This is a genomic window from Sodalis ligni, from assembly GCF_016865525.2.
In the GTDB taxonomy this organism is placed as follows: Bacteria; Pseudomonadota; Gammaproteobacteria; order Enterobacterales; family Enterobacteriaceae; genus Acerihabitans; species Acerihabitans ligni.
Map to the genome: position 1 here is coordinate 5935903 of NZ_CP075169.1, position 57671 is coordinate 5993573.

Consider the following 57671-nt stretch of genomic DNA (forward strand, 5'->3'; position numbering starts at 1 on the left):
ACCATAACAAACGCCACGCCAAGCGGAGCGCATTTTACAGCCAAAATTATAAACGGAAATTAAACGATTCACTGTTTTATAGAGGGGGATTGTTTCAAGGTGTTGCTGTGGGAGAGCAGGCGGTTCTTCCAGTCGGCTGACACTTTCTCATCTTCAAACACTGCCGCATCAAGGGAATTCGCCTTCTCCATCAGCGCATAGGCATAGCGTCTAAGCATTTCCTGATTACTTGCAGAAAATAGCTTAAAAATAAGACGGCCGGCCGTTATCCCCAGCGCGATAAAAGCCGTATGCGTTAAAAATGCTTGAGGTGAAGGCCAAACGGGACGTGATCTGGTGATAGTAAATATTTTTCCATCTTGGCTGGAGTTTTAAGGGATTTACCGATTCGTTTTCAGCAAGATAAGTCTTAACCTGCCCTTTTCAGCCTAAAAATCGAGCTGGTCAACTCTTCGGCCAGGGGCCGATTTTCTTGCGCGAAGTCAATTCTAGTTCACTTTTTCTGGCCCATACTCTACATCTAGTGTCGCTTCTATTATTATTAGACTATATATAGTGGCAACCACTCCTATCCCTAGCTATCGCACCCGCAGGCATTTCACCGGGAAAACTGGGGGTAAGGAGCTAACCACTCACCCGCATCAGGCGTACAAGGAGTTGCATCGTGAAACCGGTAGTGATCAAACGAGACGGTTGCCAGGTTAATTTCGACGAGGAACGCATCTGCCAGGCCGTCAAACACGCTGCACAGGCAGCCGACGTCGAAGATAACGAGTATTGCGCCGCCGTCGCCGCCTCGGTGGCGGAACAAATGAACAGCCGTTCCCACGTGGATATACGCGATATCCAGGATGCCGTGGAAAACCAGCTGATGGCCGGACCTTACAAGAAGCTGGCCCGCCTGTATATCGAATACCGCCACGACCGAGACGTCGCCCGGGAGCAGCGGGGCCGCCTGAATCAGGAAATACGCGGCCTGGTGGAACAAAGCAATATGGCCTTGCTGAATGAAAACGCCAATAAAGACAGCAAAGTCATCCCCACCCAGCGGGATCTGCTGGCCGGCATCGTGGCCAAGCATTATGCCCGGCAGCATATCCTGCCGCGTGACGTGGTGCTGGCCCATGAGCGGGGTGATATTCATTATCACGACCTGGATTACGCGCCCTTCTTCCCCATGTTCAACTGTATGCTGATCGATCTGGAGGGCATGCTGACCAAGGGCTTTAAAATGGGCAACGCCGAAATTGAGCCGCCCAAGTCCATCTCCACCGCCACCGCCGTTACCGCGCAGATTATCGCCCAGGTCGCCAGCCATATCTACGGCGGCACCACCATCAACCGCATTGATGAGATTTTGGCCCCCTACGTTGCCGCCAGCTTCGATAAACATTGCAATACCGCGGCACAGTGGAAAATTCCCGACGCCAAAGGCTATGCCCTTTCCCGCACGGAAAAAGAGTGTTATGACGCCTTCCAGTCCTTGGAATATGAAGTCAACACGCTCCATACCGCCAACGGACAAACGCCGTTCGTGACCTTTGGTTTCGGATTGGGCACCAGTTGGGAATCGCGCTTGATCCAGCAGTCCATCCTGCGCAACCGTATCGCCGGCCTGGGCAAGAACCGCAAAACCGCCGTGTTCCCGAAACTGGTGTTCGCTATTCGCGACGGTTTGAATCACAAATACGGCGATGCCAACTACGACATCAAACAACTGGCCCTGGAATGCGCCAGCAAACGGATGTATCCGGATATCCTGAATTACGATCAGGTGGTGAAAGTTACCGGTTCGTTTAAAACGCCGATGGGTTGCCGCAGTTTCCTGGGGGTTTATGAAGAGGACGGCAAGCAAATCCATGACGGTCGCAACAATTTAGGCGTTATCAGCCTGAACCTGCCGCGTATCGCCCTGGAAGCAAAGCGGGACGAGGCGCGTTTCTGGCAGTTGCTGGATGAACGGCTGGTGTTGGCCAAGAAGGCCCTGATGACCCGTATCGCGCGCCTTGACGGCGTGAAGGCCCGTGTTGCGCCGATCCTGTATATGGAAGGGGCCTGCGGCGTGCGGCTGAAAGCTGATGACGATGTGGCGGAAATCTTCAAAAACGGCCGGGCCTCCATCTCCCTGGGCTATATCGGCGTGCATGAAACCATCAATGCCCTGTTCGGCGGCGAGACCCATGTCTTTGACGATCAGCATCTGCGCGAAACGGCGATAGCGATTGTGGCCCGCCTGAAGGCCGCCACCGAGCAATGGAAAGAAGAAACCGGTTACGGCTTTAGCCTGTACAGTACGCCGAGCGAAAATCTGTGCGATCGCTTCTGCCGACTGGACACCGCCGAGTTCGGCGTGATCCCCGGCGTTACCGATAAAGGCTATTACACCAACAGCTTCCATCTCGATGTGGAAAAGCAGGTGAATCCCTACGATAAGCTGGATTTCGAAGCGCCCTATCCGCCTTTGTCCAACGGTGGTTTTATCTGCTACGGCGAGTACCCCAATCTCCAGCATAACCTGAAAGCGCTGGAGGACGTCTGGGATTACAGCTATACCCGCGTGCCTTATTACGGCACCAATACTCCTATCGATGAATGCTACGAATGCGGCTTTACCGGCGAATTTTCCTGCACCAGCAAAGGCTTTACCTGCCCGAAATGCGGCAACCATAATCCCGCCAAGGTCTCTGTCACGCGGCGGGTATGCGGTTATCTCGGCAGTCCGGACGCGCGGCCCTTTAACGCGGGTAAACAGGAAGAAGTGAAACGGCGGGTTAAACATTTACCGGACGGGCAGCTGGGCTGATACGGTCATGAATTATCACAAGTATTACCCGGTAGATGTGATTGACGGCCCCGGCACCCGCTGCACCCTGTTTGTGGCGGGCTGCGAGCATCAATGTCCGGGCTGCTACAATAAAAGCACCTGGCGGGTGGACTCGGGGTTCCCTTTTACCAGCGAACTGGAAGACCAGATTATCGCCGACCTGCAGGATACGCGGATTCACCGGCAGGGATTGACGCTTTCCGGCGGCGATCCGCTGCATCCGCATAACCTGTCCGCGGTGCTGCATCTGGTGCAGCGGGTCCGGACCGAGTGCCACGGCAAGGATATCTGGGTCTGGACCGGTTATACGCTGGACTCTCTTACCGAGCCCCAGCAGCAGGTGACATCGCTTATCAATGTGCTGATTGACGGCAAATTTGTGCAGGATCTGCGCGACCCGGCGCTGATTTGGCGCGGCAGCAGTAACCAGGTAGTGCATTATCTGCGCTGAGCGGCTGTGTCCTTATCGGTGGGAATATACGCGGCCCATAGGCCGCTAAACCTCTCACCAGCTGTCCACGGCGCGGGCACCCGCCGATAATCGTGGTAAAAATGCAATCTTCCTTCCAGCTTCTCTTTATTCCTATAGATATATCGCAATTCGGATGCTGTCACGGAATCTTCGATTTTATCGGTGATTCTTTGTTGATCCAATCCATCAAGTACGAAATGCAGATGCCTTTTGCTGTTACGTATAATGATCTCAATGCCCACTTTGCTGCTGCGCTTCCAAAACAGCGGAATCCGGAAACCCAACCGGGAGGAGTAGGCCAAATGAAGATAATGATCGTATTTGTCATAATTATCATGGACTTCAACCAGCATCGTTTTATATCAAATTTTTAATTTCATCGCGTATCAGATTATATTCCCGCCACGCATAGGGATACTCTATATCATCATTCGCGCTGGCCGCTTCGTAGATATCAGGAAAACCTCCAGTGCGTGGACAATCTCCTAGGTGAAATTTTCCTACCGCCTGTATTGATGAAACCACTATGCAGCATCGCCAGATTTTTCTCCGCCAAAAATACGCCTCGCTATGCGATTGGTATAATAATTTATAATATTAAAATTATCCTTAGACGCGTTATTCAGCCTCAACAGATATTCGGTACGAAACTCCGACAGGCCAAAAACAAAGTCGCCACGGTGGGCAACAAAGTGGTTATGAAAGTCGGTATCTTTCTCATAGTCCATGTCGATACTGCCAATGGAAGAGCTCTTAATGTTATCAATACTGTCCGAAACAAGTTTTATGATATCTTTATCACCACGCCGCCGGGCCAGCGCCAGGGCGGAGTTGCCGTTAGCATCCAATTGATTTATCAAGTGGTCCACGCCTTGTAATGCATACTTTACTTTCTCTACCGTGCCGCCAATCACCGTTTTCATTAATAACGTTCGTCCCTGCTCATCGTAGGCAGAGAGTTGGGTATGGTCGCAAACCAGTTTGAAAATTTCTAAGGATAGCTCATTATCGTTAATGACCATGGTGAAGGCGCTTTCGCCCTCATTATTTTTATGATAAACATTAGTCGCTTCCATCGATAATAGATGAGCAACCATCTTTTTATGCCCATTTTTAATCGCTACCATGAGTGGGGTATTCCCGTTATTATCGGGCAGTTCATTATCCAGGGGTATCCTATGAAGAAATTTTTCACTGAAGAAATTTTTTTCTAATCTTTCCAGCAGTTTCATGTCGTTTTTTTTAACCGCATGCATAACGGCCGTGTTACCGTCTTCATCTCTAAAATTTAATTTTTCCGCACCGGAATATCTATTTTCGTAACTGAAAAATATTCCAACTGCTCAACATCATTCCGTTTTATTGCTCGTAAAGAGGAGATTCTTTGAGGTGTAAAGAATTATCCTCTAACGCTATTTTTATTTTCACGGGATTTTGATGCATAAGGAGCTTTAAACTTAACCAGAGTGGTGTTTCTGACTGAATGTAATTTTTGTGGACGATTTCCAAATTTTGTTCAATGGAAGGACTTGTCTTGTGGGGAAAAGATAAATTACTAATCGGCATCGTGCCATCTCCTTTAAATTTAAAGTTAATTATTAGATAAATGATCTTTTTAATTGCAAAATTCATTCAAAGAATTCAACAGTACCCCGCACACGAATGTCAATAAATGCAAATTTTCTTGTCTCCGAGGGCTCATTTCAAGAAAGTTGACGCGCATCAATAACGTTGTCGGCTTTTTCGCGTTCACTGTGGCAAACCGGTGGCAGATAAGCGCCCTCCGGCCATGCTGGGTTTTGATGGGCTTTGATCTTTCGGCTGTGTACGATGCCGGCTTGTTTAAAAGGAAATAATGTTGTCTTCCGCTTCGGTAACTAAATTCATGGTTAAGCTTCGCTGCCGGCGGCGGCGAATGTTTGCCTTGATTTTACTGGCCTTTTGGCTGTTACTGAACGCCCAGCTGGCGCTGGCCAGCCACCAGTGCTCTATGCCGGTTACCGCGCTGCCCGCCGCCATGGAACATACCGAGAGTATGCTCCACGATAACGACCCGCAGCAGCATGCCGCTGAACCGGGTTTGCTGTGCGATAAGCACTGCGTCCCGGATAATGCGCAAAAAGATTCTCCCCATGCGCCGTTTGCCGTCCTGCCCAGCCAGACCGATTTGCAGTTGGCGGACTGGCGCGACGAACCCTGTATCCAGGATGCCGCCTGGCTTGCTCCGCCCATAGCAGGGCCGCCGGCAGAGATTCGCTTCTGCCGGTTCCGGGAATAGATCCAGACATAACGCCAATGGTTACCCTCGCTGTAATGCGCGGGTAGTGTATGACTTATGTTTAGGAATTTATCCCATGCGAGCTTTACTGATTGTCGTTCTTTCCGCTTTTTCTCTCTTCAACTTACCGGCCTTTGCCGACGATATGGCGGCCATGGGCGATATGCCCGGCATGCAGCATGACCACGGCATGATGACCGCGGCCGATGCGGCCGCCTCGGACTATCACTCCCAGGGAATTATCAAGCTGTGGGATAGCCGGCATGTGGCTATAGCCCATCACGCCATTCCGGCCTTGAACTGGCCGCCGATGACCATGACCTTCGCGGTGCCCCCTGCCTTTGCCGGCCAGAAGCTGGCGGTAGGCACCCAGGTTGATTTCAGTTTCCGCCAGGATGCGCAGGGCTATCAGCTTACCGCCATCCATCCCGTTCAGCCCTAAGCGAGGACAGCCATGTTACTTCCATGCTCTCAACGGGCGTGGTTGGTCCTCATGCTGCTCGCTTCCGCGACGACTTCCGCCGCGGAACTGAACCTGGATGAGGCACTGGCCCGTGCCGAACACTATTCCGCCGAACTCTCCGCCAATCGTCATGAACGGCAGGCCTTGGCGAACCAGGCGGATTCCGCCACCCAATTGCCGGATCCCAAGCTGGAATTCGGTATCGAAAACCTGCCGGTGGGGGGTAACAACGCCCATCGATTCACCCGCGAAGATATGACCATGCAGCGCATCGGCATCCAGCAGGATTACATCAGCAGCACCAAGCGCGATCGGAAAGCCGATGCTTTTCGCGCTGAAGCGGCATCCGCCACCGCCGGTTATCAAACCCTGCGGGCGCAGTTGCAGCGCGACACAGCACAGGCCTGGCTGGATATGGCCCTGGCCCGGCAGGGTTTGACGGCGGCCCGCAGCCTGCTGGCGGAAAGCGAACGGCAAATCTCGGTGCAGCGGGCGGCGGTGGCAGGGGGCCGCAGCGCCGCATCGGTGCTGGATGGACGCTTGGTAGTGGTGGATATGCAAAATGCGGTGACCGACGCGGAGCGTGATGTGGCGGTGGCGCAGGCCAAGCTGACGCGGTTGACCGGCGACAGCCAGGCCATCGCCGCCGGCCAGCTGCCGCGCTTTGAACGCCTGCCCGCCGATCCGGCGGTATTGGCGCAGGGCATCGATCAACACCCCGAAATCCTGCAGGCCCGCCGTGAATCGGAAGTCGCTCAGGCCCGTTCCGCCCAGTCGGCGGTAGCAGCTATCCCGGATGTGGGCATTGAGGTCTACTACGGCAGGCGTGCCGATCGTCTCGACGATATGGCCGGCGTGATGTTCACCATGGATTTGCCGCTGTTCCAGTCCCAGCGCCAGGATAAAGATCACGCGGCGGATCAGGCCCGGACCTTTGAAGCCAACGATCAGCTGGCAACCACCATTCGCGACCACAACGCACAGCTGGCTATGCTGATCGCCCAATACCAGGCCGCGCAAACCCGCTGGCAGCGGCAAAAAGATGATGTTCTGCCGTTGCAGCGGCAGCGTCTGCAGCTGACCCAGGCGCAATACCGCACCGGCAGCGCCACCCTGACCGATATGCTGGCCGCGCGGCGGGCACTGCTGCAAAGCGAACTTGAGGCAAACCGCGCCGCACGGGATCTGGCGCAAAGCTGGGCCGCCATCCGCTATCTCATTCCGCAGGAGACCCAATCATGAGCCGTTTTAACACGGGCCGTATCGTCACGCCCTTGATAAGCCTAGCGGCGCTGACAGCCGCCTTCGCCGCCGGCTATTTTTTGCGCCAGCCCGAGATAGTGACCCCGGCGGACGCCCAAACCGCCGCGCCGGCCACCGCTGACAGCGGCGGTCGGAAAGTCTTGTATTGGTATGATCCCATGTCGCCGGGGCAGCGATTTGACAAGCCGGGCAAGTCCCCGCTGATGGATATGCCGCTAAAGCCGCGTTACGCCGATGAAGATGCGCAGGATGGGGGCGTGACGGTCAGCGCCCGCCAGCAGCAAAATCTGGGGGTGCGGCAGGCGTTCGTGGAACAACGGGTGATGCAGTCCCGCCTGGACGCATTCGGTACGGTAAGCATTGACGACCGCGGCATACAGATCATTCCCGCCCGGGCCAACGGGCTGGTGGAAAAGTTGTATGTCAGGGCCGAACAGCAGCAGGTGGCCAAGAATCAACCGCTGGCACGACTTTGGATCCCGGAATGGAGCGCCGCTCAGCAGGAATATCTGGCGGTGCGCCATTTGGGCGACCCGGCGCTGACCGCCGCGGCGCGGCAACGACTGCAGTTGCTGTTTATGCCAGATGACCTGATCCGGGCCATCGAAAAAACCGGGCAGCCGCAGACCCGCATTGAAATCCGGTCGCCGGAAAGAGGTTTTATCAGCAAGCTGGATGTGCGCGAAGGCAGTCAGGTCTCCGCTTCCCAGGCCATGTTTGAACTGGCTTCGCTGGATCCGGTGTGGGTAGTGGCGGATTACCCCGAATCCCAGGCCGGCGCAGTGACGCCGGGCAGCGACATCATCGCCACCACGGCGCGCTGGCCCGGCGAATCCTTCCATGGCCGCATCAGCGAGGTGCTGCCGGTGGTGAATGACGCCACCCGGACCTATCGGGCCCGTATCGCGCTGGATAACCGGGATAATCAATTGCAGCCCGGCATGTATATGAACGTGCGGTTGGCCCGGGCGGCACAAGGAGAAACCGTCTTGGCCATTCCCCAGGACGCGTTGATTCAGACCGGCAGCCGCAATACCGTCCTGCTGGCGGAAGGGGACGGGCATTTCAAACCGGTGGAAATCACCGCCGGACGTGAATTCGGCGATTGGGTGGAAATACGCCAAGGGCTCCGGGCCGGCGATCGGGTGGTGACCTCCGGTCAGTTCCTGATTGATTCCGAAGCCAGCCTGCGTAGTGCCCTGCCGCAAATGACCGGTAACCCGCCGGCGGCGGCCGATGCCGCCCCGCAGGCCGCCGCAGACGCCTCGGCAACGGGTGCGGCGTCCGCCAAAATGCCGACACAGACCTCCGCCGCCAGCATGGCGGATATGCCGGGGATGTCTTCCGGCCCGGCTCCGGTTCCCGCTAAAACACCGGCTCAATCTAATGCCCCGGGCATGGCGGATATGCCGGGGATGTCTTCCGGCCCGGCTCCGGTTCCCGCTAAAACACCGGCTCAATCTAATGCCCCGGGCATGGCGGATATGCCGGGTATGGCGCCCATGCCCGATAGGCCGGCGATGTCCTCCGGCGCGGCGCCGGCATCCGTCCAGACAGCGGAGCCCGCCGCCGCCAAGCCCCGAGAGTATGCCACGGAAGGAGTGATTGACGCCGTCAGCAATGGGCAGGTCACGCTGTCCCATCATGCGGTGCCTGAACTGCACTGGTCGCCGATGACCATGGACTTCACCCTGCCCGACGGGAAACTGCCCCAGGGACTGGCGGTGGGCAGCCGGGTGTTGTTCCATTTTACCCTGGATGATAATGGCGCCCGTATCACGCAAATGATACCGGTAAGGAGCGTCCGATGATCGCGTTTATCATCCGCTGGTCGCTGCGCAACCGGCTATTGGTGTTGGTGGGGGCGGCGCTGCTCACCGCCTGGGGAATATGGGCCTTGCAGCGCATGCCGGTGGATGCGCTGCCGGACCTTTCCGACGTACAGGTCATTATCCGCGTAAGCTATCCCGGTAAAGCGCCCCAGGTGGTGGAGGACCAGGTTACCTATCCGTTAACCACCACCATGCTGTCGGTGCCGGGCGCCACCACGGTGCGCGGCTTCTCGATGTTCGGCGACTCCTATGTCTACATCCTGTTTGAAGACGGCACCGATCCCTACTGGGCGCGATCGCGGGTGCTGGAATACCTGAGCCAGGTACAATCCACTCTGCCGCCGGACGCCCGGGCCAGCCTGGGACCCGATGCCACCGGCGTCGGCTGGGTCTATGAGTATGCCCTGGAGGACAAAACCGGACGCCATAGCCTGGCGGATTTACGCGCCCTGCAGGATTGGACGCTGAAGTTCGAGTTGAAAACGGTGCCGAACGTGTCGGAAGTGGCCAGCGTCGGCGGTATGGTGCGGCAATACCAAATCATCCTGAAGCCGGATCGGCTGCGGGCCCTGAACGTCTCCCACCAGCAGGTTATCGATGCGGTCAAACAGGCCAACCAGGAGGGCGGCGGTTCGGTGCTGGAGATGAATGAAGCGGAATATATGGTGCGCGCCGCCGGTTACCTGAAAACCACGGCGGATTTTGACAATATTGTCATTACCACTCGCGGCGGCGTACCGATATTGCTGTCCGATGTCGCCAGCCTGCGTCTCGGGCCGGAAATGCGGCGCGGCGTGGCGGAGCTCAACGGCGAAGGGGAAGTGGCCGGCGGCATTGTGGTGATGCGGTACGGCAAAAACGCGCTGGATACCATTAACGGCGTGAAAAAGAAACTGGATGAAATCCGCCGCAGTCTGCCGCCGGGCGTACAGATTGTCCCGGTTTACGACCGCTCCAACCTGATAAAGCAAGCTATCGAGACCCTTTCCCATAAACTGTTGGAAGAGTTTATCGTGGTCACCCTGGTGTGCAGCCTGTTCCTGTTTCATTTCCGCTCGGCGCTGGTGGCGATCATCACCCTGCCGCTGGGGATCCTCGGCGCCTTTATCGTCATGCATTATCAGGGGGTCAACGCCAATATCATGTCGTTGGGGGGCATCGCCATCGCCATCGGCGCGATGGTGGATGCGGCCATCGTCATGATAGAGAACATGCACAAGGTGCTGGAAAAGTGGCGGCACGATCACCCCGGCCAAACGCCTGTGGGGGAGGACTACTGGCAGATTTCCGCCCAGGCTTCCACCGAGGTGGGCCCGGCGCTGTTTTGCAGCCTGCTTATCATTACCCTGTCGTTTATTCCGGTCTTCTCGCTGGAGGCGCAGGAAGGCAAGATGTTCGGCCCGCTGGCGTTTACCAAGACCTATGCCATGGCCATCTCCGCCGGTCTGGGCATCACCTTGGTACCGGTGCTGATGGGCTACTTTATTCGCGGGCGTATTCCCGATGAAAACGCCAATCCCATTAACCGGGGGCTTATCGGTTTATATCGGCCGTTATTGGAAAAGGTCCTGCACTGGCCGAAAACCACCTTGTCCCTGTCTCTGGCATTGCTGCTCATTACCCTTTTTCCGTTAAGCCGGCTGGGCACCGAATTCATGCCGGCGCTGGACGAGGGGGATTTGCTCTATATGCCCTCCACCCTGCCGGGCATCTCCGCCAACGAGGCCGCCCGGCTGCTGCAGCAAACCGACCGGCTGATTAAAACCGTGCCGGAGGTGGCGACGGTGTTCGGCAAAGCGGGACGCGCCGAAACCGCCACCGATCCGGCGACCTTGACCATGTTCGAAACCGCCATTCATTTTAAACCCCGGGATCAATGGCGGCCGGGCATGACCACCGATAAGTTGATACAGGAGCTGGATCGGACGGTATCGCTGCCCGGCGTGGCCAATGTTTGGGTGCCTCCTATCCGCAACCGGCTGGACATGCTGGCCACCGGCATCAAAAGCCCGGTGGGCATCAAGGTCAACGGCAACAATATCAACGATATCGAAGCGGTGGCCCAGCAGATCGAACGGGTGGTGAAAACCGTGCCCGGCGTGACTTCCGCCCTGGCGGAACGGCTTAACGGCGGCCGCTATATCGATATCAATATCGACCGGGTGCGCGCCGCCCGCTACGGCGTATCGGTGAGCGAGCTGCAATCCATCGTGGCGGCGGTTATCGGCGGCGATAATATCGGCGAAACCATCGAGGGCCGCGAGCGTTTTCCCATCAACGTGCGCTATCCCCGCGAACTACGGGATTCGGTGCAAAAGCTGAAGGATTTGCCGGTGGTCACCGCCGGCGGCGCGCAGGTGGCCTTGTCCGATCTGGCGGATATCAAGGTCACCGAAGGCCCGCCGATGCTGAAAAGCGAAAATGCCCGTTTGTCGGACTGGATCTACGTGGACTTACGCGGCCGCGATTTGAAATCCGCCGTGGATGCCATGCAGCAGGTGGTGGCGCAGCAGGTCAAGCTGCCGGACGGCGTGTCGCTGAGCTGGTCTGGACAATTTGAGTATCTGGAGCGAGCGAGCGCCAAATTGAAAATCGTGCTGCCGTTTACCCTGGCGATCATTTTCGTGCTGCTGTATGTCACCTTCAGCCGGGTACGGGATGCGTTGCTTATCATGGGCACGCTGCCGTTTGCGCTGATAGGCGGGGTTTGGCTGCTCTATCTGCTGCACTACAATCTTTCGGTGGCCGCCGCGGTGGGCTTTATCGCCCTGTCGGGGGTAGCGGCGGAGTTCGGGGTGATCATGGTGCTTTACCTTAATCACGCGATGGAAAACCACCGGGTCAACGGCGAGCCGCTGTCGGAGCCACAGCTGCTGGCGGCGATCCGCGAGGGCGCGGTACTGCGGGTCAGGCCGAAGGTGATGACGGTAGCCACCATCATGGCCGGGCTGCTGCCCATCATGTGGGGCGGCGGAGTCGGATCGGAGGTGATGCAGCGCATCGCCGCGCCGATGATCGGCGGCATGGTGAGCGCGCCGCTGCTGTCGATGCTGGTGATTCCGGCGCTTTACCGTATCCTGCACCGTAAAGGCTAATGGAATCTCGCGGCACTGGTGGTGCCGCGAGTTTGTTACGATAGAGATGAATGCGGCGCTTTGACCGTCAGCATCTCTTTTTCATAGGCACGGGCCTTCTCATCGTCGAATTGATTCTCCCATTTGGCGACGGCCACTACCGCCAATGCATTACCCACCACATTGAGCGCCGTGCGCGCCATATCGAGAATACGATCGACTCCGGCGATAAACGCCAGACCCTGCAACGGAATTCCCACGCTGCCAAGGGTTGCCAGCAGCACCACAAAGGATACTCCCGGCACTCCGGCAATCCCCTTCGAGGTGACCATCAATGTCAGCACCAAAACGATTTCCTGTCCGAGGGACAAATCGATACCGTAAAGCTGGGCGATAAATATCGCCGCAATGCTTTGATAAAGCGTGGAGCCGTCCAGGTTGAAAGAGTAGCCGGTGGGGACCACGAAGCTGGTTATCGCCCGCGGCGCGCCATAGGCTTCCATTTTTTCGATAATGCGCGGCAACACGCTTTCCGAACTGGCGGTAGAATAGGCCAGGATCAATTCTTCTTTCAAAATACGGATCAGCGTCCAAATACGCAGGCCACATAGCCTCGCCACCAGGCCCAGGACAACCAGGGCGAAAAAAATAATCGCGGCGTAAACCAGCAGCACCAGCTTGGCCAGGGGAAGCAGCGAGGCAAAACCGAAATTGGCCACAGTCACCGCAATCAGGGCAAAAACCCCCACCGGGGCATAACGCATAATCATATGCGTCACGTTGAACATGGTCTCGGCCACCGCTTTAAACACATTCAGCAACGGCGTTTTGGTTTCAACGGGCAATGCCGCCAATCCCAAACCGAACAGCACGGAAAAGAAAATGATCGGCAGCATGTCGCCGCGGACCATGGAGGCGAAGATATTCTGCGGAATCAACGACAGGAGCGTGCCCGCCAGACTATGGCCGCCGCTTTGCACCTGCTCGGAGGTTCTTTCATATTGCGAGATATCCACCACCGCCAGAGAGGACATATCGATGCCCTGTCCCGGCTGAAAAACGTTGGCGAGAGTGATGCCCAGGATAATAGCGAGAGTGGTGACCAGTTCAAAATAAAGCAGGGTCTTCAAGCCGAGCTTGCCCAGCTTTTTCGCATCCCCTACCCCGGCAATACCCACTATCAAAGTGGAAATCACTATCGGCACCACAATCATCTTGATCAGGTGAATAAATATATCGCCGGCCGGCGTCAGGATATTGCCCATCAGCCAATCCCGCGGTTCCCCCTGGTTGTGTAATATCGCCCCGGCGCCGATGCCCAATACCAGCGCCAACAGAATTTGCCAGGCGAGACTAAAATTTAACCTTTTCATAACAATATTTTCCCCTACGACCATCCCGCCACGGCCGAGAGCGTGACACGCACTGCTTTTTATTCGCTTCATTACGCTATCCGGCTGCATCCGGCGGGGTCGATTTTCAACGCACAAAAGATAAGGACGCTATTCTGTAACACCTTAAAAAGCACCAATGCAAGCAATGATTTATACTCACTTCGTAATCATTTATCACTGACAGGGTTGAATAGACGATTTATATAACTTAACTATATGTAATTTAATAAGTTAAAAATATGCATAAAGTAATTTTTATCACTTCCTTCAAGGTTTTTTCTCCGCGGTATATTTTTCTTTACCGCTAAAAGCGCGGCCATTTATATCGCCCCGCGCACGGGTATAAGTATGATGAATACCCTGGCAAAAGGACGATGCTCACTCTGAGGAAAAGCGGAAGAATGCCGCTTTAGCAAAACCTCACCAAAGATGCGTGATCTACTGCGCAAAAAGGAAACAAAGCCGTCGGGATAGGTTTAATTAACTTAAGTTTGACATACTATTAACATTTAAAGGAGGAAATCATGAGTCAACCGCATACCTATCCGATTCCCGCTGATATTGCGCAGCGGGCACTCATTTCAGAAGAACAATATCGGCAGCTATACCGGCAATCCGTGAACGACCCGGCCGCTTTTTGGGGTGAACAGGGCAAAATCATCGATTGGATTACCCCTTATACCCAGGTTAAAAATACCTCGTTCGATCCCGGCCATATCCGGATTCGCTGGTTTGAGGACGGCACGCTCAACGTAGCCGCCAATTGCCTGGACCGGCATCTGGCGGAACGCGGCGAGCAGACGGCGATTATCTGGGAAGGGGATGATGCCAAGGAAAGCAAAATCATCACCTATCGCCAGTTGCACCGGGACGTGTGCCGTTTCGCCAACGTGCTTAAGTCGCAAGGGGTCGCCAAAGGCGATGTGGTGGCGCTGTATATGCCGATGGTGCCGGAAGCCGCCGTCGCCATGCTGGCCTGCGCGCGCATCGGCGCCATTCATTCGGTGATATTCGGCGGATTCTCTCCCGAGGCGATCGCCGGCCGGATTGTGGATTCCAGCGCTAAGCTTATGATCACCGCCGACGAAGGGATCCGCGCGGGCAGAAAAATCCCGCTTAAACAAAATATCGACGAGGCGTTGAAAAACCCGGCGGTCAAAAGCCTGGAAAAAGTGATTGTATTAAAACGTACCGGTAAAGATATCAACTGGCGGGGGAACCGGGATATCTGGTGGCATGACGCCATGGCCGGCGCGTCGGATGATTGTCCCCCCGCCGAAATGAACGCCGAGGACCCGCTGTTTATCCTTTACACCTCGGGTTCCACCGGCAAACCCAAGGGCGTATTGCATACCAGCGGCGGCTATCTGGTTTATGCCGCCATGACCTTCAAGTATGTGTTTGATTACCATCCCGGGGATATCTATTGGTGTACCGCCGATGTCGGCTGGGTCACCGGCCACAGCTACCTGCTGTATGGCCCCTTGGCCTGCGGCGCCATCACACTGATGTTCGAGGGCGTGCCCAACTGGCCGGACGCCAGGCGCATGGCCCAGGTGGTGGATAAGCATCGGGTGAATATACTTTATACCGCCCCCACCGCCATCCGCGCGCTAATGGCGGAGGGAGACAAGGCTATCGAAGGCACTAGCCGCGAATCCCTGCGCATCATGGGCTCGGTGGGTGAACCCATCAATCCGGAAGCCTGGGAGTGGTACTACCATAAAATCGGCAACGGCAAATGCCCGATTATGGATACCTGGTGGCAGACCGAGACCGGCGGTTTCATGATTACGCCGCTGCCGGGGGCCACGCCGCTCAAGGCCGGTTCCGCATCACTGCCGTTTTTCGGCATCCAGCCGGCGCTGGTGGATAACGGCGGCGAGCCGCAGCCGGGCGCCGCCGAAGGGAATCTGGTCATCGTCGATTCCTGGCCGGGACAGGCGCGCACGCTATACGGCGATCACGACCGGTTTGAGCAAACCTATTTTTCCACCTTCAAGGGCATGTATTTCAGCGGCGACGGCGCCAGGCGGGATGAAGACGGTTATTACTGGATAACCGGCCGGGTGGATGACGTGCTTAATGTCTCCGGTCACCGTCTCGGCACCGCCGAAATCGAATCGGCCCTGGTATCCCACCCCAAGATTGCCGAAGCGGCGGTGGTGGGCATCCCGCACAATATCAAAGGCCAGGCGATTTACGCCTATATCACCCTTAATCATGGAGAACTGCCGACCCCCGAACTTTATAACGATGTACGCAGCTGGGTACGCAAGGAAATCGGCTCCATAGCCACCCCGGATATCCTGCATTGGACCGATTCATTACCCAAAACCCGCTCCGGTAAAATCATGCGGCGTATCCTGCGCAAAATTGCCGCCGGCGATACCGGAAATCTGGGCGATACCTCCACCCTGGCCGATCCGGGCGTGGTGGAAAAGCTGTTAGAAGAAAAACAATCCATGAACGTGCCTTCATAAGACTTCCGCCGCCCGCGGGCGGCTTTATTCCAACAATACCCATACCCTACTGGAGAATCCCTGATGAATGACATCATTTATCAACGGATTGAGAAAAATCCGCACTTCCAAGAACTGGTGAAAAAACGCCAGCATTTCGCCATGCTGCTCACGCTGATTATGCTGGTGCTCTATTATGGTTTTATCCTGCTGATCGCCTTTGCCCCAGGCTGGCTGGGTACGCCGATTTACGAAGGCACCAGCGTAACCCGCGGCATTCCCCTGGGGATTGGCCTGATTATCATGTCGTTTATTCTCACCGCGATATATGTGGTTCGCGCCAACGGCGAATTCGATCGCCTGACCCAGCAGTTGCTGCGCGAGGTACGTTATAATGGCTAAATTCGTCAAAATGGCGGCGGGTGTATCAGGGCTGCTGCCGCTGCTGGTTCAGGCGGCAACCGGCGACAGCCGTCCGTTGAATATCCAGGCGATTATTCTGTTCGTGCTGTTTGTGGCCCTTACGCTGTACATCACCTATTGGGCATCAAAACGAACCCGTTCACGGAAAGATTATTATACCGCCGGCGGCAGAATCACCGGCTTGCAGAACGGGCTGGCCATCTCCGGCGACTTTATGTCGGCGGCATCCTTTCTTGGTATTTCCGCGCTGGTATACACCTCCGGTTATGACGGACTGATTTATTCGCTGGGTTTCCTGGTGGGCTGGCCGATTATCCTGTTTTTAATCGCCGAGCGCCTGCGCAATCTCGGGCGATATACCTTTGCCGACGTCGCCTCCTACCGCCTACGGCAAAAACCCATCCGTCTGTTGTCCGCCTGCGGTTCGCTGGTGGTGGTGGCGCTTTACCTGATTGCCCAGATGGTGGGGGCGGGTAAGCTCATCCAACTGCTGTTCGGCCTGAATTACCATGTGGCGGTAGTACTGGTGGGCATTCTGATGGTGATGTATGTATTGTTCGGCGGCATGCTGGCCACCACCTGGGTGCAGATTATCAAAGCGGTGCTGTTATTGGCCGGCGCCAGCTTTATGGCGCTGATGGTGCTGAAAACCGTTCATTTCAGCTTCGATACGCTGTTCTCCGAAGCCATGAAAGTACACAGCAAAGGCGCGTCCATTATGCGTCCCGGCGGATTGGTGTCCGATCCCATATCCGCCCTGTCCCTGGGCCTGGCCCTGATGTTCGGTACCGCCGGATTGCCGCATATTCTGATGCGGTTCTTCACCGTCCAGGATGCCAAGGAAGCGCGTAAAAGCGTGTTATATGCCACTGGCTTCATGGGTTACTTCTATTTCCTGACGTTTATTATCGGCTTCGGCGCCATCCTGCTGGTGGGAGCCAACCCGGCGTTCAAAGACAGCACCGGCGCGCTGCTGGGGGGCGCCAATATGGCGGCTATCCATCTGGCTAACGCGGTGGGGGGCAATTTCTTCCTGGGATTCATTTCGGCGGTAGCCTTCGCCACCATACTGGCGGTGGTGGCGGGCTTAACCCTGGCCGGCGCGTCGGCGGTATCCCATGATATTTATGCCAGCGTCATCAAAAAAGGCAAAGCCACCGAGCGCGACGAGTTAAAAGTTTCCAAAGTCACCGTGCTGGTACTTGGCCTGGTGGCCATCGGCCTGGGGGTCTTGTTCGAAAAACAAAATATCGCCTTTATGGTGGGGCTGGCCTTTTCCATTGCCGCCAGCTGTAACTTTCCCATTATCCTGCTGTCGATGTACTGGTCCAAACTCACCACCCGCGGCGCCATGGTCGGCGGCTGGCTGGGACTCATCACCGCGGTGACCTTGATGATTTTGGGACCTACCATCTGGGTACAGGTACTGGGCCACGCCAAAGCAATCTATCCTTATGAATACCCAGCACTGTTTTCCATGCTGGTGGCGTTTATCGGCATCTGGATATTTTCCATTACCGACAGCTCGACGCAGGCGGTACAGGAGCGGGGCTTGTTTTACGCTCAGTTTTCCCCGCCCCCAGCCCGGCATGGGGGGTGGCAGGACCCCTCGCCCTCCCCTCCCGCCGATACTATCGCAACGGGAAAACGGCCCATTGCAGAATAGGCCCGCCATCGCCGGGGTCTAAATCGAATATGTGTTAAAGGGAAATCGCGCCAATGGGGTCGAAGCAGGCGTGGTTTTCCCGCCTGCCCGAGCGCCCCATGGCACGGTAAGCCCGCCATCACCGAACGTGCAACGAACCTGTTAAAGGGAGACCGCGCCAATGGGGTCGAAGCAGGCGTGGTCTTCCCGCCTGCCCGAGCGCCCCATGGCACGGTAAGCCCGCCATCACCGAACGTGCAACGAACCTGTTAAAGGGAGACCGCGCCAAGGGGGGCGAAGGGGGGGGGGTCCTCCCCCCCTCCCCGGGCCCCCAAGGGCAGGGAAACCCCCCCATCACCGACCGTGCAACAACCCTGTTAAAGGCAGCCCGCGCCAATGGGGTCGAAGCAGGCGTGGTTTTCCCGCCTGCCCGTGCGCCCCATGGCACGGTAAGCCCGCCATCACCGAACGTGCAACGAACCTGTTAAAGGGAGACCGCGCCAATGGGGTCGAAGCGGGCGTGGTCTTCCCGCCTGCCCGAGCGCCCCATGGCACGGTAAGCCCGCCATCACCGAACGTGCAACGAACCTGTTAAAGGGAGACCGCGCCAATGGGGTCGAAGCGGGCGTGGTCTTCCCGCCTGCCCGTGCGCCCCATGGCACGGTAAGCCCGCCATCACCGAACGTGCAACGAACCTGTTAAAGGCAGACCGCGCCAATGGGGTCGAAGCAGGCGTGGTCTTCCCGCCTGCCCGTGCGCCCCATGGCACGGTAAGCCCGCCATCACCGAACGTGCAACGAACCTGTTAAAGGCAGACCGGCCCGCTGCGCTCGGGCCCCTTACCATTACCACATAAACCGGCTAATCATCGGGGCGAGCAGTACCGTCAGCACGCCCGCCAACATCATCACCAGGCTGGAAACCACCCCCTCCTTGCGGCCCAACTCATAGGCGCGGGCGGTGCCGGCTCCATGGGACGACGCCCCCAGACCCGCGCCCTTGGCCATTTTCGCCCGAACCGACAGGCGCAGAAAAACAATATCCCCCACTGCCATGCCGAATACCCCGGTTATCACCGTGAACAGCGCCACCAGATCCGGCTGGCCACCCACCTGCCGCGCCGCCGCCAGAGCAAAAGGGGTAGTAATGGAGCGAACCGCCATGCTGCGCTGAATAATCTCGGGGAGCGCCAGCAAACGCGCCAGCCAAACCGAGCTCAAAACCGCCATCAGGGTGGCGGCCACCACGCCGGCGGTCAGCGACAGCCAGTGCTGGCGAATCAGTGACAGGTTTTCATAAACCGGCACCGCAAAAGCGATGGTAGCCGGACCCAACAACCATAATAGCCATTGGTTTTCAACCATATAACGTTGATAGGTCACATGGGTGGCGGCCAGTAAGGCTATCAACACCACCGGCGTTAATATCAGCGGCATCAGCATTAAATAATGATAGCGGCGATAAAGAAACTTATTGGCGAAATATAAGAGCAGCGTCACAAACAAACAGACACAGCTCAGAATAAGATTAACCATGATGGGGTTTTTTACGCGCCATTTTCAGTTCAAAACGATAAACACGATCCACCACTACGGCGGTGGTCCCCATGACCAGCAAGGTGCTGACAGCGATCACCACACAGATACGCCAGCCGTCCACCATCAATAGCTGAGTGTAATTGATAACCGCCACCACTGCCGGTACAAAAAACAACAGCATCTCCGCCAGCAGCCAGCGCGCGCCCTCGCGTACCCACCGCACCGGCAGGATCCCGGTAAGAATCAGCGCCAGCATCATAAACATCCCCACCACGTTGGCGGGCAACGGCAAATGATAACGATCCACCAACGTCTGGGCGGCCAGGAATAAGCCGATATACAACGCCAGCTGGATCACCAGGGGAAAGTTTACCCAGCGTAACGGTACTGCCATGCGCGCAGTGTACAACACCTTGAGATCCTTCGTTGAATGATGTGGAAGCATTATAGGCGGAGGGTTAAAGTTGCATGAAATGAATTAATATTATGTTAATCATTACCGGAAGGAATAGTAATGGATATCCGTTCACTCCGTTATTTTGTGGAAGTGGTTAAACAACAAAGCTTTACTCGTGCCGCCGACGCGTTATTCGTTACCCAGCCGACTATCAGCAAAATGCTAAAGCAACTGGAAGACGAACTGGATAGGCCATTATTAATGCGCGAGGGACGCAAACTGCTGCTCACCGACAGCGGCCAGGCGGTATATCAGCGCGGGCTGGCCATTCTGGATGAGTTCCGACAATTGGAGTCGGAGCTGGAGGACATCGGCTCGCTGAAAAAGGGCCGTCTGCGGCTGGGCATTCCGCCGATGGTGGGCACCCAAATGGCGGATTTGATCAGTTCATTCCGCCGCCGGTATCCCGGTATTGAGCTGTTGATTGCCGAGTTCGGCGGACTGACGGTTCAGCAAGCGGTCCTGTCCGGCGAACTGGATGTGGCGCTCACCGCCCTCACCGCTGAAACCGAAACCACCCTGAACGTACTGCCGCTGTTCAGCCATCCATTATGCGCCGTGGTGCCCCGTGCCGCCCCTTGGCTGGATCGTACCGGGATAGCGCTGGCGGAGCTCGGCGATTGGCCGGTATTGATTTACAACGAAGATTTCGCCCTGCACCGGCACTTGATGCGGGCTTTCCAGGCCGAGGGCATCAATCCGCAAATCGCCGTGCGCAGCGGGCAGTGGGATTTCCTGGCGGCCATGGCGGAAGCGGGCATCGGTATCGCCATCCTGCCGGAGCCTATTTGCCAGCGGCTGGATAAATCACGCCTGTTATGGCTGCCGGTGACGCCGCCCATGATGTGGCAGCTGGGATTGATCTGGCGGCAGGGGATCTATCTGCCTCACAGCGCCCAGGCGTGGATCGAGGCCTGCCGCCGGCACTGGCCGCAGGGAGGGGCGCTGGAACGCTGAGCACCGGCTATTCGCTTTCTATCAGCAGCGCTTCCAGTAAATCCAAATCCCGCAGCAGCTTTACCAGCGTCTCGTTGCTGATCTTTTGCTGCGCCCGCAGATGATAATACTCCCCCCGTTCGGCGCGCAGGGCATTCAAACGCATCCGCCGTTCAAGGTTTTCAATCAGCAGGGCATTCCCCAGCTCATTATTGCCGTCTATCCGCCGGCGCAAATTACCTACAACCCGGGCGCTGACCTCGGTAAGCAGCTGATTGTCGATAGTTTCCTCCGGATCTCCCGCCAGACGCTCCTGCATTTTCCGCAGGCTTTCGATGGCCACTTCAGCGGCGGCGGCGCGCGCCATTCGTTCCTCCTTGCGGTGCAGGCTCTTATCCGACACCACCATGCCCCGTAACAGCAAGGGTAAGGCGATTACGCCGCACACCAAGGAGAATACAATGACGCCGGCGGCGATAAATACCAGCTGATAGCGGGAGGGAAAGGCGGAGCCGTCGCTGAGCAATAGAGGTATCGACAAGACACCGGCCAGGGTAATCGCCCCTCGCACGCCGGCAAATGAAGCAATCAGGATTTCACGCGTGCTGTAATCACCGAAGACCATCGGCCTTTTCTTCAGAAAACGCTGGCTGAATTTTTTCATCAGCCACAGCCAGCCGAAGCGCAGCAAAATCAAGGCGGCGTAAATCACCACAATATCGCTGAACAGCATCCAGGTTTCAATGGTGGGGTCCAGTATGGCCTGGGTGATGGAGGTCTCGAGGATCTCCGGCAATTGCAGGCCCAGCATGATAAAGACCATGCCGTTAAAGACAAATTCCAGCATTGCCCAGACGCTGTTGGCGCGCAGCCGCATGGCCAGCGGCGCATTGCGGATAATGCCGGATTGCCCGATGGTCATGCCCGAGGCCACCGAGGCCAGGATGCCGGACACGCCCACATGTTCCGCGATCAAATAAGACGCAAAAGGCAGCAGCAGCAACAGCACGGTCTGCGTGGCGGGATCGTCGCCGCTCCAGCGGGTGATCCAGCGCAGGGATTTACTGTAGGCCCAGGTCACCGCCACGCCGGCCAGCAAACCGCCGGCGGCGACCTTGACGAACTCCAGCGACGCGCCGCCGACGGTGAAAACCATGGTCCCCATGGCCACAGCAATGGCGAATTTCAGCGATACCAGGCCGGAAGCGTCGTTCATCAGCGCCTCCCCCTGCAGTATATCCATCAGTTTTTTGGGAATGCGTCCCTCCCCCACGATGCCGGACAGCGCCACGGCATCGGTGGGAGAGAGCACCGCCGCCAGCGCCAGCGCCGCCACCAGGGGAATACCCGGCACCATCCAGTAAATAAGATAACCGACGCCTACCACCGTAATCAGCACCAGTACCAGCGCCAGCGCCACAATCTCGCCGCCGTGGCGTAAAAACTCACGCGCAGGGGTTTTCCAGCCGTCGGCAAACAGCAGCGGCGGGATAAACAGCACCAGAAACAGCTCGGGATTGAAATCCACATGCAAGCCAAACCGCGGCCAGGCCATGAGCGCCCCCAATACAATCTGCATCAGGGGGAGGGGAATCTGAAAAGGAAGGATGCGAGTGACCACCCCCGATAAGGAAACCATCAAGGTGAGGAGCAAAATTGTAAAGAAGATTTCCATGCATTCCTTACTATGTCGTCGGTCCGGCGACGTATTACAGTCCGGCCTGGAGAAAGTCTGGGCGAAAACGTGAGCTGCTATGGTAAATCATTTTGCCATAAGTTAAAAATCTGTGATCGTTTTTTTCAACCTCAGATGGCCCAGCCGCCGGCATAAAATGTCACCAGCGCGATGGCGATAATGACCGTACCGGCATTGAGCTTGCGCCATTCGCCGGCAAACACGCGGCCTATCACCAGCGAACCAAACCCCAGCATGATACCGGTGACGATATTACAGGTCAGGACGATGAAGGTGGCGCACAGCAAACCGGACATGGCATCGACAAAATCGGTCAAATCCAGTTTGGCGACGTTGCTTAGCATCAGCAGGCCGACATACATCAGGGCCGGGGCGGTGGCATAACCCGGTACCAGATAAGATAGGGGTGAAAGAAACAGAATCACCAAAAACAATATGCCGACAATGGTGGCGGTCAGACCGGTTTTGCCGCCGGCGGCGGTCCCGGCGGCGGATTCGATATAGACCGCTGCGGGAGACGCCCCCACCAGGGATGAAAAAATGCTGCTCAGGGAATCCGCCGTCAAGGCTTTGCCGCCATTGATAATCTGGCCCTCATTATCCAGCAGGTTAGCCTGGCCCGCCACCGCGCGGATGGTGCCGGTGGCGTCAAACACCGCCGTCATTACCAGGGCCAGCACGCTGGGCAGTACCGCCGGCTGCAGCGCGCCTTTGATATCCAGATTCAAGATAAGCGAATGGCCCTGGGCGTCGGATAAGGTCGGCAGAGCGAACAATCCCCGGTAGGTAACATTAGGGTCAAATGCCAGTCCCAGCAGCGAGATTACGATGATCACCAGCAGTATCCCACCCGGTACCCGCAATTTCTCAAGGCCGAAGATCGCCGCCAGCCCCACCAGGGACATAATCACCGGGAACGAGGCGAAGCGGCCCAGGGCCACCGGCAATCCGTCAATGGGATTTTTCACCACCAGCCCGACGCCGTTGGCGGCAATGATCAACAGGAACAGGCCGATGCCGATACCGGTGCCATGGGCGACGCCCATCGGCAGGTTGTGCAAAATCCATGAGCGTATGCCGGTGGCGGAAATCAGGGTAAACAGGATACCCATCAGGAATATCGCCCCTAACGCCACCGGCACGCTGATATGCTGTCCCAGAACCAGACTGAAGGCGGTAAAGGCGGTGAGGGATATGGCGCAGCCGATGGCCATGGGCAGATTGGCCCACAGGCCCATCAACAGCGACCCGAACGCCGCCACCAGACAGGTGGCGACAAAGACCGCAGCCGGCGGGAAACCGGCTTTACCCAGCATGCCGGGCACGACAATCACCGAATAGACCATTGCCAGAAAGGTGGTCAGACCGGCGAGGACTTCCTGGCGAAGAGTGCTGCCCCGCGCGGAGATCTGAAACCAACCGTCGAGTGAAAATAGTGATCTGGCCTGCGGAGCGGCCGGTTGAGTGGAGCTGGACATGAAAATTTCCCTAAAATACCGGTGTGCTTATGGATCGCGAGGGCAGGAATTATCCTGCTCCCGCCGGGGATAATTCAATCCAAAATTCCGTTAAATAGGGATACCTTGATGAGGAATGGGTAAAACCGGGCTATAGCGATTATTTATTCTCCTCACGGGCTTTAGCGCGCAGATAGGCCGGCCGAGACTGAATTTTTGATACGAATGCCTGTATTTTAGGAAAACCTTCGGCGCCGAACCGGGAAACCAGGCCTTCCATGGGAAAACTCATTTGAATATCCGCCGCGGTGAACTGCTCGCCGGCAAACCAGGGGTATAAAGTGAGGTGATCCTCGATATACTGGCGATGGGTCGCTAATTGCGGGTCCACATATTGCCGCTGTACCCCCTTTCCCACCGCCGCCCCCAGCGGACGGGCCAGCAGGGGCACCGGCGGCTTGCCCAGCATGCCGAAAATCAGTTTCATCACCAGTAACGGCATTAACGAGCCTTCGGCATAATGCAGCCAATAGCGATATCGCACACCGCTGTCGCTCAGGCCGTCCGCCGGGCTGAAGAGGTGCGCGCTGTCATAACGCGCCTCCAGATAATCGATAATCGCCCCCGACTCCGCCAATGTCAGCCCGTCATCGGTGACGATGGGCGCTTTCCCCAACGGGTGAATGCGCTTTAACGACGGCGGGGCCAGCATGGATTTCTCCCGCTGGTAATACACAACCTCATAAGGCAGGGACAGCTCTTCCAGCAGCCAGAGAATACGGTGGGAACGTGACTGGTTCAGATGATGAACGGTAATCATGATGCGCTCCTTCGGGGGTTTTCCAGTTATTACTGTATACCAACCCCGTGAAGTTGCGCGGAAGATTAGCGCCCCGGCCAAAGCCGGGGCGTTCCAAGGTAGCGCCGGCGGTTAGAAATCCACCGTCATGGAAAGTTTCAGAGAACGCGGGTCGCCTTGCGTCAAATAGCCGTCGCTGGCGGATGCCCAGTAATTTTCGTTGGTGACGTTTTCCACATTGGCGCGCCAGACGATATTATTTTTCGGCAGTTGCATGTCATAACGCAACCCCAGATCCAGCCGGGTCCAGCCCTTGACCTTCAAATCATTGGCCTGGTCGGCATACTGGGAACCGGAACGAATCACGCGGCCGGTGGCGGCGACGCCGTTCAGCCTCGGCAGATCCCACTCGCCGCCCAGCACCAGCTGGTAGCGCGGCACGCCGATGGCGTCGTTGCCGTCATAGGCGCCGTCCTGGGTTTTGGTCAATTCCGGATCCATCCAGGTAGCGCTGCCGTTCAGGCGTACGCCCAGAAGCGGTTCACCGAATAGGTTCAGCTCCAGCCCACGGTTGCGCTCCTCGCCATAGTTGCCGTATTCATACTGGTTGTCGCCCAGGTAATTGTACGAGGCTACCGGCTTTTTGATCTCAAATGCCGCCAGCGAACCGGCGATGCGGCCGTAATCCACTTTCACGCCCACTTCGTTCTGCTTCGAGGTCTCGATGCCGGTCACCTGGCCGCCGTTGACGACGACGCCGGAGCCATAGCTGGCGCCGGCGGTTTCGCCGGATTGCAGCGCTTCAATATGGTTGGCATAGAGGGATATATGCTGCCAGGGCTTGACTACGAGGCCAAAGGCCGGCGTCACCTTGGTTTCAGTGAACTTGCTGGACTCGACGCCGGTGTAGTCATAATTGCTGACATTGACGCTCTGGCGCCGCAGGCCGCCGATCAGCTGCAGGCGATCGTCCAGCATGGAAAGGGAGTCCGACAGCGACACGCCGCTGTTAAAGGTGCGGCTGGTGGCGCCTGGGTCACCCATCCTGCCGCCGGCATAGGTGGCGTCGGTGGGTTCATCCACATAGCTCGGATCGTAAATATTGGTGGCTATGCTGCTGGACGATATCTGGTAAGCCGTACGAATCCGAGTCCAAACGCTTGAATAGCCCAGATTGACATGGTGGGTGATAAAGCCGGTGTCGAATTTGCCGCGCACGCCCGCCTGGCTGGAGAAGCTGTCGCTGAAATAAGGCACCCTCATCTGGCCCATGGTGGCGTCGCCGTTATCGTCAAAGGGTGTGGGGGAAGAATAGGAACCGTACTCATGGGTGTGGTTGCCGCCCACCGCGCCATAGACCGTCCAGTCGTTGCTTAAATCATACTCGCCGCGCAGGGCGCCGAACTGGCTTTCGGTATCGGTAAAGGCCCATTTCTGGCCGTAATTGGTGGTGGCGGAGGGCGGCTTGAGGATTTCATCCAGGCCGGTGGTATAGACCACTGAACGGGCGCCGTGAATGGTTTGTTTTTCGGCGCCCGCATCCAGCGAGGCGCGGAAACGATCGCCGCGATAATCCAGGCCGAGGGTGCCCAGCGTCAGGCGGCGATTTTCATCGTCAATCGCCGTTTCGCCTTCGCGGTGCACACCGCTGACCCGTACGCCCCACTGATTGTCATCGCCGTAACGGCGCGCCACGTCAAAAGAGCCGCCAATTTGTGATTTGGAGGTATAGTCCAGCGAAACGCGGTTCAGCGGCTCGTCGCCGGCGCGTTTCGGCTCGATATTAATGTTGCCCCCCACGCCGGTGCCCCCCGGCGGTACGCCATTGAGAAATGCGCTGGCGCCTTTAAGCAGCTCTACCCGTTCCGCTATCTCGGTAGCGACGAACTGGCGCGGCAGCACGCCATAAAGACCGCCATAGGAGATATCTTCACTGGCGAGCTTAAAGCCGCGGATATTGAAGATTTCCTGAGTACTGCCGTAGCCGTAGGCGGTTTGCACCGAGGCATCGTTACGCAACACGTCGCTGATGGAGCGGGTCTGCTGATCCTGCATCAGCTTGGAGGTAAAGCCCACCACGCTAAAGGGCACGTTGTTCGCATCCTGCTGTCCGAGAAATCCCACACGTCCGCCGTTGGCGATAGGGCCATCCAAAAACGCCGGTACCAGTTGGTCGCCGCCGGCCCTGAATTCATTGTTGGGAGAAGCCACCACGGTCATGGTTTCCCCCTTCGCCGCGGAAGCGGCGGTGGAAGAGGTCGCTGTGGAGGTTGTATCCGCCGTCGTGGCGGCAAACACCGGCAACATCGTGGTCCCGCAAGCGGCACCGATAATCACCGCCAGCAAACGCGGCAGGGCCCCCGATGGGGCGGGAGTTGAAACAACGGCAGTACGCATGTGCAAACCTTTAGCAAACAATAATGAGAATGATTCTTATAAGAGTTCATGATTATGCGTAACGCCATTTTTTTTGCAAGCAATTATTTATATTACTAATGGAATCATTGCGTCAGATTAACTTTTTAACGGCGAGTGAAAATGTTCTGTCCGATACATCCTGCGTGCTGCGCCAGGCACGCCCTACCCCGCCGGCCTGCGCAAGAGATAAATGAAGTAGGGGGCGCCGAAAAAGGTTGCCAGCAAACCGGCCGGTATCTGGTAGGGGAAGAGAATAATCCTGCCGCACCAGTCTGCCGCGATCATCAGCATGCCGCCAAGCAACCCGGCCACCGCTAACTGCGGCAGCGGCCGGCGAAATCCCAGCAACCGCGCCATGTGCGGCGCCATGAGTCCGACAAAACTCAGCGGGCCGACATTGAGGGTAGCGGCGGCGATCAGTCCCGCCGCCAGCAGCAAAATGGCCGCCCTGGCCGGTTTCAGCGCCACCCCGGCGGATCGGGCGGTAGCGCCCCCCAGAGGCAGCAATGCCAGCCAGCGGCGCAGCAGCGGGGTGGCCGCCAGCAATATTACCGCGATAAGAGCGGTCCAGAGCGCCTGGGCGCCGCTGACTTTATAGGTGGATCCGGATAACCAGGTCAGGACCGACGCCATACGCGGATCGTTGCTGATAAGCATGAGCGTCAGCAGCGTGGAAAAAAGCGTGCTCAAGGCGATACCCCCCAGCAGCAAGCGGCTGCCGGAAAACCCGCCGCGCTGCGCCAGCAGCATAATCAGCAGCAGCGTCGCCGCCGCGCCGAGGCTACCCGCCGGCAATAGCCAGACGAAAGCGTCTCCCGGCACCAGCAGCAGCATCAACACGATGCCCAGCGCCGCTCCGGAGCTGATGCCCAGTACTTCCGGGCTGGCCATGGGATTACCGGTCATTTTCTGGATCAGGGCGCCCGCCGCCGCCAGTATGGCCCCAGCCGCGCCCGCCGCCAGCACCCGCGGCCAGCGCCAGCGCCACATCTCCGCCAGTGACAGATACCAGCCATGGTCGGCACGCCCCAGCGTCAGCGCCAGGCAGGCAAGCAGCAACAGCAACGCTACACCCCAAACCGCCCCGACCCAGGTCAGTTGCCGTTCGCGGCCCGGATGCTGCGTACCGTCCTCAGGACCGGTAACGCTGTTGCGCAGCCTGGGCAGCAGCCATAACAGCAGCGGCGCCCCCAGCAACGCGGTGGCGGCGCCGGTGGGTATGTCAAGCCACCGGCGCGCCAGCATGATCATCATCTGATCGCTGAAAAGCAGCAGCAATGCCCCCAACAAACAGGATAGCCACAGCCGTTGCAACAGGCGGCGCGCCCCCAGCATCCGGGCCAGCAGCGGCGCGAATAGACCGATAAAGCCGATATTGCCGGCGGCGTTGACCAGAAATGCGCTCAGAACAATGGCGATGCCCAGGCCGCCGACACGGGCGGTAATTAATCCCAGGCCCAGATTACGGGCGATACCGTCGTCAAGCCCCATCAACATCAGCGGCCGCAGCATCAGCAATACCAGCATCAGTCCGATAACCAGACGCGGCCATAAAAAGCTCACTTTGCTCCAGTCCTGCTGATTGAGCATGCCGCTGCTCCAGAGGAAAATGCCTTGCAGACGTTCATAGTTAAGCAGCGACAGCAGGCTGCGGGCGGATCCGCAATACAACCCCAGGACCAGGCCCGCCAGAATCAGGGTGACCGGCGACAGGCGCCGCCCCCACGAGACGCCGAACACCAGTCCGCCCACCGTCAGCGCGCCGAGGATGGTGGCCAATTGCCGGGTGGATTCGCCACCGGGCAGTGCCCAAAGCATGGCGACGGTCAGTCCCAATTGCGCTCCCGCCGAAACCCCGAGAGTTGTGGGCTCAGCCAGGGGATTGCGCAGGATCTGCTGAAACAACAGTCCCGCCAGGCCAAGGCCGGCCCCCACCAGCAACGACAGCACGGTGCGCGGCAGCAAGCTGTAATGAAACAGCATCTCGTCGATGTTATCTACATGAGGTTGCCAGGCGGCCTGCCGCCAAAGATCCACCGGCAGCTGCTGCGTCAGGTTCAGACCGGTGAGCGCCAATGCGGCCAAGGCCAGCAGCAAAATCAGCAGCGGAGAATAAGGCGAAGTCCTGGCGCTCATGCCGTTTTCACCAGAGACTGCTCAAGCAGGCGGCAAAACCGCATGGCGGCGATGGTGGCGCCGAAAAACCATACCGCCGGAACAGTCTGCCATTGCCGCTCCCGCACAAAGGGGATCACCTGCCAGAGCGGCGACAGTACGACATCGTCGAGGGGATCTTGATCGCCGCGGCGAAAGCACAATCCGCGAACATCCTTTAATCCGGCCAATTGTTCAAAACCCACGGTTGCGCTGCCCCAGCGGTTGACTTCTCCATGCCAGGCGTTGGTCACACCGACCCGATCCATGATCTCCTGGAACATGCTGCCTTTACCCAGCACCATAACGTGCTGGCTGTCCAGAAAGGTGAACAGCAGTACCGGACGGCTGACAACGGAATTCAGCCGCCGGCGCGTTCGGGTCAGTTGTTCCTCAACAACCTGCAGATGTTGCCGGGCCCGATCCGCCAGGCCCAAGTACTCCCCCAGCGCCAGCACATCCTGCCGGGCGGTGGTGAAAGGCAGTCCCGGCGTTTCCTGAACGGGAAAAGACATCACCGGCGCGATGGACGCCAGGCTTTCCGCCGCCGGACCATAGCCTTTGGTCAGTAAAAGCAGCGAGGGCCGCAGGCGTTGCAGTGCTTCCATATTCGGTTCGGTACGCAATCCCACATCCTTCACCGATAGCGCCAGCGGGGGTTCAACCACCCAATTGCGGTAGTTGGGAGCGTCGGCAATCGCCTGCGGGGTGACGCCGAGGGCCAGCAATAACTCAGTGGGACGCCATTCCAGGGCGATTATCCGCCTCGGATCGGGATTTTCATCGGCGGCAATGGCGGCGGAAAACCACCAGGGCAGGGTCATCATGCCCATAAGCAGCCGGCGGCGGTACTCATCATGAGTTTGCATAAAATTTAAATATTAATAGTTATCATTACGATTTTAATCGCCTATTATGCGCATTCGGAGAGTGACTGCAAGCAACTCGCCTGCCTGAACGCCTTTCCCTTGGTTTAAATCAACAAAGGAAACACATGCATCCTGACGAAAAAATGCCTGGCCGGGCGTGCGCCGCCGAGATAACGGAAAGCTTTTTACTTGAGGCGCCCGCACATAAAAAAGTCTATAGCGCACTGGATTTATGTGCGCCCGAAACGGCGCAGGCAATCATTGAACCGCTGTTGAAAATCCACGAGGGAGGAGACCCGGCGGCGGTGATTTCCATCTGGTCGCAATGGTATTTTGCTCTTTTGCTGGCGCCCTGGGCGCGTATCAATATGCTTTACGATTGGCAATTGCCGTTTTTGCCGCACGATATCCGCTTTACCCAGTCCGAAAACGCGGTGCTGGATCGGTTTATCCTGGCGGATAATGGCTGCGCGGCGCCGTCGGGTCCGGCCCGATTCGATGCCTTGATTCACCGGCATCTGGCGCCGGTGTGCCAGACATTCAGCCGGTTAGCCGGCATCAAGCCGGGATTGTTCTGGAATAATGCCGGCATCCGTCTGGCGCACGGTTTTACCATGGCGCAAGAACAAGGGACGGACATTACCCGCGCTGCCGATTTTCTGGCAACGCGCACCCTGTCGGATGGCGCCCCCAACCGCCTCTACCAGCCGATACGGGAAATACCGCAGCCGGGGGGACCGCCGAAAATCATCCGTCGCCTCTGCTGCCTGCGCTACAAACTCGCCGGTCTGGAATACTGCCCCGGCTGCCCACTGGTGGAAGCGCGGCAGCGCAAAGCCTGTCGCGGAAGTTAACCGGCTCGCATTACCGATCCCGATCACGTGACCGCAATCATGCAGCGGTTATGCAGTTGCCGGTCAGATTCACCGCGGAATCATGCAGCGGTTATGCAGTTACCAATCAGGTTCACCGCAACAATGCAGCGGTTTTACAGGAAAATACCGCCGGAAGCCTCGATTCTTTGGCCGTTGATCCAGCCGTTGCCTTCCGCCAGCAAAGCGGCCACCGCGGCGCCGATATCATCCGGCAGCCCCACCCGGCCGAGAGCGGTGGCTGATGCAATCTGCCGGTTTATTTCCGGCGTATCCCGCACCATGCCGCCGCTGAAGTCGGTTTCGATGGCGCCGGGGGCAAGAGTATTGGCGCTGATGCCGCGATCCCCCAACTCCTTGGCCAGATAGCGCGTTAACACCTCCACTCCCCCTTTCATGGCGGCATAGGCGGATGAACCTGGGAATGAGAAACGGGCCAGGCCGGAGGAGATATTCACGATCCGTCCACCGTCGGCAATCAGCGGCAGCAATTTCTGGGTCAGGAAATAAGGTCCTTTTAGATGAACCTTGAACATGAGTTCAAACTGCTCCTCAGTGGTTTGTGCAAAAGCGGCATGCAACCCGACGCCGGCATTGTTGACCAGAAAATCGAAATGATTGCGGGAAAATTCAGCGGATAAAACCTGTCCCACTTTGGCGGCAAAATCCCCAAAGCCGGCGCTTTCGCCCACGTCCAGTTGCACCATGGCCGCTTTACCGCCGGCCTGTTTGATCTCGTCCGCCAGCGCCCGCGCCTCGTCGGCCTTGCTATGATAGGTGCCGATGATATCAACGCCCTGGCGGGCCAGATGCTGCGCGATGCTTTTGCCCAGCCCGCGGCTGGCGCCGGTGATCAATGCAATTTTATGACTCATGGTTATTACTCCCGCTAATGGGTGGATACATTATTATGGCTCGGATAAGAGTTTATTAGCCGGACAGCGATAGATAAATCCGCCAAAACCGGAAATACTGTTCGCTATGACAGAACAATAGCGAGCTAAATCGATGGTAAACAAACTGGAGCTGCTGCGCAGTTTCGTGCGCGTGACCGAACTGTCGAGTTTTACCCAGGCCGGCGAGAGCCTGGGCCTGCCCAAGTCAACGGTGTCCGAACATATCCAACTGCTGGAAGCCCTGGTGGGCGCCCGCTTGCTGCATCGAACCACCCGGCGCGTAAGGGCGACACAGGATGGGTTGGTACTCTATGAGCGCAGCCTGGATATGTTGGCGAACATGGACGAACTGGAGGGGTTGTTTCGTCAGGACGGCCTGGTGCTGACCGGGCGCCTGCGTATCGATATGCCCGCCGGCTTCGCCCGTTCCCTGGTGCTGCCGCATTTGGGGGAATTCATGCAACGGCACCCGCAGGTGCAAATCGAGATCAGCTGCACCGACCGCAGGGTGGATATCGTGCGTGAGGGGTTTGATTGCGTACTGCGCGTGGGTGAATTAACCGATGCCACCCACGTCGCCCGCCGCTTAGGTCAACTGCCGATGATAAATTGCGCCAGTCCGGCCTATCTGGCCGCCCACGGCACCCCCCACACCCCGGAAGAGCTTGCCGGGCACTATCTGGTTCATTACGTGTCGGTATTGGGCACCCGGGCCGAGGGATTTACCTACCTGCGGCAAGGCAAGCCGGTGGACCTGGAGCTGCCGGCCATGGTAACGGTAAATAATGTCGACGCCTATAACGCCGCCTGTCTGGCCGGCCTGGGGATCATTCAGGCCCCGTCCATCGGCTTGAGCGAACATGTAGCCGCCGGGCGTTTGGTCGCCATCCTGGCGGATTACCCGCCGCCTTCCATGGATGTCTCGTTGTTGTACGCTCATCGCCATTACCTGCCCCGGCGCGCGCGGGTGTTTATGGACTGGCTGGCGGAATTGATCGGGCAGGTCATCAACCCGCCCTCGCGCTGACAGACGCATTACGGCGAAAATATCAAATCACTCCTCAACGACCTCAAGGGAAATATTTGCGGGTTCCCTCCCTAACCCGTTGTTTAGCCATCGCATCATCACCATTCAATCAGATAAATTTCAATCTTGATCAACATAACCGGCCTTAGGGTTGTTGACAACCGTCAACATCATCATTAGGATAACCAGCAGTAACAAGGAGGGAAATGAAGGAACATCCCAATAAGCATATTCAGGCCGCCATTCAATATGCTCTTGCCAGGGACTGGAAATTTCGCCCCAGCCAAGGACATGCATTTGGCCGGCTTTACTGCGGTAAGCCAGATCATATCAAGCACCAAATGAGCGTCTGGTCTACACCCAAAAATCCCGAGCATCATGCCAAACAGATATGTCGCCAGGTGGATCGCTGTTTTATAACCTGACGTCATGGATACACAAGGCGGGGAAACCGCCTTTCAAGGAGCCAACCTATGCAACACTATCATTTCTCCCTCACGCTGGCCGGCGTTACCTCGGAGACGCCGGAGCTTGAAGACAGCCTGTTCGCCAGCGGTTGTGATGACGGCCTGGTCTGCTTTTACGGTAAATCGGTGTATGTGGAGTTCGATCGTGAAAGTGAAAATTTTGCCAAAGCGGTGCTAAGCGCCATCAACGATATCGAATCCGGCGGATCCGGCGCAACCGTGAACTCCGTAGATGCCAACCTCGTCGGCTTAAGCGACATCGCCGGGCTTTCCAACATGTCGCGCCAGGCCATCGCCATGCTGAAGGACGGGACTCGCGGGCCGGCGGATTTTCCCTCCCCTGTTCAACGGTTAAAAGGCATATCGCCATTGTGGCGCTGGGCCGACGTGGCCGAATGGCTGCATGAAAAAGGCAAACTGAGCTCCGATCTCGCCGCTAATGCGCGACAGCTGGAAATTATCAACATTGCACTGCAGTTACGTGAAACCAAACAACGCCAGATCATTGAATGTTATTCGTCCCTATTGGCGAATCCCCTGAAGCTGGCTGAATTTTGCCACTGACGAATCCTGGGATGGCAGTGCGCTCTCACTGCTACAGGGAACATGCCATGGCGCAAGTCTGGCTTTAGCTGGACGGCGCGTCAGATAAAAGAGGCTGTCTACCTCTATCGGCCTAAGGGTATAAGGATTCGACAAATTCATGAATGATCCCGGCAATCTCGCCCGGGGATTCAAGGGGTGAAAGATGCCCCGTTCCCGGCAACACATGCAGCCGCGCATGGGGGATAAGCGGCAGCAAGTCGGTTTTTAAAACCGCAACGGTTTCAACCCGGTCCAGCTCGCCGGCAATAATGACCGTGGGGGATGCGATCCCGGCGACGGCCCCGGCAATATCTTCCTGACTGGTATATTTCGGCCAGGCTATTTTCGCCTCCGGCGCGCCGCGCAAACTGTCTTTAATGATCTGCTGACGATGGTCGGGAGATAAGGGCTTTGCGCTCAGCATATGGTCGATTGCCATATTCACCGTCTCCTCAGAGGAATAGGCATTTTCCATGACCAAACGCGCTTCGGAAGCCAATTTCATCGGCGTCGGCGGCGCCGGCGCAATAAGTACCAGGCCCACCAGTCCGCGGGGATGCTGCGACGCCAGCAATTGTGCGATTCTCCCCCCCATGGAATGCCCCACCAGCACATATTGCCGCACATCCAGCGCCTTGATCATGGCCAGGATATCGTTAACGAAATCAATAAGTGCAAAACCGTTGTCAGCCGGCGCGGACGATTCACCCCATCCCCGCAGATCGGGGGCGATGGTACGGTAGGTTTCGGGCAGGGCGGCGATAACATCCGCCCACGTCCGCGACGATCCGCCCCAATAATGCAAAAAGATAATGGCCGGCAAGCCGTTACCCCTATCTTGTATATTCAGCGTCAAACCATTCAAAACGTATTTCATAACGCAACCTCGCCATAAGTGATATCAGGATGCAAGAGTATATTAAATACCCTTAATCGATAATCCACGCTCTGTTATCATCAGCCTGTCGTTAAACTATCGAATAGAGGTATTGATGGATCGTCTGACCAGCATTGAGGTTTTTATCGCCGCCGTCGATGAAGGCAGCCTGGTAGCCGCCGGCCGGCGCTTTGGCCTGTCCGCCTCGATGGCGGGAAAATACCTGACCGGCCTTGAAACAGAGCTGAATGTTTGTTTGATTAAACGCAGCACCAGGCGACTAAGCCTTACCGATGCCGGCAAAAGATATTACGACCGCTGCAAACGTATTCTGGACGAATTCGACGACGCCAACCGCGAAGCCAGTGACGCCAGCTTAAGCCTGCACGGCGTCTTGCGTATTGCCGCGCCGGTGACCTTCGGCACCCTGCATATGGGCAACGTCATCGGGCGGTTTTTGCAGGATCATCCGCAGATTAACGTGAGTATGCGGCTGGACGATCGCTACCTGGATTTGCACGACGACAATATCGATGTGGCGATTCGTATCGGCCGGTTGGCCGACTCGTCCTTGATTGCCCGGCGCCTGGCCCCCTGTCGCATGGTGCTGTGCGCCGCGCCGGCATATTTAAAGCGCGCGGGAACGCCTCGATTGCCCGAGGATTTACATCATTCGCCTCGTTTGGCGTTCAGCGAAGAGGTGTCGATGGGTGCATGGACGCTTTATGATGAAAACCAGCAACCTCACCCCATAGACGGCCCAATCCGGATGCAGGCCAATAATGTTCAGATGCTCTTGGACGCGGCCTTGGCGGGTATCGGTATTACCTACGGCCCAAGCTTTGTATTCGGTAAGTATCTTGCCGGCGGTGAGCTGATCAATTTACTGCCCGCTTACCGTACCAAAGACCTAACCGTACAGGCGGTTTACCCGGCGATGCGCTATACGCCGTCAAGGATTCGCCAATTTATTGATTACCTGGTGGCTGACTTTGGCGATATTCCGCCCTGGGAGCGTTTTTGAGAAAACGTCTGCGCGGGTAGGACCGCTCGCCCCGTTGGGAATGTTGATACAGGGCAGATATACATACACATCGGTACTGCCTAGCATTTAAGTACGTTGAATTTCTGATATGACCGTTTTTTGTAATCACCTATTCTTATGCTATGGTATTTTAATCAAATAGACCAATTCTTGAAGGAAATATTGTTACCATAAGGATCAATATCTTAAAATTAGATTTAAGAGTTAACCAAGAATATTTATTAAAGGGATAACCATGCTAGCTTCCGGTATTAAAAATCAACGTTCTGGCCAGGATGGATTGACTCATCCGATAAAGACGGGAACATTTCAAAGTTCCGAAACCCCCAAGAAAAGCAATGTTAAAGAGATTAGCAATGTTCCTGTCAATTTTTCTTCCTCACTTCAGCAGTCTGAATTATATTCGTACGGTGTCGGCAATCGCGCTAACAAACCTGATTTGGTTAACTTATCAAAATTAGTGATAAAGAAAATCCGATGTCTCTTTGGATTTAAATCAAGCAATAAGCATTATGGGAATAATGATAATGTGATTAGCCCTGATAAACTCCCTTTTATTCTCAAAGGAAAGACAAGTTCGCGACTCACGTCAAAGGACTGTTCTTGATAATATATCAAGGGATGAGCTTTATAACAATTCCTACAAATATACGGGTAATCCGGAGACTTTTTTTCATTACGGGCGATTACTAATTGAGAATAGTAAAATTGCCTCTGCTAATTGTGACCGCCAAAGTCCAATTGCATATTTTTTTTTGAATTATACCTTTAAATATTATGCAACTGAATTTTTCATAGATATAGTTTCTTTAAAAAACAGCAAATTTACACCAGGGTTTTCACATTGTGTAATAATAATTAGAGATGCCGTCTATAAAGAAGAGGCTTACCCAGACAACATGCATAAATGTTATCCAAATGATTTTATAATTGATCCTTGGGCAAATATCGGCTGTTCCGCCCATCATTATCCTGAACAATGGAATAAAAAATGGACAAATGGGCCGCCAGAAAATTGATAATAGATAAGGGTACTAGCCCTAAAGAGCTGAAGGGATTAGTTGAAGACTGTCAAATCAAATCTTACTTGACAATAAAAGGAGATGCTAAAAAATGCTACTGGCAATGAATTTGACAAGTATATGGAAGAAAGCACATTGGCGGCGTATGGCAATTTTTGGAAAGAGTGGACGACGAATGATGGTTGATGAATAATGAATAATGAATAATGAATAATGAATAATGAATAATGAATAATGAATAAACAAGAGCGTTGTGCATCTTGACTGAGTTGGTTAATTAAATTGCTTCATTGCTTGTTCTTGATATGGCTATCTGCACACCTGAGGCAGGCAAATTACAGAAGAGAAGACACTTCAGGCACCATTTCCTGTGTCAATTTATTGCCACCGATCGAAATGCCTAATGGATGTCTCTTTTCATGTGGTTTTCGGGTATCTAAAATATAGAGCGTATCGACGCCATTACAACGCTACGTTGGGTGCTACGGAGTTCGTTGTCATATTAGACAATTAGTTAACCAGCTTCGTTAATCTTTTTTTTAGTCAAGATGCGCCCCACTTAGGTTCACCTTACGTTCAATTTTGATCCTCACCGAACAGGCGCCAGTATGGTTGGTTATAGCTATCTTTAAAAGATAATCGCTACAAATACCAGTATGACGCCGGAATAACGGTGAGCAACAGACATTCCGCAACCCACTATGAACCATGATTTAACCAACCGGGCTTCGCCTCATGGAACTTGCAATGGCTGGCGCAAAGTAGGTTATTTCCCCGCAACCAGCCTTTTCCTGACATGCTACGCTTCCCTCCCTCTTTCGAGGTTCAAACCCATTACTGGGTAAGGATCAGTCAGGCTTGCAATAGGCACTCTAACAGCCTGAGATCATCACAACAAGCCATTATAACTACTTGATCTATAATAATAAATAAACTTAAAATGGAATATCATCGTCAAAATCCATCGGCGGTTCATTGCCGGCAGCCGGCGCATTATTTTGCGGCGCGGCGGCGGGACGACCGGCGGTCGCCGACGGCGCGGCAGCGGGATTACCGCTGAACTGCGCGTTATTGCCCTGCGGCTGCTGCGGCTGGCCCCAACCGCCCTGCTGTCCGCCGCCGGCATTGGCACCGGGTGCGCCCGCGCCGCCGCCCTGGCGGCCGCCCAGCATCTGCATGGTGCCGCCTACGTTGACCACCACTTCGGTGGTGTAACGTTCCTGGCCGCCTTGATCGGTCCATTTGCGGGTTTGCAGCGCCCCTTCAATATAGACCTGGGAACCTTTTTTCAGGTATTCCCCCGCCACTTCAGCGAGTTTGCCGAACAGGACCACCCGGTGCCATTCGGTCTTTTCCTTGGTTTCGCCGGTCTGCTTGTCGCGCCAGCTTTCGGAAGTGGCCAGAGTCATGTTGGCTACCGCGCCACCGTTCGGCATATAGCGGACTTCCGGATCCTGGCCCAGATTTCCGACTAGAATCACTTTGTTTACGCCTCTGCTGGCCATGTCGACTCTCCTGATAAGATAATTTACTAAGTGTAATCGCTAAAGTTTACCATGCAAACGCGTAAAGAACACGGCTGAAAATGAATGCGGGGACGATCCCGTGTCGGTTGATACAGATATTGCTGTTGCAATCAATACTGGATATTCGTTCAGCTTTTTTTGTGTCATAATTGTCCGTTTCGTGCCGGTCGCGTTGCCAACGCGGTCGTCAGTCATTATTCATCCGGTGACGGGATTAAGTTGAATGGATAAGATCGAAGTTCGTGGTGCTCGTACCCATAACCTGAAAAACATCAGTCTGGTTATTCCCCGCGACAAGTTAATAGTCATTACCGGCCTGTCCGGCTCAGGCAAATCCTCACTGGCTTTCGATACCCTTTATGCCGAAGGCCAGCGTCGCTATGTCGAATCGCTTTCCGCTTATGCCCGCCAGTTCCTGTCGCTGATGGAAAAACCGGATGTGGACCATATCGAGGGTCTTTCACCCGCCATATCCATAGAGCAGAAATCCACCTCCCATAACCCGCGCTCCACGGTGGGGACCATAACCGAAATCCATGATTACCTGCGCCTGCTGTTTGCCCGGGTCGGCGAGCCGCGGTGTCCCGATCACGACGTGCCGCTGGCGGCGCAAACCGTCAGCCAGATGGTGGATAATGTGCTGTCCCAGCCGGAAGGCACCCGTTTGATGCTGTTGGCGCCGATTGTGAAAGAACGTAAAGGCGAACACAGCAAAACCCTGGAAGGCCTGGCGACGCAGGGATATATCCGCGCCCGCATCGATGGCGAAGTCTGCGATCTGTCCGACCCGCCCAAGCTTGAACTGCAAAAGAAACATACCATTGAAGTGGTGGTGGACAGGTTCAAGGTGCGGGAAGATCTGGCCCAGCGGCTGGCGGAATCCTTTGAAACCGCCCTTGGCCTATCCGGCGGCACCGCCGTGGTGGCGGAAATGGATAATCCGCAAGCGGAAGAACTGCTGTTCTCCGCCAATTTTGCCTGTCCCATCTGCGGTTACAGCATGCCGGAACTGGAGCCCCGCCTGTTTTCATTCAACAACCCGGCGGGTGCCTGCCCCACCTGCGACGGGCTGGGGGTGCAGCAATATTTCGATCCGGAACGGGTTTTGCAAAATCAGGAAATATCCCTGGCGGGCGGCGCCATCCGCGGCTGGGATCGGCGTAATTTCTATTACTTCCAGATGCTGCGATCCCTGGCAGCCCATTATAAATTTGATGTGGAAGCGCCGTTCAATGAACTGGATAGCGATGTTCAGCAAAAAATCCTGTTCGGTTCCGGTAAAGAGACCATCGAATTCAAATATATCAACGATCGCGGCGACAGTTCGGTGAAACGCCATCCCTTTGAAGGGGTGCTGCCGAATATGGAACGCCGCTATAAAGAAACCGAATCCTCGGCGGTGCGCGAAGAGCTGGCGAAATATATCAGCAACCGCCCCTGCAACAGCTGCGGCGGCACACGCCTGCGCCGCGAAGCGCGCCACGTGTTTGTGGAAAACACCACGTTGCCCACCATTTCCGATATGGGCATCGGCCATGCGCTGAGCTTCTTTGATGAAATGAAGCTTAGCGGCCAGCGGGCGAAGATCGCCGAAAAAATCCTGAAAGAGATCCGCGATCGGCTGAAGTTTCTGGTGAATGTCGGCCTGAATTATCTCTCCCTGTCACGGTCGGCGGAAACCCTCTCAGGGGGGGAAGCGCAGCGTATTCGTCTGGCCAGCCAAATCGGCGCCGGGCTGGTGGGAGTGATGTATGTGCTGGACGAGCCTTCCATCGGTTTGCATCAGCGGGATAATGAACGGCTGCTGGAAACCCTGATCCACCTGCGCAATCTCGGCAATACGGTGATCGTGGTGGAACATGACGAAGACGCCATTCGCGCGGCGGACCATATTATCGATATCGGTCCGGGAGCCGGCGTGCACGGCGGGGAGGTGGTGGCTGAAGGCACCGCCGAACAGATTATGGCCAATCCGGCTTCACTCACCGGGCAGTTCCTGAGCGGGAAACGGGAAATCGCCATTCCCGAACGGCGGATCCCGGCGGACCCTACCCGGGTGCTGAAACTCATCGGCGCCCGCGGCAATAATCTTAAGGATGTCACCCTGACGCTGCCGGTGGGCCTGTTTACTTGTATCACCGGCGTATCGGGTTCAGGCAAATCCACCTTGATCAACGATACGCTGTTCCCGGTGGCGCAGCGTCAGCTAAACGGCGCCACTACCACAGAAGTCGCGCCCTATCGCGATATCCAGGGCCTGGAGTATTTCGATAAGGTCATTGATATCGACCAAAGCCCTATCGGCCGGACGCCGCGCTCCAACCCCGCCACCTATACCGGGGTCTTTACGCCGGTGCGTGAACTCTTTGCCGGTGTGCCGGAATCCCGGACCCGAGGTTATACCCCCGGCCGTTTCAGTTTCAACGTTCGCGGCGGACGCTGCGAAGCCTGCCAGGGCGACGGGGTGCTTAAAGTAGAGATGCATTTCCTGCCTGATATCTATGTGCCTTGCGATCAGTGCAAGGGCCAGCGGTATAACCGGGAAACCCTGGAAGTGAAGTATAAAGGCAAAAATATCCATGAGGTGCTGGATATGACCATTGAAGACGCACGGGAATTCTTCGATGCGGTGCCGGCGCTGTCCCGTAAACTGCAAACCCTGATGGATGTCGGCCTTTCTTACATCCGCCTGGGGCAATCCGCCACTACCTTGTCGGGCGGTGAAGCGCAGCGCGTTAAACTTGCTCGGGAACTGTCGAAACGCGGCACCGGCCAGACGCTGTATATTCTGGACGAACCCACCACCGGGCTGCATTTCGCCGATATCCAGCAACTGTTGGAAGTGCTGCATCAGCTGCGGGATCAGGGGAATACCATCGTGGTTATCGAGCATAATCTGGATGTGATTAAAACCGCTGACTGGATTGTGGATCTCGGTCCGGAAGGGGGTAACGGCGGCGGGGAAATTCTGGTCTCGGGTACCCCTGAAACCGTGGCGGCGTGCAAAGATTCTTACACCGCCCGCTTCTTGAAACCGATTCTAGACCGGAGGCACCATCCCATATCCAAAGCCGGCTAGGGGACGGGGTAAACGCTAACCGAATGCCGGCATGCTTTCCCTTTAACACGCTCGCTGCACGTTCGATGATCGCGGGCCTACCGTGGCATGGGGCACTCCGCGGCCGACCAAGGCCGCTTCGACCCCATTGCCGCGGTCTCCCTTTAACACGCTCGCTGCACGTTCGATGATCGCGGGCCTACCGTGGCATGGGGCGCTCCGCGGCCGACCAAGGCCGCTTCGACCCCATTGCCGCGGTCTCCCTTTAACACGCTCGCTGCACGTTCGATGATCGCGGGCCTACCGTGGCATGGGGCGCTCCGCGGCCGACCAAGGCCGCTTCGACCCCATTGCCGCGGTCTCCCTTTAACATGTTCGCTGCACGTTCGATGATCGCGGGCCTACCGTGGCATGGGGCGCTCCGCGGCCGACCAAGGCCGCTTCGACCCCATTGCCGCGGTCTCCCTTTAACACGCTCGCTGCACGTTCGATGATCGCGGGCCTACCGTGGCATGGGGCGCTCCACGGCCGACCAAGGCCGCTTCGACCCCATTGCCGCGGTCTCCCTTTAACAGGTCCGCTTCACGCGCCGGCGATCGCGGGCTTAACCCGCCGGGCAATCCGCATAGGCCGCGCCGTGAAAATCAATTTCCCATTCCAGCACCTGCCGGTAGAGCGCGGACAGGCGCCGCTGTTCGCCTTCAGGCAAAATTGCGGCGCACTGGTCCAGTTCCGCCTTTAACCAACGGGCCTGGGCGAAAAAGGTCTCTTCGGCATGCATCTCCACCCAGTGGCGGATATCCGGATCTGCTTGTTCGGACCTATACACCCGGCTGCACCAATGGTAATACATCCACTCGGCGCCGAACATCAGGGTGACGATATCGGCATAACCGCCTTCCCGGGCCGCTGTCAGCATGCCGTCGCGAAAACGGCTCACCGCAGGGAGGTTGCGCTGATAGTCATCGGGATTGATGCCGCGCCGCGCCAGGACCTGTTCAAAATAGCCCATCTGGTCGTCCACCAGGGCGTTCAGTACGCCCACCAGCCAGCGCTGCTGGCGTATACCCGGCGCTTTGCTGACCGCCAGGGCGAAGATGCCGATGGCGGTGGCGACAAAATCGCCTTCGAACACCAGGTATTGATTAAATACCCCGGCGGGCAGCTTATCCTGTTCAATATCGGTGACAAAACGATGCTGCTGCATGGCCTGCCAGGTGGCTTGATGTTCCGCCAGCAGACGGTCGCTGAAACTCTCCATCATTCCTCCAGTGCTGCCCGGGCCGCGGCCATAAAGTGTGTAACACGCTCCGGTTCCACTTCATTCCACCATACGCCGCCCACTTTTAAGGTGCTGGCGACAATAACGCCCTGGGTACGCTGCAAAATCTGCTGGACGTTATCGGGCGTAACACCGGATCCCACTAGCAGAGGCAACCCGGTGGCGGAGCGGATTTCATCGATTTCTTCCAGCGTCGCGCTGTCACCGGTACGTTGGCCGGTGGCTATTACCGCGTCTGCCTGGAAAAAATCCACATCCCGGGTCAATTCCTGAATGGAGCGATCGGCGACAATGGCATGGCTGCCGTGTTTAACGTGGCTGTCGGCAAACACCCGGATATGTTCGGCCCGCAGCATGCTGCGATAGCGCAATGCTTTGGCCGCCGCGCCTTCAATAAATCCTTCATTGGCGATATAGGCGTTTGCCCATTGATTCACCCGGATAAAATCCGCGCCGCCCGCCAGCGCCGTGGCCAATGCAGGCAGCGCGGCGTTGGCCAGCACATTAATCCCAAGGGGCACGCCGAATTCATTTTTAATACGATCGGTAATAACCGACATTAGCGCCGCGGTTTCCGGCCCGATATCTTCCGGTTTGGCAAAAGGAATATCGCCATGATTTTCGATAATTAATCCATGTACGCCGCCGGCAATATAATGCTTGGCATCGTACAAAGCGCGATCGATTATTTTTGAAAAAGGCTGACCTTGATATTGTGGCGTACCAGGAAAAGCCAGACAATGCACAACACCAATAACTGCTTTGCTCCTGGAAAATATATCTTGTATTGCACTAGGTTTTTCTGCTGATATAGAAGCCATCTTATTTCACCTTCTTAGGAATTACATTATGCACGTCTATGTCGTGGGTAATATGGGCGTCGACCAAACCTTTCTGATCGATGAACTGCCTGAAAAGGCGCATCGATTCTTGGGCAAAGAATATCCCAGGATTTGGGCGGAAAAGGAGCCAATCAGGCCATTATTCTGGCTCGCTGTGGAATAAATACCACCTTGATTGCCGGCAGCGGTGACGATAGTCATGGAGCATGGTGCCGCAATAAAATAGCGCAAGAGTCATTAGGCCTGTTTCCGACCCAACCCTTGGATTGCGCTACAGATACCTCCATCATTCTTAATAGCGCCGATGGCGATAATGCGAATATTACCACCACCACCGCAGCCGATAGCTTATCCCTGGAGGACATCAAAATCGCCCTTGCCGCAGCGCAGCCGGGCGATGTGTTATTACAGCAGGGCAATTTCTCTTTCGAAAAAACCCGTGCCATTTTTGAATATTCCCGCAGCCGTAAGTTATTCAATGTCTTTAATCCTTCGCCGGTTAAGGCTCAGTTCGCCAAACTTTGGCCGCTTATCGATCTGGCGGTGCTCAACAGCGTCGAAGCCCGGCTGCTGAGCCAGGGCCGCCAGGAGCCGATGGCCGCGGCGCAGCAGTTGCTGAACGACGGCGTCGGCATGCTGGTGATTACTCTGGGCGCCGAGGGCGCGCTGCTGTTGGGCAACGGACAGCAACATCATGTGGACGCAGCCCCTTGCCGGGTCGTTGACACCACCGGCGCCGGCGATACCTTCCTGTCGGTCATGCTGGCCTCTTCACTGCGGCGCGGCGTTGCCGTGGACCCGCAGGCGCTGCGTCATGCCGTCGCCGCCGCGGCGATTACCATCGGCCGCAGCGGCACGTTAAGCGCCTTTCCTTCCCGGCAAGAGCTGGTCGGCTTGCTTACCTGTTAAAAAACTGCCCGGGCGGGACAGGAATGTCCCGCTGGGCTTGTTGACAAAGTGCCCCGCCAGTACAGGCCGCCAGACCGTAGCGATACGGTAAACCTGCCGTGAATACATCCCTTTAGGCTCGATACGCGCCATTACTTGAATAATGGGCGGAACGTGTCGACATTGCTTTTGGTCACCACCGTGGCCGGCACCAGAATGTTTTTCTCCACCGTCTTGCCGGCGGTTACCGCGTTAAGGGCTTTCAGCGCTTCGGAGCCCATTTTTTCAGGATCCTGCTGCAATACCGCCGCCACATAGCCCTGATCGATGCCGGTGATGGCCTGGGCGGTCAAATCCCAGCCGAAAACCTTGATGTCCTTTTGGCGTCCCTGGTTAACCACTGCCGCCATCGCACCCAGTAATGCCGGTTCGCCGGTGGCATAGATCGCAGTCATATCAGGATTGCCGGTAATCAGGTTTTCCGCAGCGGTCAGCGCATCGTCCTGAATATTTCGGCCGTCCACCACATCAGCCACTTTAATCGCCGGATTGACTTTAATAGCGTCTTCAAATCCTTTTTGACGGGCATTTTGAATGGCCGAATTCAACGCACCGACAATCCCCACCTTGACCTTACCGCCCATATTTTTCTTAACATAGTCGGTAAAATAATCACCCAGGATGTGGCCGCCTTTAATATTATCCACGCCAACCTGTGATTTTTGCGGTCCGGCGGGTAATACGGCATCAATAGCGATCACGGGAATATGGGCATCCGCCGCTTCTTTGATGGCCGGCATAATACCGTTGACATCAATCGCATCAACAAGAATGCCTTTAACACCTTGTTGAATATAGTTTTCAATGGCGTCATTCTGCGCCACGGGATTATCGGTGGCATTAAAAACCACCAATGTTTTACCCGTTTCTTTTGCCGCTTCCTGTGCCCCTTTATTCATTAAATTAAAGAATAGCGCTTGCTGATTAATCTGGACCAACGCATAGGTAGGCGCCGCATCTTTTGCCGAAGATGCGCCGGTCATTAATGCTATTGCCGTCAATGAACAGGCTAGGGTGGAAATGAATTTCTTGCCGGTGTTGAATAACATACGGTTGTCCTCGTCAAGGAAAATAGTGCAAGCAAGATGCGGCGAGACCAAAAACCACGGCCTGGCATCAAGGATAATGTTGGCGGGACAAATATCGATAGGGCGAAAACACAGCAACGGGGATTGTTGAACCACCGTCCGGTGTCGCGGCTTTTTACTGTCGGATTCTGTTCCTAGCCTGTCCATGTAGGCTATTTGTCGGGCAGAGTCGGCAGGTTTGGGAATAATTCCCGGTAAACAGGTAATGCGGGTAAACTGCTATTTACAATTCATCGACAGCGAACTTTTGTCAAGCATTAATTCTTGGACCATAGAGTATTATAGGACAGACTCCCGATAAAAAGGTCTGTAACCCTCTGACGTAAATGTGTTAACAATAGCGCTGGGCAGAATGATTGTGGTGGTGCGGATGAATAAAAAAAGAGTGGTTCTTTCGGATGTCGCCAATTTAGCCGGCCTGTCCAAGGCCACCGTATCACGTTATCTCAACAACAGCATCGTCTTGCCGCAGGCGACGGTTCAGCGGATTGAAGATGCCATCGCCCAGTTGGATTATCGCGCCAACAGCCTGGCCCGACGTTTAAGCAAAGGCGGCAGCGAGACTATCGGCCTGGTGCTGCCGGATATTACCAATCCGTTTTTCGCCGAACTGGCGGACGCCGCGGAAGAAGCCGCTTCGGAGCACCACTACAGCTTGGTATTGTGTATTACCCGCAATAATCCGGACAAAGAGCGTCAATTTATCCGCTGGCTGGATACCTGCCAGGTGGACGGACTGCTGTTTACCACCAACCGGCCGGATAACGGTTTACTACGGGAAGAATTGGTGGGCCATCAGCGCATTGTATTGATTGATGAAGATATTCCAGGAAGCCTGGTGCCCAAGCTTTTTGTGGATAACGTGCAGGGCGGCATCCTGGCGACGGAGCAGCTCATTGCCGCCGGCCACCGCCGCATCGCTTTTGTCGGCGGGCCGGATGCGTTAATGAGCGTGCGGGAACGCCACGAGGGTTTCAGGCGGGCCATGGATCGTGCGGGACTGGCTTGCCCGCCCGAGCGGGTGCTGTACGGGGATTACAGCCGCGAATTCGGCCAGTCCGCCCTGCACCGTTTGCTGTCGCTGCCCGAGCCGCCCACCGCGGTGTTCGCCGCCAGTGACTATTTGGTGCTCGGCCTGCTGGACGGCCTGAGACAGAGGGGATTGACGGCGCCGGAAGCCTTATCGCTGGTGGGTTTTGACGATGCCAGCTATGCCGAACTTATCACGCCGCGTTTATCCACCATCCGCCAGCCGGCTCGTTTGCTGGGGCGAACCGCCGTGGATATCATGATTAAGCTGCTTAACGGCCGCGTGGATATCAATATCGAAACCCGCATTCCGGTGGAATGGGTCGGCCGTGATTCTGTGCGATGTTACCCGCCGGAGTAAATTTTTTGCACCATTTTTGCGCAGCAATGCACAAAAATGCGGCATTGATGAGCAAAAAAAATTTTTTAGCCAGCGCTGGCGGATACCCGCTGCTTAAAAAATTACTTATTTTTTATCCTATAATTATCAGAATATTAGCAACGTCCCTTTTCTCATCTCTGCGGGATTAATCGCCACCATGGCATGAAAACTGCTTTAGACTTCTTGGCGATACAAATATCCACGACGCGATATAGGCAAGTGGAATGGCAAAAAGTGGATTTCCGCTGTTTTGGTAAACCGGTTTACAAAGGAATTGCGAGCCGAAAACAGCGGGAATTCACCGATGCCGGCATAACGTCCCTTTCGGGGGACGGTATGCGCTTCATCTTTTATGAGCAGAGGTATATCAATGGCTGGAGCACAAAACGTATCCCCTCGGGTCGAAATGGTGGATATCACCAAGACCTATGGATCCATCCGCTCGCTGCGCGGGGTCAACCTGAGATTGGCTCCCGGAGAAGTATTGGGGCTGGTGGGCGACAACGGCGCAGGCAAGTCCACGCTGACCAAAATACTGTCCGGCGCGGTGGTGCCAACCAGCGGCGCCATCCGTATCGACGGCCAGGAAATGGCCTTTACCTCCCCGGCGGACGCGCGGCGTTGCCATATTGAAATGGTTTACCAGGACTTGTCGCTCTGCGACACGGTGGATGTGGCGGGTAATCTTTTTATGGGGCGTGAACCGCAGACCCGCTGGCTGGGCATCCCGTTTCTTGATGAAAAAACCATGCATGCCCGGGCGCGGGAGATGCTAAAAGGATTGGGTATATCCATCCCGGATACCCGTTTGCTGGTGCGTAACCTCTCCGGCGGCCAGCGGCAGGCCATTGCCATCGCCCGGGCGGCGGCCTTTGAACCCAAGGTGCTGATTATGGATGAACCCACCGCGGCGCTGGCGGTGGCCGAAGTGGAGGCGGTGCTGGAATTGATAAAGCGCGTCAGCGCCCGCGGCGTCAGCGTCATCCTGATTACCCATCGCCTGCAGGATCTTTTTCTGGTCTGCGATCGCATCATGGTGATGTACGAAGGCACCAACGTCGCGGAGCGCCAGGTGGCGAATACCAGTTTATCGGATATCGTCAATCTGATCGTCGGCGAGAAGTTCGAGGCGCACTCCGCCCGCGCCCATTAACGGGGATCCCCGCATGAGTATTATGAATATGTCTAATAACCGTATGATTCAGCACTCGCTGCCGAGACGCATTTTACATAACCACTCCGGCGTGGTGAGCATCGCGCTGTTTTGCCTGTTTTGCTGTGTAGTCTTTGCCTTGATAACCGATGATTTCCTCAGCGGCCCCAACTGGCTCAATATCATCCGCCAAAGTGCGCCGTTGCTGATTGTCGCCACCGCCATGACCCTGGTTATCACCACCGGCGGCATCGACCTGTCGGTGGGCTCCATTCTGGCCCTGGTGGGGGCGTTATCCGCCATTGCCTTGAACAATTGGGGATTGCCTTGGCCGGTGGTATTGGTGGGCGGTCTGGTGCTCGGCGGATTGATTGGTTTGCTCAACGGCTATTTTATCGCCTATGAAGGCATACCGGCGTTTATCGTCACCCTGGCGACATTGGCGGTGGTGCGCGGCGTCGCCCTGCTGATTACCCAGGGTTATTCAATCCCGATTCCCGCCGACAGCCCATTTACGCTGTTGGGACGCGCCTGGGTGATCGGCCTGCCCCTGCCGGCAATATTAGGGGTATTGGTGCTGATTTGCGGCCATATCCTGCTGAACAATACCCGTTTTGGCCGCTATGTCACGGCTATCGGCGCCAATACCGAAGGGGTGCGGCGCTCCGGGGTCAACACCCGCGCCACGACAATGTGGGTCTATGTTCTCAGCGGCATGAGCGCCGCCCTGGCCGGGATGATCATCACCGCGCGGCTGGGCAGCGGCTCCTCCAACCAGGGCGAGGGATTTGAATTGCAGGTCATTGCGGCGGTGGTGCTGGGCAGCACCAGCCTGTTCGGCGGTTTCGGCACCATTATCGGCACTCTGCTGGGGGCGCTGTCCATCGCGGTAATTCAAAACGGCCTGATTTTATCGCACATTTCGCCGTTTTTTACCCAGATAGCCACCGGCACCATTATTCTGCTGGCCATCTGGCTTAACACCCGTATTTTTAACCCGGCCCGGCCCATCAAAGGATAGACGCGATGCAAAGTTCAATTTTCCGCCATGCGGATCCCCTCCCGCTGGGGGTCGCCAGCGGTTATGTGATGACGGTGCTTGGTCCGCTGCCGGTTGACCGGATGGGCGTGACGCTGATGCACGAGCATATTTTGCTGGATGCCTCCGGTAAATGGGTACCCCCCTGCTGCTGCAGCGACAGGCATCTGGCGGAGATGCCGGTCAAGATGGAAAATCTCGGCGAGCTGTCCCTTAATCCCTTGTCCAGCCGGGACAACTGCCAGCTGTTCGATCCGGAAGTGGCGACGGAAGAGTTAATGAAATTCCGTGCGTTAGGCGGGGAAACGGTGGTGGATCCCACCAATATCGGCATTGGCCGCGATCCCCTGGCCTTGCAGCGGATTTCCCGTTTGACCGGTTTGAACATTGTCATGGGCACCGGTTTTTATCTGGAGCCGTCCCATCCCGCCTATGTGAAAGCCCGTTCGGTAGAACAGCTGGCCGAACAGATGATTTACGACGTCGGCGGCGCCGAGGAAAAACCGCAGGTGATTGCCGGTCTGATCGGTGAAATCGGCATTTCGTCGGCCTTTACCGCCGACGAGGAAAAATCCCTGCGCGCGGCGGGGCGGGCCAGTGCCGCCACCGGCGTCCCCATTGAGGTGCATCTGCCGGGCTGGGAGCGGCTGGGGCACCGGGTGCTGGATATATTGCAGGACGAAGGCGCCGACCTGCGCCATACCGTACTGTGCCATATGAATCCCAGCTTCGCCGATAAAACCTATCAGCGCGACCTGGCCCGGCGTGGGGCATTTCTGGAATACGATATGATCGGCATGAGTTATTATTATGCCGATGAATCGGCCCAATCTCCCTCCGACGAAGAGAACGCCCGCGCTATTCGGGAACTTATCGACGATGGCTTTTTAAACCAGATTTTAATGTCCCAAGATGTCTTTCTCAAAACCATGCTCACCCGTTACGGCGGTCACGGCTACGGCTATATCCTGCGGCATTTCGTCCCACGGCTGCGGCGCCACGGCGTAACCGGCGAACAGTTGGAAACCCTGATGATCATGAATCCCCGGCGGGTATTTCAGCGTTAAGCCGTCGTCGGCTTCGGCCGGGAACGCCCGGTCTATCGCAGACGGGTATTGCGCCTATATCCGGTGTTTCGCCGCCAATATGGTCAGCACCGCCAGTAGGCAGGCGGTTCCCGGCATGACATCAAGCGTTGTTAAAATGATTTACGTTGAGGTAATGCGATGAACGCCGCTGAAGACGTCATTACGCTAACACGCGCTTTGCTGCGCTTTGATACCATCAATCCACCCGGTGACGAATCGCTATGCATGGCGTTCCTGGCGGACTATTTGCAACGACACGGCTTCGACATCCAACTGCGGCGCTTCGCCGATAAGCGCTACAACTTGCTGGCGCGCATGGCCGGCAAAGACAAAAATGCCGCGCCGTTGGCCTTTACCGGCCATCTGGATACCGTGCCCTTGGGGAATGCGCCTTGGCGATATGACGCTTTCGGCGGCGAGATCGTCGACGGCAGGCTGTACGGCCGCGGCGCCAGCGACATGAAAGCGGCCATTGCGGCTTTTATCATGGCCTGTGTACGACATCAACAAGCGATACGGGCCGGGGACGGCGTAATATTGATGCTGACCGGCGGAGAAGAGACCGGCTGTGACGGCGCACGGGCGCTGTTAGAGGATGCCGGGGTCGTTTTACCGCCGGTGAAGGCCTTGGTAGTCGGCGAGCCCACGTCGAACTACCCTATTATCGGCCATAAGGGCGCTTTGTGGCTGCGCTGCGAAACCCAGGGCAAAACCGCCCACGGCGCCATGCCGGAGCTGGGGATTAACGCTATTTATCTTGCCGCCGAGGCCATCGGCAAGATACGTAATTTCGAACCGGGCAAGCCGCATCCGCTAATGAAACAACCGACGCTGAATGTCGGCACCGTCAGCGGCGGATTGAATATCAACTCGGTGCCGGATCGCTGTTCGTTCGACGTGGATATCCGCACCGCCCCTAATCTGCAGCATGGAGAGATACGGCAGCGCTTGGCCGCCATGGCCGGGGAACAGGTGCGGCTGACTACCCTGGTGGATTTGCCCTCGGTACTCACCGAGCCGGGCGACCCCTGGATCGAGCAAGTATTCGCTTGCTGCCGGCCGCTGCACGACGAGCCGCTGCAACCCCGGATTGTGCCCTATTTTACCGATGCCTCGCTATTGCTGGACGCTCTCGGCTCGCCGCCCTGCATTATTCTCGGGCCGGGCGAACCGGCCATGGCGCATCAAACCGATGAGTATTGCGTAGTGGATAAGCTGCTGCAGTCGGTAGATTTGTATGGAGAAATAATCAATCTTGGCGTTTAACGCGCAACAGCAGGTGAAAAATCCACGCCTAATGCTAACTTTCTGTCGTTGGGGGAGCGTCAATGACGGCTTCTCACTGAGAATTGCCGGTAATCATCGACAGGATTAAATCGATGACAGCCGGTGTCTCAGATAAGAGCCCGTTGTCTTATGTCAGCACTGCGATTGTCAGCACTGCGATTCAGATGCAAAGCATACTCATTCCCCTTGCAGGGTGGCGATAATCTTGCGGTTGCCCCCATGGTGGCGATGCTCCCCCAGCCAGATGCCCTGCCAGGTCCCCAGCATTAATTTCCCCTGACTAATGGGAATGGTTAGCGATGCACCCAGCAGCGATGATTTGATATGGGCCGGCATATCGTCGGATCCTTCATAATCATGCTGATAGGGAGCATCTTCCGGCACCTGGCGTAAAAAGTGATTTTCCATATCAACCCTGACGGTGGGGTCGCAATTTTCATTGAGCGTCAAAGAAGCTGAGGTGTGCTGCAAGAATAAGTGCAGCAGGCCGGTGTTCACCTCCGAGAGATGCTCCAATTGATGGACAATTTCATCGGTCACCAAATGAAACCCGCGCTTTTGCGCTTCCAAAACCAGGGTTTGCTGATACCACATTTGCCCGCTCCTTTCTCGTATAGGTTGACAGCCTAGCGCTCTAACTGCGGGGTTGGGACAGTGACCACGTTTATAGCTTTCTTGAGTGCCCGGTTCTGCCGCTCTACTCGCAGTTTAAAACGCACATAACCCATGGCGGACCTATGCCGTCATGGGTCAGTCGTTGAATTAGGTTTAGCATCTTATGAGCTCAAACGCCTCTTCCCCAATCGCCCATTCAACAAATTTCATTTAAAAATCGCCTTTCATCCGCCAATAAATACAACTATTACCGACGTAATCGAATTTTGAAAGCATCCGGAATATAAAAAGATAAGATAGTATTTTATCAAAATTTATTATTTTATGACTATTACACCATTAGATTTAGATTACAGTTGTCCCAGCGACGATATGTGGGTGCTTGTTATTAAGGAACCGAATAGTGGTAAAGATGTAAATAAGCTACATTTCCAAACATCCGCTAAAGCAGAGTCAATCGATTTAAGTACAGCGTTCTCACAGGTTTCCAATACGACTCACAAAATTCCCAATGGAAATGTTGACCTGGCGGGTTATTTGTATGCTTTGTCGACGGCGGGAGAAATGCCTTCCGACAAACTCATTGACGAATTGACCCGATGTAATGCATCAGTCAATCAGGCTCGCGAAAATCTTAGAAATGGTCGTCCGAATATCATGTCTGATCTTATCAAGAGGCCACAGCTTGGGAGGGAAATTACCTTCATTCGCAATTTAACCATCTGTGGGTATAATAGTCAATCTGATGAAACCAATTATGCTGCTTCTTGTTATTTTTCGATGGGTAATTGCTCAGAACATTCAACCCATACTTCAATTATACAATCTCAAAAATGCCAAAAGGATGAGGTTGTCAAAAAATACTACTCTGATGACTCTGAGGATACTGGTCATGAATGGTCTGAAAGTAACAACTGCGTAATGGATTCGTGGAAATATGGACCGGCTGTGTTAAAAGGGGATGCAAATTTAATCGCAGAAAACGCTACGGAAGAGTGCATTGTCAATAAAGAATCAGGCCAAAAACTGTTGCAAAACAGCGATCAATTACTAAAAAAATTAAAGGTTCATGAAGAAAAAAATGGACAAAACTCAAAAGCTGGCATTGAAAAAAAGACCGCTGTTCAGATAGTATTTTGGCCTGAAATGTCCGTAATCAATACTCGTCTGGAGAAATCCCTCAACGCCAAGGGTTTTACCACATCGCAAAAAGAGCTTATCTCAATTAACAGCCAAATCAGAGCGACGGGCGTGCTGAGAAGCCTGGCCGCCGCGGTGGGGAATGAAATAAGCATAAAAGAGGCAACGTCTGGCTGCGATGAGGTTATAGGTGCCTTCAATACCCGGTTTAGAACCGGCTATCTTGGACAATGGCACAGTAAATAAATATACCCGTCATACTTTAACCTAGCGCCAAAAACCTATACCCATAGCTCTGCTGCGGTCCGCGGCAGAGCCTTTAGCGTTGAGTTTTTCCCGGCAGCGAGACCGCTGATGCTAGCTTACCGCCGCGATGGCCTGCGCCGCCCGCTGCACGTTATCGCCGTTCAGGCCGGACAGGCACATGCGACCGGAGGCAATCAGGTATACGCCGAATTCTTCCCGCAGCCTGTCCACCTGCGCCGGACTGAGGCCGGTATAGCTGAACATGCCGCGCTGGCGCAAAAGATAATTGAAATCATGGCCCGGCAGGGAGACTTTCAGCGCCTCCACCAGGCTGTGACGCATGCTGAGAATACGTTCCCGCATGGCGGCGACCTCTCCGCGCCATAAGGTATACAAAGCTGGATCGTTCAAGACTTTCGCCACCACCTGGGCGCCGAAATTCGGCGGGCTGGAATAGTTGCGGCGCACCGTCGAGGTTAATTGTCCCAGCACCCGTTCAGCCTCGGCGGCGCTGTCGCAAACCACCGACAGCGTCCCCACCCGCTCCGCATACAGGGAGAAGATTTTCGAGAACGACTGGCTCACCAGGCAAGGCAGTCCCTGCCGGGCCATTTCCCGAACCGCATAGGCGTCGTCGTCGAGACTCGCGCCATACCCTTGATAGGCGATATCCATGAAAGCGATGAGATCCCGTTGTGCCACCGTCTTGATAACCTGATCCCACTGTTCATGGGTCAAATCGGAGCCGGTGGGATTATGGCAGCAGGGATGCAGCAATACGATACTTTTGGCCGGCAGCGATTGCAAACAAGCCAGCATGGCGGTGAAATTTACGGCCAGCTTGCCACTGTCAAAATAGGGATAATAATCCACCTTGAAACCGGCGCCTGAGAAAACCGCCACATGGTTTTCCCAGGTAGGATCGCTGACATAAACCGTCGAGTCCGGAAAATAGGCTTTGAGGAAATCCGCGCCGATTCTCAGCGCCCCGGAGCCGCCCACCGTTTGGATGGTGGCGATACGGGAGGCGTTGCGCATCGGGTGATCTTCGCCGAACAGCAAAGCCTGGCTGGCGCTACGATACGACGGCAGGCCCGCCATCGGCAGATAACCCGCGCCCTGTTTCGGCATGGCATCCAGCAGGGCTTCCGCCTTGGCGACCGCCTGCAGTTGGGGAATGATTCCCTGCTCGTTATAATAAAGCCCGATGCTCAGATTCACCTTGTTTGGGCGCGGATCCAGTTTATAGGCTTCCATCAGCGACAGGATTGGATCCCCGGCATAAGCATCAACATGTTGGAACACGGTGTAAATCTCCTGGTATTGTGGGTTCAGGGGTAAAGCCCTGCCTCCACACTACCAAATAAATTTCGTTAGCTGTTAGCTGGAATGATTAAAAATTGAAGCAGCGCTGCCTTTTGCCAGGGTTTCCGCCGGCTCGCTCTGAATATATTCAATATCCACGCGGGAAGTCAGCTTGGTGACGAGCTCATAAGCGCTGATGCCGCTGGCGGCGGCCACCCGTTCCACCGGCAGCTCCGGGCCCCATAAAACCACGCGATCGCCCACGCGCTCGCGGCTGTCCGGTCCCAGATCCACCACCAGCATGTCCATGGAGACCCGTCCCGCCAGCGGCACTTCGCGGCCGTTGACCCAGACCGGTGTGCCATTGGGGGCGCTGCGGGGATAACCGTCGCCGTAACCGAACGCTATCACCCCCAAACGGGTATCCCGGGAGCTGACCCAGATACCGCCGTAGCCGCTCGCTTCACCGGCCCGATGGTTGCGCACGGCGATAAGGGAAGAGGTCAACGTCATGGCGGGCCTGAAGCCAAAGTCAGCGCCGATGCCGGCGCCGGGGGACACGCCATACAGCACAATACCGGGACGAACCCAGTCGCGGTGGGAGTCGGGCCAATACAGGATCCCGCCGGAAGCGGCGATGGACTGCATGCCCGGTTTACCCTGTGCAAAGTCGTCAAAACAGGCTAATTGCCGGGGGGTGGCATCCGCCTGCGGTTCATCGGCACGGGCGAAATGGCTCATGATATTAACCGGCCCCAGCACATTACGGCACGCCGCCAGGCGGGCATAAAATTCCTCCCCCTGCCGCGGCGAGACGCCCAGACGGTGCATGCCGGTATCCAGCTTCATCCATACCCGCACCGGCGACGCCAGGTTTGCCTGCTCCAGGGCCAGCAATTGCTCCGGGCTATGCACGGCGGTTTCGATGCCAAGCTCGGCCAATAGCGGCAATTCATCAGCGTCGAAAAATCCTTCCAGCAGCAGAATCGGCTTGGTAATGCCGGCGCTGCGCAGCGCTAATGCCTCGGCGAAACGCGCCACACCGAAGCAGTCCGCGTTATCCTGCAGCGTCAGTGCGGTTTCAGGCATACCGTGCCCGTAGGCATTGGCCTTTACTATCGCCACGACCCGGCTGTGGGGCGCCAGCCGGCGCACCTGCTGCAAATTATGCCGCAAAGCACGCCGGTCAATAACGGCAATGGCCGTTTTCATTATCCTTGTCCTGATTATCAATCATCATCATATTGCGGCCCGGCATAACTGTCGAACCGCGACCACTGCCCGTTAAACGTCAGCCGTACCGTGCCGATGGGGCCGTTACGCTGTTTACCGAGAATAATTTCCGCAATGCCTTTCTGATCGCTGTTTTCGTGATACACCTCGTCACGGTAGATAAACATGATCAAATCGGCATCCTGCTCGATAGAACCTGATTCACGCAAATCAGAGTTTATCGGGCGTTTATCCGCGCGCTGTTCCAGACCGCGGTTAAGCTGGGAGAGGGCCAGCACCGGTACCTGCAGCTCTTTTGCCAGCGCTTTGAGGGAACGGGAGATTTCGGCGATTTCCAGCGTCCGGTTATCCGATAGCGCGGGTACGCGCATTAATTGCAGATAGTCAATCATGATCATGCTTAAGCCGTCATGCTCACGAAATACCCGCCGGGCGCGTGAACGCACGTCGCTCGGGGTCAGGCCGGACGAGTCGTCGATATACATATTATGCTTTTCCAGCAGCAGCCCCATGGTGCTGGAAATACGCGCCCAATCCTCATCATCCAGCTGGCCGGTACGGATCCGGGTCTGGTCAACGCGGGACAGCGAGGCCAGCATACGCATCATAATCTGGTTGCCGGGCATTTCCAGACTGAAAATCAGCACTGGCTTGTCTTCGGTCATGGCGGCATTTTCGCACAGGTTCATGGCGAAGGTGGTTTTACCCATGGACGGGCGCGCCGCGATGATAATCAAATCGGATTTTTGCAGACCGGCGGTCTTTTTATCCAGGTCGTGGTAGCCGCTGGAGACGCCGGTCACGCCGTCATGGGGTTTTTGATACAGCTGCTCGATGCGCGCCACGGTATCTTCCAGAATACGGTCGATGCTTTTCGGGCCTTCATCTTTACTGGCGCGATTTTCGGCAATCTGGAAAACCCGTGATTCCGCCAGATCGAGCAGTTCTTCACTGCTGCGCCCCTGGGGATCGTAACCCGCATCGGCAATTTCATGGGCGACGGCGATCATTTCCCGCACCACCGCGCGTTCGCGGACGATATCGGCATAAGCGGAAATATTGGCGGCGCTCGGCGTGTTTTTCGACAATTCCGCCAGATAGGCAAAACCGCCCACCGAATCCAAGTCCCCTTTCTGCTCCAGGGATTCGGAAAGGGTGATGAGAT

At 56.0% G+C, this 57671-nt stretch carries 47 protein-coding genes and 1 pseudogene (1 of these 48 running past the window's edge); 26 read left to right on the forward strand and 22 right to left on the reverse strand.

Annotated features, from left to right (window positions below; genetic code table 11):
- Positions 1 to 68: 68 nt before the first annotated feature.
- Positions 69 to 218: a hypothetical protein gene (locus tag GTU79_RS27610; RefSeq protein ID WP_214513563.1), complete on the reverse strand. Its 150-nt coding sequence runs from the start codon at positions 216 to 218 to the stop codon at positions 69 to 71.
- 446 nt (positions 219 to 664) lie between these two features.
- Between GTU79_RS27610 and nrdD the strand changes: the two genes are divergently transcribed.
- Complete coding sequence (gene nrdD, locus GTU79_RS27615; protein WP_132924632.1) at positions 665 to 2803, forward strand: anaerobic ribonucleoside-triphosphate reductase; 2139 nt, start codon at positions 665 to 667, stop codon at positions 2801 to 2803.
- A gap of 7 nt (positions 2804 to 2810) precedes the next feature.
- The gene (gene nrdG / locus GTU79_RS27620) at positions 2811 to 3275 is read left to right on the forward strand and encodes an anaerobic ribonucleoside-triphosphate reductase-activating protein (protein ID WP_203523700.1); all 465 of its coding nucleotides are present in this window, start codon (positions 2811 to 2813) and stop codon (positions 3273 to 3275) included.
- On the opposite strand, the gene GTU79_RS27625 is transcribed toward nrdG, so the two are convergent.
- Together GTU79_RS27625 and GTU79_RS27630 are read right to left on the reverse strand one after the other, a co-directional pair.
- Complete coding sequence (locus GTU79_RS27625; protein WP_214513564.1) at positions 3263 to 3649, reverse strand: hypothetical protein; 387 nt, start codon at positions 3647 to 3649, stop codon at positions 3263 to 3265. The two genes, nrdG and GTU79_RS27625, sit on opposite strands and share 13 nt — an antisense overlap.
- Before the next feature lie 171 nt (positions 3650 to 3820).
- Positions 3821 to 4528: an ankyrin repeat domain-containing protein gene (locus GTU79_RS27630; RefSeq protein WP_253073446.1), complete on the reverse strand. Its 708-nt coding sequence runs from the start codon at positions 4526 to 4528 to the stop codon at positions 3821 to 3823.
- A 683-nt stretch (positions 4529 to 5211) separates the two neighbouring features.
- On the opposite strand from GTU79_RS27630, the gene GTU79_RS27635 reads away from it, so the two are divergent.
- The 5 genes from GTU79_RS27635 to GTU79_RS27660 all read left to right on the forward strand — a co-directional run bounded on the left by GTU79_RS27635 (position 5212) and on the right by GTU79_RS27660 (position 12227).
- Positions 5212 to 5574, forward strand: a complete 363-nt coding sequence (locus tag GTU79_RS27635) for a hypothetical protein (protein WP_132924626.1) — start codon at positions 5212 to 5214, stop codon at positions 5572 to 5574.
- Between the two features lie 76 nt (positions 5575 to 5650).
- On the forward strand, positions 5651 to 6016 hold the full coding sequence (locus GTU79_RS27640) for a copper-binding protein (protein WP_413741899.1): 366 nt from the start codon (positions 5651 to 5653) through the stop codon (positions 6014 to 6016).
- A gap of 51 nt (positions 6017 to 6067) precedes the next feature.
- The gene (locus GTU79_RS27645) at positions 6068 to 7279 is read left to right on the forward strand and encodes a TolC family protein (protein ID WP_253073447.1); all 1212 of its coding nucleotides are present in this window, start codon (positions 6068 to 6070) and stop codon (positions 7277 to 7279) included.
- The gene (locus GTU79_RS27650; RefSeq protein WP_420854140.1) at positions 7276 to 9111 is read left to right on the forward strand and encodes an efflux RND transporter periplasmic adaptor subunit; all 1836 of its coding nucleotides are present in this window, start codon (positions 7276 to 7278) and stop codon (positions 9109 to 9111) included. The genes GTU79_RS27645 and GTU79_RS27650 overlap by 4 nt, the downstream gene beginning before the upstream one ends.
- Positions 9108 to 12227 carry an efflux RND transporter permease subunit gene (locus GTU79_RS27660; protein WP_203523702.1) on the forward strand — a complete coding sequence of 1040 codons (3120 nt, stop codon included), beginning with the start codon at positions 9108 to 9110 and terminating at the stop codon, positions 12225 to 12227. Before GTU79_RS27650 ends, GTU79_RS27660 begins: the two co-directional genes overlap by 4 nt.
- A gap of 35 nt (positions 12228 to 12262) precedes the next feature.
- Here the strand turns inward: GTU79_RS27660 and gltP are convergent, their stop codons facing one another.
- The gene (gene gltP / locus GTU79_RS27665; RefSeq protein WP_203523703.1) at positions 12263 to 13579 is read right to left on the reverse strand and encodes a glutamate/aspartate:proton symporter GltP; all 1317 of its coding nucleotides are present in this window, start codon (positions 13577 to 13579) and stop codon (positions 12263 to 12265) included.
- Between the two features lie 545 nt (positions 13580 to 14124).
- Between gltP and acs the strand changes: the two genes are divergently transcribed.
- From acs to GTU79_RS27680, 3 genes are all read left to right on the forward strand, one after another.
- Positions 14125 to 16083: an acetate--CoA ligase gene (gene acs, locus GTU79_RS27670; protein ID WP_132924618.1), complete on the forward strand. Its 1959-nt coding sequence runs from the start codon at positions 14125 to 14127 to the stop codon at positions 16081 to 16083.
- A gap of 63 nt (positions 16084 to 16146) precedes the next feature.
- Positions 16147 to 16464: a DUF485 domain-containing protein gene (locus tag GTU79_RS27675; RefSeq protein ID WP_132924616.1), complete on the forward strand. Its 318-nt coding sequence runs from the start codon at positions 16147 to 16149 to the stop codon at positions 16462 to 16464.
- A gap of 10 nt (positions 16465 to 16474) precedes the next feature.
- Entirely contained in the window at positions 16475 to 18151 is a 1677-nt protein-coding gene (locus GTU79_RS27680) for a cation acetate symporter (RefSeq protein ID WP_253073704.1), read from the forward strand.
- Positions 18152 to 18975: 824 nt separating this feature from the next.
- On the opposite strand, the gene GTU79_RS27685 is transcribed toward GTU79_RS27680, so the two are convergent.
- Together GTU79_RS27685 and GTU79_RS27690 are read right to left on the reverse strand one after the other, a co-directional pair.
- Positions 18976 to 19665 (reverse strand): LrgB family protein, encoded by a 690-nt coding sequence (locus GTU79_RS27685; protein ID WP_132924612.1) that lies wholly within the window; start codon positions 19663 to 19665, stop codon positions 18976 to 18978.
- On the reverse strand, positions 19658 to 20062 hold the full coding sequence (locus tag GTU79_RS27690) for a CidA/LrgA family protein (protein ID WP_132927950.1): 405 nt from the start codon (positions 20060 to 20062) through the stop codon (positions 19658 to 19660). The genes GTU79_RS27685 and GTU79_RS27690 overlap by 8 nt, the downstream gene beginning before the upstream one ends.
- A 120-nt stretch (positions 20063 to 20182) precedes the next feature.
- On the opposite strand from GTU79_RS27690, the gene GTU79_RS27695 reads away from it, so the two are divergent.
- The gene (locus GTU79_RS27695) at positions 20183 to 21082 is read left to right on the forward strand and encodes a LysR family transcriptional regulator (protein WP_203523705.1); all 900 of its coding nucleotides are present in this window, start codon (positions 20183 to 20185) and stop codon (positions 21080 to 21082) included.
- A 7-nt stretch (positions 21083 to 21089) separates the two neighbouring features.
- Here GTU79_RS27695 and GTU79_RS27700 read toward each other — a convergent pair whose 3' ends face one another.
- The 6 genes from GTU79_RS27700 to fhuD all read right to left on the reverse strand — a co-directional run bounded on the left by GTU79_RS27700 (position 21090) and on the right by fhuD (position 30454).
- Complete coding sequence (locus GTU79_RS27700; protein WP_132924608.1) at positions 21090 to 22736, reverse strand: Na+/H+ antiporter; 1647 nt, start codon at positions 22734 to 22736, stop codon at positions 21090 to 21092.
- 131 nt (positions 22737 to 22867) lie between these two features.
- A complete protein-coding gene (locus GTU79_RS27705) occupies positions 22868 to 24235 on the reverse strand; it encodes an NCS2 family permease (protein WP_132924606.1) in 1368 nt (455 codons plus the stop codon).
- A 139-nt stretch (positions 24236 to 24374) separates the two neighbouring features.
- Positions 24375 to 25034, reverse strand: coding sequence for a glutathione S-transferase (locus tag GTU79_RS27710; RefSeq protein WP_132924604.1), 660 nt, complete (start codon positions 25032 to 25034; stop codon positions 24375 to 24377).
- Between the two features lie 111 nt (positions 25035 to 25145).
- Entirely contained in the window at positions 25146 to 27410 is a 2265-nt protein-coding gene (locus GTU79_RS27715; protein ID WP_203523706.1) for a TonB-dependent receptor, read from the reverse strand.
- Between the two features lie 183 nt (positions 27411 to 27593).
- Entirely contained in the window at positions 27594 to 29567 is a 1974-nt protein-coding gene (fhuB, locus tag GTU79_RS27720) for a Fe(3+)-hydroxamate ABC transporter permease FhuB (protein WP_214513568.1), read from the reverse strand.
- Complete coding sequence (gene fhuD, locus GTU79_RS27725) at positions 29564 to 30454, reverse strand: Fe(3+)-hydroxamate ABC transporter substrate-binding protein FhuD (RefSeq protein ID WP_203523708.1); 891 nt, start codon at positions 30452 to 30454, stop codon at positions 29564 to 29566. The genes fhuB and fhuD overlap by 4 nt, the downstream gene beginning before the upstream one ends.
- A 125-nt stretch (positions 30455 to 30579) precedes the next feature.
- Between fhuD and fhuF the strand changes: the two genes are divergently transcribed.
- Positions 30580 to 31308: a siderophore-iron reductase FhuF gene (gene fhuF, locus GTU79_RS27730; protein WP_203523709.1), complete on the forward strand. Its 729-nt coding sequence runs from the start codon at positions 30580 to 30582 to the stop codon at positions 31306 to 31308.
- A gap of 134 nt (positions 31309 to 31442) precedes the next feature.
- On the opposite strand, the gene GTU79_RS27735 is transcribed toward fhuF, so the two are convergent.
- Complete coding sequence (locus GTU79_RS27735; protein ID WP_203523710.1) at positions 31443 to 32201, reverse strand: SDR family NAD(P)-dependent oxidoreductase; 759 nt, start codon at positions 32199 to 32201, stop codon at positions 31443 to 31445.
- Positions 32202 to 32334: 133 nt separating this feature from the next.
- On the opposite strand from GTU79_RS27735, the gene GTU79_RS27740 reads away from it, so the two are divergent.
- The 3 genes from GTU79_RS27740 (at position 32335) to GTU79_RS27750 (ending at position 34280) form a co-directional block, all read left to right on the forward strand.
- Positions 32335 to 33249, forward strand: coding sequence for a LysR family transcriptional regulator (locus GTU79_RS27740; RefSeq protein ID WP_203523711.1), 915 nt, complete (start codon positions 32335 to 32337; stop codon positions 33247 to 33249).
- A 206-nt stretch (positions 33250 to 33455) separates the two neighbouring features.
- Positions 33456 to 33674, forward strand: a complete 219-nt coding sequence (locus tag GTU79_RS27745) for a hypothetical protein (protein ID WP_203523712.1) — start codon at positions 33456 to 33458, stop codon at positions 33672 to 33674.
- Positions 33675 to 33722: 48 nt separating this feature from the next.
- Positions 33723 to 34280 carry a helix-turn-helix transcriptional regulator gene (locus GTU79_RS27750; RefSeq protein ID WP_203523713.1) on the forward strand — a complete coding sequence of 186 codons (558 nt, stop codon included), beginning with the start codon at positions 33723 to 33725 and terminating at the stop codon, positions 34278 to 34280.
- A gap of 112 nt (positions 34281 to 34392) precedes the next feature.
- On the opposite strand, the gene GTU79_RS27755 is transcribed toward GTU79_RS27750, so the two are convergent.
- Positions 34393 to 35178 (reverse strand): alpha/beta fold hydrolase, encoded by a 786-nt coding sequence (locus GTU79_RS27755; RefSeq protein ID WP_203523714.1) that lies wholly within the window; start codon positions 35176 to 35178, stop codon positions 34393 to 34395.
- A gap of 115 nt (positions 35179 to 35293) precedes the next feature.
- Between GTU79_RS27755 and GTU79_RS27760 the strand changes: the two genes are divergently transcribed.
- From GTU79_RS27760 to GTU79_RS27770, 3 genes are all read left to right on the forward strand, one after another.
- A complete protein-coding gene (locus GTU79_RS27760) occupies positions 35294 to 36202 on the forward strand; it encodes a LysR family transcriptional regulator (protein WP_203523715.1) in 909 nt (302 codons plus the stop codon).
- 256 nt (positions 36203 to 36458) lie between these two features.
- Positions 36459 to 36830, forward strand: coding sequence for a hypothetical protein (locus GTU79_RS27765; RefSeq protein WP_214513569.1), 372 nt, complete (start codon positions 36459 to 36461; stop codon positions 36828 to 36830).
- A 148-nt stretch (positions 36831 to 36978) separates the two neighbouring features.
- The gene (locus tag GTU79_RS27770) at positions 36979 to 37242 is read left to right on the forward strand and encodes a hypothetical protein (protein ID WP_214513570.1); all 264 of its coding nucleotides are present in this window, start codon (positions 36979 to 36981) and stop codon (positions 37240 to 37242) included.
- A gap of 938 nt (positions 37243 to 38180) precedes the next feature.
- Here the strand turns inward: GTU79_RS27770 and GTU79_RS27775 are convergent.
- A complete protein-coding gene (locus GTU79_RS27775; RefSeq protein WP_132924587.1) occupies positions 38181 to 38750 on the reverse strand; it encodes a single-stranded DNA-binding protein in 570 nt (189 codons plus the stop codon).
- Between the two features lie 244 nt (positions 38751 to 38994).
- On the opposite strand from GTU79_RS27775, the gene uvrA reads away from it, so the two are divergent.
- Positions 38995 to 41850, forward strand: coding sequence for an excinuclease ABC subunit UvrA (gene uvrA, locus GTU79_RS27780; protein ID WP_132924585.1), 2856 nt, complete (start codon positions 38995 to 38997; stop codon positions 41848 to 41850).
- Positions 41851 to 42433: 583 nt separating this feature from the next.
- On the opposite strand, the gene GTU79_RS27785 is transcribed toward uvrA, so the two are convergent.
- Both GTU79_RS27785 and GTU79_RS27790 read right to left on the reverse strand, forming a co-directional pair.
- Positions 42434 to 43090, reverse strand: a complete 657-nt coding sequence (locus GTU79_RS27785) for a TenA family protein (protein WP_132927949.1) — start codon at positions 43088 to 43090, stop codon at positions 42434 to 42436.
- On the reverse strand, positions 43090 to 43932 hold the full coding sequence (locus tag GTU79_RS27790; RefSeq protein ID WP_203523717.1) for a BtpA family protein: 843 nt from the start codon (positions 43930 to 43932) through the stop codon (positions 43090 to 43092). Before GTU79_RS27790 ends, GTU79_RS27785 begins: the two co-directional genes overlap by 1 nt.
- Before the next feature lie 28 nt (positions 43933 to 43960).
- On the opposite strand from GTU79_RS27790, the pseudogene GTU79_RS27795 reads away from it, so the two are divergent.
- Positions 43961 to 44862: pseudogene (locus GTU79_RS27795) on the forward strand (ribokinase).
- A gap of 131 nt (positions 44863 to 44993) precedes the next feature.
- On the opposite strand, the gene GTU79_RS27800 reads toward GTU79_RS27795, so the two are convergent.
- On the reverse strand, positions 44994 to 45950 hold the full coding sequence (locus GTU79_RS27800; protein ID WP_203523719.1) for an ABC transporter substrate-binding protein: 957 nt from the start codon (positions 45948 to 45950) through the stop codon (positions 44994 to 44996).
- Between the two features lie 409 nt (positions 45951 to 46359).
- On the opposite strand from GTU79_RS27800, the gene GTU79_RS27805 reads away from it, so the two are divergent.
- The 5 genes from GTU79_RS27805 (at position 46360) to GTU79_RS27825 (ending at position 51946) form a co-directional block, all read left to right on the forward strand.
- A complete protein-coding gene (locus GTU79_RS27805; protein ID WP_420854141.1) occupies positions 46360 to 47379 on the forward strand; it encodes a LacI family DNA-binding transcriptional regulator in 1020 nt (339 codons plus the stop codon).
- 427 nt (positions 47380 to 47806) lie between these two features.
- Positions 47807 to 48553, forward strand: a complete 747-nt coding sequence (locus tag GTU79_RS27810; RefSeq protein WP_165934295.1) for an ATP-binding cassette domain-containing protein — start codon at positions 47807 to 47809, stop codon at positions 48551 to 48553.
- A 22-nt stretch (positions 48554 to 48575) separates the two neighbouring features.
- A complete protein-coding gene (locus GTU79_RS27815) occupies positions 48576 to 49574 on the forward strand; it encodes an ABC transporter permease (protein ID WP_165934294.1) in 999 nt (332 codons plus the stop codon).
- A gap of 5 nt (positions 49575 to 49579) precedes the next feature.
- Positions 49580 to 50659 carry a phosphotriesterase family protein gene (locus GTU79_RS27820; RefSeq protein WP_203523720.1) on the forward strand — a complete coding sequence of 360 codons (1080 nt, stop codon included), beginning with the start codon at positions 49580 to 49582 and terminating at the stop codon, positions 50657 to 50659.
- A gap of 159 nt (positions 50660 to 50818) precedes the next feature.
- On the forward strand, positions 50819 to 51946 hold the full coding sequence (locus GTU79_RS27825; protein WP_203523721.1) for a M20 family metallopeptidase: 1128 nt from the start codon (positions 50819 to 50821) through the stop codon (positions 51944 to 51946).
- A gap of 198 nt (positions 51947 to 52144) precedes the next feature.
- Here the strand turns inward: GTU79_RS27825 and GTU79_RS27830 are convergent, their stop codons facing one another.
- A complete protein-coding gene (locus GTU79_RS27830) occupies positions 52145 to 52561 on the reverse strand; it encodes a secondary thiamine-phosphate synthase enzyme YjbQ (RefSeq protein ID WP_203523722.1) in 417 nt (138 codons plus the stop codon).
- A gap of 393 nt (positions 52562 to 52954) precedes the next feature.
- Here GTU79_RS27830 and GTU79_RS27835 point away from each other — a divergent pair, with 393 nt between their 5' ends.
- On the forward strand, positions 52955 to 53968 hold the full coding sequence (locus tag GTU79_RS27835) for a hypothetical protein (RefSeq protein ID WP_214513571.1): 1014 nt from the start codon (positions 52955 to 52957) through the stop codon (positions 53966 to 53968).
- A 111-nt stretch (positions 53969 to 54079) separates the two neighbouring features.
- On the opposite strand, the gene GTU79_RS27840 is transcribed toward GTU79_RS27835, so the two are convergent.
- The 3 genes from GTU79_RS27840 to dnaB all read right to left on the reverse strand — a co-directional run.
- Positions 54080 to 55273: an amino acid aminotransferase gene (locus GTU79_RS27840; RefSeq protein ID WP_203523724.1), complete on the reverse strand. Its 1194-nt coding sequence runs from the start codon at positions 55271 to 55273 to the stop codon at positions 54080 to 54082.
- Between the two features lie 75 nt (positions 55274 to 55348).
- Complete coding sequence (gene alr / locus GTU79_RS27845) at positions 55349 to 56485, reverse strand: alanine racemase (RefSeq protein ID WP_203523725.1); 1137 nt, start codon at positions 56483 to 56485, stop codon at positions 55349 to 55351.
- A 17-nt stretch (positions 56486 to 56502) separates the two neighbouring features.
- Positions 56503 to 57671 carry the 3' portion of a replicative DNA helicase gene (gene dnaB / locus GTU79_RS27850; protein WP_132924563.1) on the reverse strand. The gene runs 238 nt beyond the window's last position, so only the last 1169 of its 1407 coding nucleotides appear in the window; its start codon lies beyond the right edge, outside the window; the stop codon is at positions 56503 to 56505.

Bases quoted from the DNA above. Each gene is read 5' to 3' on its own strand.
- GTU79_RS27685 (WP_132924612.1), bottom strand. From the start codon at position 19,665: ATGGTTAATCTTATTCTGAGCTGTGTCTGTTTGTTTGTGACGCTGCTC.
- GTU79_RS27810 (WP_165934295.1), top strand. From the start codon at position 47,807: ATGGTGGATATCACCAAGACCTATGGATCCATCCGCTCGCTGCGCGGG.
- GTU79_RS27815 (WP_165934294.1), top strand. From the start codon at position 48,576: ATGAATATGTCTAATAACCGTATGATTCAGCACTCGCTGCCGAGACGC.
- GTU79_RS27650 (WP_420854140.1), top strand. From the start codon at position 7,276: ATGAGCCGTTTTAACACGGGCCGTATCGTCACGCCCTTGATAAGCCTA.
- GTU79_RS27625 (WP_214513564.1), bottom strand. From the start codon at position 3,649: ATGCTGGTTGAAGTCCATGATAATTATGACAAATACGATCATTATCTT.
- GTU79_RS27680 (WP_253073704.1), top strand. From the start codon at position 16,475: ATGGCGGCGGGTGTATCAGGGCTGCTGCCGCTGCTGGTTCAGGCGGCA.
- GTU79_RS27745 (WP_203523712.1), top strand. From the start codon at position 33,456: ATGAAGGAACATCCCAATAAGCATATTCAGGCCGCCATTCAATATGCT.
- acs (WP_132924618.1), top strand. From the start codon at position 14,125: ATGAGTCAACCGCATACCTATCCGATTCCCGCTGATATTGCGCAGCGG.
- GTU79_RS27830 (WP_203523722.1), bottom strand. From the start codon at position 52,561: ATGTGGTATCAGCAAACCCTGGTTTTGGAAGCGCAAAAGCGCGGGTTT.
- fhuD (WP_203523708.1), bottom strand. From the start codon at position 30,454: ATGCAAACTCATGATGAGTACCGCCGCCGGCTGCTTATGGGCATGATG.
- GTU79_RS27645 (WP_253073447.1), top strand. From the start codon at position 6,068: ATGCTGCTCGCTTCCGCGACGACTTCCGCCGCGGAACTGAACCTGGAT.
- GTU79_RS27750 (WP_203523713.1), top strand. From the start codon at position 33,723: ATGCAACACTATCATTTCTCCCTCACGCTGGCCGGCGTTACCTCGGAG.
- GTU79_RS27640 (WP_413741899.1), top strand. From the start codon at position 5,651: ATGCGAGCTTTACTGATTGTCGTTCTTTCCGCTTTTTCTCTCTTCAAC.
- GTU79_RS27705 (WP_132924606.1), bottom strand. From the start codon at position 24,235: ATGTCCAGCTCCACTCAACCGGCCGCTCCGCAGGCCAGATCACTATTT.
- GTU79_RS27765 (WP_214513569.1), top strand. From the start codon at position 36,459: ATGCTAGCTTCCGGTATTAAAAATCAACGTTCTGGCCAGGATGGATTG.
- GTU79_RS27760 (WP_203523715.1), top strand. From the start codon at position 35,294: ATGGATCGTCTGACCAGCATTGAGGTTTTTATCGCCGCCGTCGATGAA.
- GTU79_RS27630 (WP_253073446.1), bottom strand. From the start codon at position 4,528: ATGAAACTGCTGGAAAGATTAGAAAAAAATTTCTTCAGTGAAAAATTT.
- GTU79_RS27755 (WP_203523714.1), bottom strand. From the start codon at position 35,178: ATGAAATACGTTTTGAATGGTTTGACGCTGAATATACAAGATAGGGGT.
- GTU79_RS27710 (WP_132924604.1), bottom strand. From the start codon at position 25,034: ATGATTACCGTTCATCATCTGAACCAGTCACGTTCCCACCGTATTCTC.
- GTU79_RS27800 (WP_203523719.1), bottom strand. From the start codon at position 45,950: ATGTTATTCAACACCGGCAAGAAATTCATTTCCACCCTAGCCTGTTCA.
- GTU79_RS27740 (WP_203523711.1), top strand. From the start codon at position 32,335: ATGGTAAACAAACTGGAGCTGCTGCGCAGTTTCGTGCGCGTGACCGAA.
- GTU79_RS27660 (WP_203523702.1), top strand. From the start codon at position 9,108: ATGATCGCGTTTATCATCCGCTGGTCGCTGCGCAACCGGCTATTGGTG.
- fhuB (WP_214513568.1), bottom strand. From the start codon at position 29,567: ATGAGCGCCAGGACTTCGCCTTATTCTCCGCTGCTGATTTTGCTGCTG.
- uvrA (WP_132924585.1), top strand. From the start codon at position 38,995: ATGGATAAGATCGAAGTTCGTGGTGCTCGTACCCATAACCTGAAAAAC.
- GTU79_RS27610 (WP_214513563.1), bottom strand. From the start codon at position 218: ATGCTTAGACGCTATGCCTATGCGCTGATGGAGAAGGCGAATTCCCTT.
- gltP (WP_203523703.1), bottom strand. From the start codon at position 13,579: ATGAAAAGGTTAAATTTTAGTCTCGCCTGGCAAATTCTGTTGGCGCTG.
- GTU79_RS27775 (WP_132924587.1), bottom strand. From the start codon at position 38,750: ATGGCCAGCAGAGGCGTAAACAAAGTGATTCTAGTCGGAAATCTGGGC.
- fhuF (WP_203523709.1), top strand. From the start codon at position 30,580: ATGCATCCTGACGAAAAAATGCCTGGCCGGGCGTGCGCCGCCGAGATA.
- GTU79_RS27785 (WP_132927949.1), bottom strand. From the start codon at position 43,090: ATGGAGAGTTTCAGCGACCGTCTGCTGGCGGAACATCAAGCCACCTGG.
- GTU79_RS27820 (WP_203523720.1), top strand. From the start codon at position 49,580: ATGCAAAGTTCAATTTTCCGCCATGCGGATCCCCTCCCGCTGGGGGTC.
- GTU79_RS27805 (WP_420854141.1), top strand. From the start codon at position 46,360: ATGAATAAAAAAAGAGTGGTTCTTTCGGATGTCGCCAATTTAGCCGGC.
- alr (WP_203523725.1), bottom strand. From the start codon at position 56,485: ATGAAAACGGCCATTGCCGTTATTGACCGGCGTGCTTTGCGGCATAAT.
- GTU79_RS27695 (WP_203523705.1), top strand. From the start codon at position 20,183: ATGGATATCCGTTCACTCCGTTATTTTGTGGAAGTGGTTAAACAACAA.
- GTU79_RS27675 (WP_132924616.1), top strand. From the start codon at position 16,147: ATGAATGACATCATTTATCAACGGATTGAGAAAAATCCGCACTTCCAA.
- GTU79_RS27715 (WP_203523706.1), bottom strand. From the start codon at position 27,410: ATGCGTACTGCCGTTGTTTCAACTCCCGCCCCATCGGGGGCCCTGCCG.
- nrdG (WP_203523700.1), top strand. From the start codon at position 2,811: ATGAATTATCACAAGTATTACCCGGTAGATGTGATTGACGGCCCCGGC.
- GTU79_RS27735 (WP_203523710.1), bottom strand. From the start codon at position 32,201: ATGAGTCATAAAATTGCATTGATCACCGGCGCCAGCCGCGGGCTGGGC.
- GTU79_RS27690 (WP_132927950.1), bottom strand. From the start codon at position 20,062: ATGGCAGTACCGTTACGCTGGGTAAACTTTCCCCTGGTGATCCAGCTG.
- GTU79_RS27635 (WP_132924626.1), top strand. From the start codon at position 5,212: ATGTTTGCCTTGATTTTACTGGCCTTTTGGCTGTTACTGAACGCCCAG.
- GTU79_RS27790 (WP_203523717.1), bottom strand. From the start codon at position 43,932: ATGGCTTCTATATCAGCAGAAAAACCTAGTGCAATACAAGATATATTT.
- GTU79_RS27700 (WP_132924608.1), bottom strand. From the start codon at position 22,736: ATGGAAATCTTCTTTACAATTTTGCTCCTCACCTTGATGGTTTCCTTA.
- GTU79_RS27825 (WP_203523721.1), top strand. From the start codon at position 50,819: ATGAACGCCGCTGAAGACGTCATTACGCTAACACGCGCTTTGCTGCGC.
- GTU79_RS27835 (WP_214513571.1), top strand. From the start codon at position 52,955: ATGTGGGTGCTTGTTATTAAGGAACCGAATAGTGGTAAAGATGTAAAT.